We start from the raw sequence: 57,327 nt of genomic DNA on the forward strand, positions 1-57,327 counted from the left end.
CAGAAGGAGTACAAGAGTTATGTGAATAATCCTGATACAGTCTTCGAAGACCCTTCCGAGATAGAACTGTTAGCCTATGAGCTCGGGAGGTTAAGTGGAACAGAACAAATATACGGCATCGATCATAAAATGGGATATAACTATCGAATTGGACAAGAAATAGACAATGTGTTAGATCCTGACTGGTACGATAAATATTATCAGAATCCCCTTCAATTTTATCCCTCGATAAATGTAAACCGAGATAGCCTTAGCTTACTGAATAAGCTTAAATTAATGAACCGGGACAGATTTTTAGATTTCGTTATAGCCGTCAATGCAGATATGCTTACCCATGCAGGAACAGAAGATGGATATGAGGGAGCAGATGAAGCCGCCAAATACTATCAACGAAATTTACGGATGTATTCGAATTTAAATCGAATCAACCTAACAGCAGATGACAGAGTATTCATCTTGATGGGAGCAAGCCATACCGCTTTTTTTAGGGATTTTATGAGTAGAGATCCAAAATATCAGATGGTAGACACATTCAAATACTTGAGGTAATACCAGAGGATTTTCAGTAGTCTGATTGTAAATATTCTTGTGGATACGATTATGTGTATTAGAAAGGGAAGTTAATATGGTTAAATTATTTCGTAGAATACTACTGAATAATCTTGATTGAACTTATAAAAAATACTACGTTTTATAGCGCTCTGAAATGGGCGTCTCTATATGATGATAGTAATCCCTTGGAACTGATACTTCTAAGGGGTTTTTATCTCAAATTTTATTTTCCTTTAAAGAGCTTCATAGTCTGTCTATTATCACCATAGACCCTGTAAATTCAGCTTATAAGAGCTTTAAAATTAAGAAGTGATAAGTTTTGCCCAACTTATATTAATGGATTTAAAAAATTTTGTAAGGATTACCTATTTCAACGGTCATACTAATGTAAACGCTTAAAAAGCGTTCAAGCCGTTTAAATAGAGAGCAATACCAATTGTCCTCCAAGGTGAATCAGTGGATAGCTGATTCACCCCTTTTTTTTGAGAAATACCTCCCATTTCGTAGTACATTTTATTAATGCAGTATAATAGTTTGATACCAGTGTAACTCTGGTTATTTAGGAGTGCGTTCAGCAATAACAACGGATTATTCTAGATCCAATTAATGGGTATAAAGAGAGGAAGTTATGAGAGAGAGTTCTAAAGTATACGTTAACAATATCGCTTCAACACTTACCGAACACAGCGAATATTTAAAAGCCATACATTCTCTATATCAAGAGGTAAATGGGCAAGCCAATATTGGACGAAAAAAGTTATCGGTCGTGAAAGCAAAATTAACGAGCATGCACCACTCTCCTGTACAAGCTAATATCTTAACAGAAGCACTACAGATGATCATTGATAACGATTTAGCATTCGAACAGCTTGCTACCTACGATGAGGAGTTTCTAGATTACGCCAAGACGGTTACAGAGCGTATATCAAATAATAATTATTTCGACTATTATATTCATCAACAGCTCCAGCGGTTAGCTAATAATACCAAAGAAATTGAACCTGTTTTATGCAATCAAGGGGAGCGTGAACATATATTTAATACTAATCAACCTGTTATATCATCATGAAGAGACATAGGTCAAAAAAAGGTCGAATATAGATTACACCGACTTTTTAGCTGACAAACCCTTCATCAATGAATTTCCAATGTTGTTAGATCTTTGAGATGGTTACCCTTACAAATAACATATACACATGAATGTATCAGATCATACATAACATTATTTATAAATTTTTCAGATTAATGTTAGATATCATCAGCTAGAACCGATGCATCAAAATCACTCTTAATTTCTTTTAGAGTATCTATAATAATTTCTGAATCAGCTTCCCAAATTTCCCCATTCTCAAATCTTACTTTATTGACAAAGGCAATACCCGTATAAAAACTAAAATCGGAAGAAGTCTCATGTACCCAAGTTCCTCTATTTTCTTGCCTTCCTTCCAATCTCACCATTGCTATTCCGTTAATAATACCTAAATACTCGTTAAATATATTGAATGAGACGAATCCAAATTTAATAGCAATTGGGTTGGCTCTACCTGAGTTTATATATACTACTTTATGCTGAATACCTTCTTTTGTATTGGATCCTTCTTCCTCAAAGGATGCTTCGTATTTTTTTATTTCAATAGGAGAGTTTGGTTGGTCAACAATGATAGTCTCAGTATCTTGACCCAATGAAATTGAGGTTATTAAGATGCAGAATAAAAACAGTGATAGTTTTTTATACATTTCTGTCCTCTTTTTGAAATTGCATTGAAAAAGTCGTGCCTTTCTCAGATGAGCTGAAATTATAATCAGCATCCAGCTGGTCACTTAATGTCTCAATAAGATCCATACCCAACGTTCTTCCACTGCTGTTAAAATCGTCTGGTAAGCCCACTCCGTTATCGTTAATCTCCAATCTAACAAGGTCATCTGACGTTGTTAGGTCAATTGTAATTGTCCCCTCTTCTTTTCCCTCAAAAGCATGTTTAATGCTATTGGTCACCACTTCATTGGCAATTAACGTGCAGGGCAGTGTTTGGCTTATATTTAAATGAACTACATCACAATTGCTTTCCAGACTAATTTCTTTCTCAGACTCCATTGTGCCAATAATATCAGTGGCTAAACTTGTAATATTCTCGCCTAACGCAATACTACTATAATCATCAGATTCATATAACTGTTCGTGAATACCTGCGACCGCTCTCATACGATTTGCACCCTCTTTCAGCGTGGATATAACCTTAGGGTCGTCTTCTTGAAGCCACTGCAACTGTAACAAACCTGCTACAACTGCCAGATTATTTTTCACTCGATGATGAATCTCCCCCAACAGTGTTTGGTTTTCATCTAACGATTGCTCTAACTGCTGTTTGCCCCGTTCCCGATCCGTAACTTCTTGGCTGATGCAAATAGTCGAAATAGGCTCACGTGCCTCGTTATAATAATGACTGGAATGGGATTCCACGTACCTAATTTGACCGTTGGGAAGTTGAATTCGATATGTAACTTCACACGAATCATTGTTTTCCAATGAGTCATTAAATACTTCCTGTACTTTTGGCTGATCTTCAGGATGTATCCGATTGAAATATGCTTTAAAGGAAGGCTCCTGCTCTTCTGGACTGTATCCCAATATGTGATACGTCTTCTCAGACCAAAATGCTTTATCGTTTTGATGATCTACTTCCCAAACTCCTATATCTGCAAGGGTCTCTGCTGATTGAATCCACAATCGAACTTTACTTAATTCGTGTTCGGACTCTTTTAATTTATCAACTATTTTATGTCTCTTTTCCTCGGATAGCGGTTCTCCAGATTCTAATGTTTCTATTGCCTGCCCTATCCTTTCTTTAATTCCTGCAGCTACTGCTTCCATAATAATTCTCTCTGTACCCTAAAGCTTCAATGTTAAACAACATTAAAAAATATAATTAACTCTTCTAACTTAATAAGTTATAAATTGTAATTAGTTTTAGTTCAGGCACCTTATTTTTATCTATCATTACACCCTCATCCAACACACAATGAATTTAATCTAATAACCCAGATTATGGATACATGTCATTTCGAAGGTTGCGAAACTCAACCAAATGAACATTTATTCATTGATGGCGATCCATATTGCTCCCCCCACTACAACATAGTCCTTGAAGATCGACTCAAGGAATCTTTTCAAAATTGGGATGGAGACAGTGACCAAGACTTTGAAAATTTTCGGAAGTACTTAGCAAGGCTTTCTGATGAACAAAGGTGGACTACCAAAGGTGACAGTTTTTTGAGTCAATATCGGATAAAGAAACGAGCGTACGATTTTGAAAAAACCGATGAAGGTTGTGAATTTAAAATTGAACGACATCTTAATACGTGGGAAGGCACTGGTAAACAAAGAGATGTTATAGAACATTGGCGAGCAAATATAGAAGATAAAGTGTTGGTATTACTTGATAAAACTAATTCTAGTTAATCATTTATACCTTCTTTTAGTGATCAGCTCATCACACAATTACATACTTTCTAAAAACTGTTAACAATATAATATGACCCTGCTTGAGTTTGATAAACATTTAATAGATAAAATCACAGATGAAGGGTGGCCCTTTATATGTGAGGGATCAAAATTAGAGTGTAATGTATTTATTGTAGGGATCACTCCTTCCAAATCTGTCTCATTCCAAAACCATTGGTATCCCCAAAAAGATGGTTTCAATAGGAGAGGTTGGATGGATGCTTATGACGAACAAGAGGATAAGTTTACGTATACAAGAAATCAGTTAAATAGAATCTATGACGAGTTTGATGAATCAAGGAATATCCGTCTGTTAGAAACCAACCTCTATAATATCGCTTCAACCAGTAAGGAGAACTTAGCAGATAACAAAAAAAGTACCGAAGTATTTAACTTTCTGCTAAGGTCAATTAAACCAAAAGCTGTAATAGGTCATGGGAAGGACACTATTCGATATCTACGCCATTTAAGTGGCAACTACTATGAAAAGGATGTTTGGAAAGAAGTTGAACTATTTGACCTCTCAACCAATATGTATCTTCGTGATCATCTATCCTTTCATACTTCAAAAGAAGACTGCGGAGGGTTTGTAAGCTTCCCTATTTTTCGGACCACTCAAAAGTAGAGGATTTCGGTTATGGTAATAGTTCCAGGGGTGTTTTCTACCCCAAGGATTTGTGGGGTCGGTTTTGGTTATAATCGTATTTCCATTGCTGGGTTTTCTCTCGTACTTCGCTCAGGGTTTTGAATATATAAGCGTTCAACAGCTCCAGTGAGTCAGAATCTAATGAGATTTAATAAAAATAAACTGGTATTAGAACAAAGAAATATGGGGTGGGATCAATACCGCTGATGACTTAAATAAAAAAAGCCACACACTTTTTTTAGGTTAAGTGTGTGGCTGTATCTCTCTCTTTAAATTCGAAAGATAAACTGGAACAAAATTTATTAGTATCCAAATTATTCATTTCAGAAATAAAAAATTCATAGAATCCCTTATAAAGCCAACAGATTACTATCATTAACACAACTTTTTTTATTGTCAGAACCTGATAGGTACTGCTAAATCCTGAAATCTTACCCCCCTCTCATTATTTAATATAATTCCTAAAAAGAAAAGACTCCCGATTCAAAGCGGGAGCCAATATTTTGCCCTTTAGGTGTCTTCCTTAATGAACAGTCATAGGTAAGACACCTGAGATGCCCAATACTTACATTAAGTTGTTTAATATCGATTTAAAAATAAAAAAGCCCTCACAAGTATCAGTTGCGAGGGCTTACTATTCATCAAGAGAGACACCTAAGGGAATAGGTGCAACCAAATATCAAATTTTATGTTAACGATAACAAATATATTGCTAAATTTACGCCTTTAAATCTATATGCAATAAGGGAAATCACCTATATGGAATTGCAACAAAAAAGTAGACAGTCGGTTAAGGTAGATCATGCGGCTTGGTTGTGTGTTAGTTGTTGTTCGGTTTGAACCGGGGTGCGGTAATCCAGGGCTGAATGCAGCCGTTTTCTGTTGTACCAAATTTCAATGAACTCAAAAATGGCTGACCGATTAGGCCAGGTGTGGGTAAGCGATATCACCTATATCCCAAGCAATCAAGGTTGGCTGTACCTGACAACCATCATGGACCTGGCTGACCGCCAGATTCTGGGATGGTCATTCTCGGAAGGCATGCAAGCTGATCAAACCGTTATTCCGGCCTGGAAGCAGGCCTGCCAAAAGCGAGCGATCGAGCAGACGTTAATCTTCCATTCTGACCGTGGCATCCAATACGCATGCCAGGAGTTTCGCCAGCTGCTGGAAGCCCGTCCACGGGTCCGCCAAAGCATGAGTCGGAAAGGCAACTGCTGGGACAACGCTCCGGCCGAGAGCTTCTTTAAAACCTTTAAAGCAGAACTACCGATAGAACCTAAGCGCTTCGGGTACCAAGAATTGCGAGGAGTAATCTTCCAATTTATCGAGATCTGGTATAACCGCCAGCGGCTATATTCTACGCTAGACTACCGAACACCGGCAGAAATGGAGAATCACTTAACAGAAAACCAAGAATTGGCTGCATGACCTGGGGTAACTCACTGTCCATTTTTTTGTAGCAATTCCATATAGCCAGTCCCTTTTATACGCCCTACCCTTTTTGGTAAGGATTACCTATTTCAACTATCTTGCTAACAGATACGCTTAAATGCGTAAAAGCCGTTTGGACAGAGAACACTACCAAATGTTCTTCAGGGGTGAATCAGTGGATAGCTGGTTCACCTCTTTTTTTTGAAAAATATCTCCTATCTCGTAATATACTTTAACAATATGATTATCGGTTAGATATTTCTATATATTATATGCCTCATAGTACATAAATCTTCTTGTAGGATTAGTTATGTTCACGTCAGTTCATCATTATGCTTTTAGTGATACGATAACAATGTGACGGCTTGTGATAAGGAGGGTATCACCGAGCTGATCGAAAAGCTCAAACAGGAAAAACTAGTGATGGAATGGACCAAACAGCAGCAGCGCATCGCCGATGTGAAAGTCACGATCGAAAAAGAGCTGGACAATATCCTACCTGATAAATACGACCGACAGCTCTTTGCCCAAACCTGTAACGAGGTCTTTGATCATGTGTATCAGTCATATTGATTGAAATTGGTTAAACTATACATCTAACTGGTAAAGCCTTCATCCCAATCTTCTTAGCCACGTGCCAGGTAGAGTTCCCGTCTAAAATGTCATACGAATCAACATGTATTTGACTGGGTACAACTGAAAGAGGAGCTCGTTTGTCATACGATCCTTGATATGCAGCCTGCATATATTGCATAGCATTATTGATTCCTTTGGGTCTTGCCCTGATTGGGTTTTACGAATCAATAGAAATGATTATCATTTCAGGAGTAATCTTAAAGAATTTGTCTAATCGATTCGGGTTAAGGCAATGCTCTTTTTTGAAATTTATTAATAATCGACCATTTCAGCAGGTGCTATGTAACCAGTCAGGAAACCGGATTCCCCTTCCTCTGTAGAATATTTTATTCTTAGCTTCTGGCTTTGATTCTCCGTGACGATCTTCAGGTTGTTATACCGATGGTATAGTTGATTAATTACATCAAACTGTGAGGTTAATTTGTCAATCGAAATGTTCATAGCTACTGACGAAATAGTTCTAAGCGTTTAATAATTTTACCAAGTGTATATAATTAATGGCTTAAGAAAAACATAAAACCATAAAGTTTCCCATTTATCCATAAACATTTTAACATCTAAACACTTAAACATTCCAACGTTAAAACGTTAAAACGTTAAACCATTAAAACATCAAAGGAATTAGGGAAAATGTTTAACTTTTAAGGGCAAAATTTCGTTATACGTTTTGAATAGAATGGGCCCATTCATACGATTTTGTATAACAAAAAACGTATAACATTTCGAAAATAATGCCCTTTAGAGGCTATATGGGACGTTATACGTTTAAATTTGTCAGCTTAAAGTAAACGTTTAACATCGTTATACGATTGATGACTATTTTAATTAAAAGTCAGTTTAAATAACTCTTCCAGTAGTCTGATAAGTCACTTCTTCTATCAATTTTTGCTTCCTAATCTTTTTTAAACGGTTTTGAGAGAAGGTTGCCAGCTCATTTACGGTAAAATACTTAACATTTCCTGTTTTATAGTCTTTTACTCGCAATTTTGTTATACGATCCGGGGTTTGTTCGGTGTTGTGCGGGATACGAGTGCATATGTTGATGATATCTTGTATAATATTTCTCTTTTCCTTGTATCGGTTATACCGCATTCGGCATCGATTGTCACAATATTTGGCATCAATGCGTTTATGGGAGATGTCTTTGCCACACATCTTGCACCTTTGTTCGGGGTAGTTTAGCATAGAAATAGGATTTTGTTAAACGTTCTGAGTTGTTTGACGATCAGTAATGAGCTCCCGTTTTGGATTTCCCTCCTCGTCCGGAAGATCCCAGCGGATACTAAAATCTTCTTCTTTATATCCCTCTTCTGTAATTAGTTTAACCATCTCACCATGGGGCATAATTTTTGATTTACTTGCCTTGAGATCGTTCTCGATTGTTTCTAAATGTTCAAAAAAAGCCTTGGGTCTGTGTAATAGGTATGGATATTCTGTTCGATAGAGGTCAAGAGTGAGCCGATTGTCCATCGCTTGTTTGATTTCTTCAACCCTGAAATAACATAATACTTCACCAATGTGATCTAACCAGCTTGGATCATCTCTATCAATCTTGCTTCTGAACTGATTATTCCATGAGTCTATTACTGTATATACTTCTTTTGTTGGTATCTTGGATCTAAATTTTGATCTATCACACATATTATTATTTAAATTTTTCTTTTGTTCTTTCTTTTGTGTTGTAAAATTCTTGCAAGATTCATTGAAAGTTTCTTTCACATCATCCTGTAAGTTTTTTTCATAGCTGTTTCCAATTTGTTTAATATCACTATAGATTTTTGGAGGTTTGTTAAGGATATATTTATAGCTGCACTTTTCCGGAATTCGTTTAACAAATTCCTTTTCTATCAGTCCTTCTATAGCCTTTCGAATAGTTGGAATAGTACTACCGACAAACTTTTCGAATTGACTTAACGATATGATGTCTGATCGTTTATGAAATCCAACCGTTTTTCGTATAACAAACAGGTAGACTTGAAACTCATTGGGAGTCATTTCTACCATATATTTGTCAAAGCAAATATTGGGAACCATGGTAAAGGGTCGATTCAGATACTTTTTTTCCATAATTATGTATCTATCAAAGAAGTTTGTTTAAGGTTTTCAGATCGATCAGGCTGGTTTTGTTTAACGAATATGTTGCCAGGTGAAATGACTCGTACTTTATTCGATCTCGGATTAACCCAGTACACATCATATGTACCGGGATTCCGTTTGGTTAACACTTTGACTACTTCTCTTCGACAATCTGACTTGTAAATCAAATCCCCTGAAAAGACCGACCGTATTTGATATTCGATATCCATCAGGCTGCTATTTTAGGTTCAAATTGTAGTTGAGGCTTTGGGCTGGCCTTTGATGGCCAGCCTTTGTTGAGTGGTTTTCGGTGATAGTTATGCTGCTTATGGTATCCGGCCGATAGGCACCGATAATTGGCTCGTTTGTTAGACCTGTTAAACTCTTTTAGCCTAAGCAATCGATAGCGCACATTCGTATGCTGGTATGGAAGATAATTGCCGCTTTTATAACTCATAGTCACCTCTATCGTTAGTTTGAGGGGGTAGGCCAAACATCTTTCTGATTTGATCCCAGTAGTAAACGCGTTCACATTTGTGCCGGTAGGTTGAAAGCAGTCCCATATCAGTATGGATTTGCAAGCTATCCTTCGGAATCCCTAACAATCGATCTATTTCAGACTCACTAATAGTAGCTTCAATAAATGGATCGATCATTGGAGCTAAATAGTCAGCTATTTGCCATTTTCGCTGTTCTGTGGCCTTAGGCAAGACTTTAAAAGCAATAAAGCGAGCTATGACGTCCTGTGAGGTGTCTTTATATTCCAGTTGATAATTCTGATTGAATATTGTGGTATCCATAAATATCGGTTCCGTCTTGTGTTCAAATTGATGATTGATTAATTGCTGGATGAGTTGCTCAATATTTTGCTTGAGCATTGCTTTAGGATCAGACATAGCTATTCTTCCTCGTTGTTTAGTAGTGATCGTTTTTGAGTTAGGGATGGTCGTTTTACACGACGAATGCGAAGGGCTTTGGTGGCGGCTTTGAGGTCGTCAGGGGACCACATGCGGCGGCCAGCTATCATCTCAGGAGTTTCAAGGTCTCCTGCTCTAATAAGATTATCGAGATCGTAGTAATGAACCTCTTGTTTAAGCTTTTGCTGTAAAAACTCCACAGCTTCGCCAGAGGTCAGGTAGTGTCTGAAATCAAGTTCTGACATAGTGTGACTTTATTAATTGCGATTAATGCTGGAGGTTATCCCCAGCGTTGCAATTAGAAAGTCACATAAAAAGGAGGGAGAACTTTGGGCAGACGAGATGTTTGTCTGCCCAGAGCGAATGGTAGTTAATTAGATCTGTAATGAGGATTATAGAACTCGGCAACATGATCTCTTTTTGGTTGACAACTGCCACACATTCTATAGAGCAGATATTCCCAAATAAGCTTCTGGATTCGGGAATAAAACAGATTGTCAGGAGAAGTGAGCTTGTCAAAATGCTCAAGTCTTTCCGGTAGCTTTTGCAACGGTTTTTGCAAGAGGTTGCCATCCGATCTTAGAGCATTGACAAAAGAATTGGACTGATATTCATATTGGGATAATATCGTGGAGAGTTGCTTAGGAGTGAGAACTTCTTCAATGGTGAAGAGCTTTTGCCCATCTTTTGAATAGGTAACATAAAAACCGACTTGGTCAAATAGCTGGTCCCGGAGGGTTACAATTTGCGAGCAGACTGTATTCAGCTCGAAATAAGCCAACAGAATATGTTCCAGATAGAAGGGAGGCCAATCGGAAATGGGGAGATCACTCAACTCATTTTTCCAATACGTAATTTTCTTAAAACGCAGCCTGTTAAACCATTCTGACTGGTTGCTAAAGGTTTCTTCAAAGCCAATTTCTTTGATACGTTGCTGTTCTTCAGATTCAATTTTCATATTTTTCGGATCAGATAACTCTTTAAATTGCAGGCGATTATCTAATATGCGCAACCCATCGGGTTGTTCGTGGCCAGCACCTTCCTTTTCAAGTGATCCCAAATGTTTGATGAACGATTTCATGATCTCAGAGAAGTTGCTTCGGACCTCTTGTAAGGTTGACGAGTCTGTATCTTTGAAGTATTGGAATATATCTTTTTCCAGTTGCTTATAGCGGTGGCAGCGAAGTGAGGTATGGTTCCGTAGCCGTTGGTATGGGAAGCCTCTCTTATCACTTTCAAGTAGACCTACAAACTGATTAATCTCCGTGATAATATTTTTTCGAAATTTAGGGAAGGCTGCCAGCAGGTTTGTTTGTTGCCGGCGGACTCCAGAAAAGAACAGTTGCTCTTTGTATTGCTTTTGGTCAAGGTGAGCATTCTCTTTAAAGGTACATCGAATATCTTTGATAAACTTTTCATATGAGGGATGGTGCTTGGTTTTAACCGTGGTTTTCCGATGGGCTTTGTAATCCGTTTTTAGATATTCATAATAAGCGCTATCGGTGGCTTCCGGCCAGACATTGAGAATAAGTTCTTTGAGCGAATTCTCAGTCTCTTTGCTGGAGCTATATTTCGTGGTTTTGGGGGCTCCATAGGGGTCGTAGTCAATGGTTACCAAAGCTTCTCTTTTCTTTAGGAATTGAATTAATTTTCGAAGCCTTCCCTCATGTATACTTATGGACTTAAGTCTCTTGGAATTTGATTTATCTTTAGACATTTTCAAGGATTTAAATTTTTAAAACTGCGAAGTTACTAAAATCATACTGCAGATGTAATTAGTAATCTGGATTATTAGAACTAGAGGGTTACTGATTATTTTGCATCCCTATCCTTTGATATTCCGCCTAATAATTTAAAGCTTGGAAATTGTTAGAGAGATACTGCCGGTTAGCGAGGTTATTAAAAGCCGGTTTTTAACAGGGATGGATAATTCAAGGAGAGGGATCATATGTTATTCACCAAAGCCATAAAGAGAACCTTTGGACTGTTAGTTGCATTTCTATTTTGTTGCATCATTATACAACCAAGTCTTTTGAGAGCGAATCCTGGAAAACCCGTAATTGATCTAAAGATCGACTGCAGTTACACTGTTGAGGGTACTCTTTCTGTTGAACATCACAATGATATGGCCAACTTTCTTGGTCGTGATACTACGGCTCTAGGAAATGTTCACGTCAGAGTTTCAGCCCGTAAAAAGTTGTTCGGAGGTGTCTGGGGAAATTGGGCTCCATGGGGCAAGGTACGTACAGATTCGGAGGGGCATTTCAAACTTAGCCGTAGCAAAAATTGTCAGGAGCGGCAGTTTATGGTTAAGGTCCACTTCAAAGAACCCGACCTGGAGATCCGCCACGGAATGGCTACCGACAAAGCCCGTAAAGTGTCATGGTATACTGTTTACAAAGAGTCTAGTGCCAACGATGGCAACCGGGATATCCACAAAGAGTTAGACGACCTTACTTTCAGCAACTCTGGGAATCATAGTCTAAGTAATCGTGAGCCGTGGTTTCACGCAGATATTTGGACACTTTACCAAACCGCAATTGATACAATGAATAGCTACGGATCGCGACTGGGGTTTCAGGATAAAGTTAAGGTGAAATATCCGCATAGAAAACCCAATTTAGATCCCTATGCCAATCCGTTAAACAATGTGATTTACTTGGTGAAAAAGAGTGGTTGGGATACTGGAAAGGATATAAGAACCATGCTTCATGAACTATTTCATATCTGGGCATACCAACATAGTAGGATGGAGAACAGGATGGCCTATTACTTGGTTGGTCATATGAAGGAGGGAACTCATGGGATGGTGGATCAGACTTTTGTTGCCTTTCACGAGGGATTGGCTAAGTGGGGTAGCGAAGTACTTCAAATGAAAATTTCACCCGGCAAGAATAGTTTAAGATCACCTTTAAGCAGAGATGAATTAGCAAATGAAGGCATTGAAGGGCTATGGAATGCTGACCTTACAGAATGGGGATGGTTGAACCTCTTCAACCTGATGCATAAGCAGGATGTTTGGGAATATAATTTTGGGACCAGTAATAAATCATTGAGTCGGACAGAGAGCCGAAATAGCTTGAAGCCTTATATCAAATGTGATGTAGCGAGGTTAGACTTTGAAGAACTGCTGAATATTCTGGATCGAAAGGGTACAGATGATATGCACGTCAATGACATGTCTTATCCTCCCTTCTCAAATGCTGTGCAATCCCAAAATAATGGTGTTGGCCGCTGGGATATGGTAGCCTATGCTAATATGATTGATCCCAGTGAGTCCGTAGACGAGATACGGCGGTCCATGTGTGAGGAGAAACTGGCGAAATTGCCAAGTGGGGCAAGTGATTGGTATGGAACATATACAGGCCGCAATGACGGTCGAGAGGCAAAGCTTACCATTAAGCCTAGCAGTGATCAATACTACCTCGACATCACATATGAAGATTTAGATCGTGGAACAAACCTTACGGGCCAGGCAGATGCCCGACAGATTGTAGATGGACGATTTAAAACATTGAAAAACCTCACTCTCTCCGGTTCGGGAGATCAAACCAAAAAAATTCAACGTTTATTTCTGCATTCTGATCCCAACTATATCTCTGGCTATTCTGAATGGAATGGAAATGACTACGGCATGGCTTTCAGTAAAAGCGGGGTAAATGCCAGTGCCGACCCAAGGGACTTGATGAATACCTCGAAGGAACTGGAACAATGGTCAGAGTGGACTGGCTCCTATAAAGGTCGCCAAGATGGGCGTAAGGCAAAATTGACTATTACTTGGGACAATTTGCTGTGGTTGCATATCAAGTTGGAAGGACTGGAACGGAATAAGACATTTACCGGTACTGTTCGAATGGGTGATCAAGAGTCTACTCCTGCCCATATTATGACGGATATTGAGCTGACCAGTAAAGACGGGGATACTAAAAAAATTGAACAATTTGCCCTACATACGTGGAATACCAACTATATCACCGGCCATTCCAAGTGGAGTGGGAATGATTATGGAAACTTTTATACTCGAACTTCCGATATTCCTGACACTCGTGACGACGGTGGGTTTTCGCTCGGCTACGAGAAGTACGAGGAAATCCGAAAAGCAAAGCAACTGGAAAAAGCATTCGAAGGATCACATAGCGTAGCCAACTTCCAAGACGTACTGGATCAAACAGGCACTGATGAATGTACGATGACTTCTCAAAACTGTAGCGGAGAAAACAGCTTTCCTCAATCGGAGTCACAGCTTCGTAATTCAAACTATGGAGTACAGCCTAAGGCCTGTGTCGAACAAATCAATTCTCTGTTTAACATTGCAAAGAATTCCGAGAACATATCACAGCTCAATAGCGCTATGGACAACTTTGGAGGGGAAACTGCGAGTCGTACTGGTGCTGTAAGCCGAGAACAGGTAAGCGGCCAGTGCAGTTTTTCTGGTGGGACTATGACCGCAATGTCTCATACTTCGAGTCCCACTCCTGCGCAGAGCGAAAATATAGTCGAAGTTGCAGCAGATATTGTTCAAACCATAGGCAATAATTTTGCCGATGGTTATCAGGGAATGCCTTCTGCATGGAATTCATATCGTTTCATCAGAAACTCCCAAAACTTAGAGAGCCAAAATCATTTCCAAAAGCCAGTTATGATGGCACTTAGGGGCTATTTTACTGTGATAGCTCAGGCTGATGCTGAATCTGGTCAACAACTCAAGAAGCTGGCCTTGGATGGGGCAGCCTATGGAGGATTAATCGGGAGTATGCACGAAACCTATCAGCTTAAGACTAATCAGGACGCAGATTTATTCACAGAAAAAACAGAGGCTGACAATAAAATATTTCTGATTCCTAAAGGCGGGTTCTCCCTTCCTGGAGTCAGCAGTTTCGGTGATATTACCGGGTTGGCGGGTTCCAGCCTGCAGAATCAGACCTCCGTATTTACTTGGGGAAGCAGTTTAACGATGGGGTCCCGTGACGGCTTCGCCAACTTGCGGCTTAGCGGACTACACCGTTCGGCATCGACGGTTACTACCCTGCAAAATGACCAGATTACCACTACGGAAGTGGATATGTCGTTTAGTGCGCTGTCGGCGGAAGTCGTTCTGAAACCGTTGCCCCGAATTATTGTTCAACCCTATGCGATAGCCGGATATGGGGCACGCAAGCTTTCTTTTGATGGAGGCAGTGGCAGTAACATTGATCAGAGTTGGAAGCAGACCGTGCCTATAGGTGCCGGTGTGGATATACCGCTTGGAGGTGAGGGCGTAGTGCTCGGCGTCGAGATGGTAGATTATATCTCTAACTTTTCTGGAGAGGGCACTAAACGCCACGATGCTTTTCTATTCGGATACATCGGTATCCCGTTGTAGTGAATGGCTTGATCGTTTTAAAAGATGTAACCGGTGGTTCAAGCACTGGATAAAATGCTATAAATAACCGAGAAATCCTTGGGAAGATAATGGAGGAAGAACGGTTGACTTCATATCGAAAAGGGGAGGGGTATAAGCATTTTCATTTTTCCTCTCTATTTGTTCCGTTGCAAAATTAAAAAGAAAAATACTTTGTAGAAGTAATTTGTAATCCCTTATATTTGGAGTCTCATTTTAATGAGTGTTCATTTAAATATTGTTGACAGGACTTTGTTACCTATTTGTTACCTGATTGGTGCTATTTTGGGGTCTTTTTGGCTCTAAGAAGTACGATATGGCAGGAGGTAGGAAGGCAGTTAAAATAGCCCTAAGTCGTTGTCAGGCAATCATTTAACATGTTTGCCCGAGTGGCGGAATTGGTAGACGCGTCGGACTTAAAATCCGATTGGCATCCAAATGCCAGTGCCGGTTCGAGTCCGGCCTCGGGTACACATTCGGGCCCGTAGCTCAGTTGGTCAGAGCAGTCGACTCATAATCGATTGGTCGCAGGTTCAAGTCCTGCCGGGCCCACTTTTTTATTCCCTCCTTTTCACCACTCAAAAACACCCTTTTAAACATTTTGAGGGCTGTTTTTGAGATTTTTTCTTCCTTCGCTATCCACTTTTAAAAATGAAATTATTTCCCTTTTAATCATTAATTTCGTAAATAGTTGGTACAGCGATTGGTACATATGTTCACTATTCGTTTAAAGCTTGTGAAGGTCTGCCGATCTACAAATAGTTTATTGCAGATTTAGTTCAAAATAGAATAGGGGCCGAAAAAAGGGAGGGAAGTACTCAATTATGTCGAGTGACCCTGAAAAACTGAAAAAATAAGAGTAACTATGTACCAACTCGTACCAACTACTAAACATTTATTTAAATTTGAAATAACATGGCAAGTCTAAAAAAGAGAAATGATACCTACTATATTCGATTCTTTGCGAAGATAAACGGTGAAAGAAAACAGAAAGCGTTGAGCCTTCGAACGAGTAATAAGCGAGAAGCCCAGAAGATGCTCATCGAGTATGAGGAGAAATTTGAACGGGGAGAGATTGATCCGTTCAACGGTTGGACTCCTAAGCAGGAAGTGGAGAAGAAGCGCCAGCAGTTGAGAGGAAAGTATATGCCATTGCACAAAGCAGCTGATCAGTTTATTGATGAGCGAAGCCAGGCCAATGAAACCACCAAGAAAAATTACCGGCGTCACCTAGATATGCTGGAAGATCAGTTGGGCTCTACGATGCCGGTGACACAGATATTGGAAAAGGATATCCGCGAATTTTGTTTTCGAAATGATTTGGCCAAGGCAACTCAGGCCAGTTACTTGCGACACCTAAAAGTATTTTTTCGATGGATGCATGAAAAGGAAATCTTAAAAGAAAATATTACCGAGAATATTAAGCCTCCAAAGATTCCTGATAAGATATCCCAAAAGACTATTTCACGAGAACAGCTTGATGAAGTATTTAAAGCTTTTGATAAGTTTTATAAAGAGCAGGAAGAGGAGGGGCATGTAACATCGAAACATCAGAAGCGACTATGGTTTAAGCCCATGATTAACATGATGTATTATTGCGGGATGCGCGCTAGCGAAGCGGTAAATCTGAAGTGGAATCATGTTGATTTGAAGGGTAATCCCAAAGATCCCGATGACTTGGGACATATTCGCATTGTCAATACTGATGATAATACTACGAAGTCAGGAAAGGAGCGCGTTATTCCGATTCGTGAGCCTCTGAAGCCGTGGTTAGAGCAATGGTATAAAGACCAGGGTGAACCGGAGGATGGTTATATGTTTCCAAGTTCTACAGGATTAAATCAGTTCCATGGTATGACGGCTGCGGCTCTTTCACGATCTTTTAAGAAATTTGTAAGATTGGCTGATGATGTGCCTGATACGATTATGCTGCATGGGCTTCGACATTCGTGTGCAACGGATCTTCTCCGAAAAGGTGTGCCTATTCATATGGTGCAAAAGATAATGGGACACTCCTCTATCGATGTGACCCAAATTTATGAGCACTTGGATGAAAACGATCTTAAGAATGCCCTGAAGGGGATTGATTAGGAATATTTTGAGACGAAATATGAACAAGTGTTAATCATCTATCAGGATAAACTTTGTTCTCTGGGCTTATGCGTAGTATCATTATACCCACAATAATACTAGGCTTACTCTCCCAGTTCTCTATTATTTTACTTTCATTAAAATGAATCAAGCCTTCGTTACTATGATTGCTAATATTAAAGAGTTGAAAAGTCTGCTTCACGAAAGCATCGAAAATATTGACGACGAGTCTTTTCTCCAGACCGTAAAGCACATTTTAGATCACAAATATCAACCCAAAGAGGAAGTAACGCTTTCATCCTATCAAGAAAAGCGGATTGATGAAGCAAAAAAAAAGCATTGACCAGGGGGATTACTTAACAAATGAACAAGCGGACCAAATGGTAGCTAAATGGCTAAACGAATAATTTGGACCACTCAAGCAGTAGCTGATCGTATTCGATTTTGGATTATTGGTACAAAAGGCTTGGCACAAAAGAATACTCCCAAGAACTTGATGAAATGTTTAAAGAGGTTGTGACATTACTCTCAGAATTTTCATTCCTAGGTCGTCAAGTAAAGAATCGAGAAGAACGGGTTTTTGTGAAAGATCATTATCAAATTTTCTACCTTAACAATGAAGACCATATCAGAATTTTGCATCTCTGGGATAGCCGAAGAAATCTGGAAGAGGTTGATCTTTGAATAGTTTACAAGCGTACTATCCCTGACACCCTTCCTGTACTACCTACTTGTTTCGTAAGGGCGTGCCTATTAGAAAATCATGGGACTACTCATCTATTGATGTCACACAGATCAATGAGCACCTAAATCAAAAAGATCTGAAGAATGCCTTGAAGGGGATTGATTAGTATTTTTTTAGCCATAAATATTTTAATAGGCTTCAATTAGTTGCAATATGAATAGCAGTTAAGTCAAATAAACTAACTTCCAGTAAACAAGTAACTGTATAAAAAATATCTACTTTATATATACTTTTTCACTTTTTATTTCGTATTCTTATGTTAATAACATTGTAAGAACATAAGGCAATAAGATTATGATTAAGAAACTTCAAAAAATTGGCAATAGTCGAGGCGTTTTGCTCGAAAAAGCCCTGCTAAAGCTTTTGAAAGTAGAGGATGATGATCAGGTTGAAATCATTCCACAAGATGAAGGCCTTTTGATTAAAAAAGTTGGTGCAAAGTCTGCTTATCAAGAAGTCAGTAAAAAGCATCGAAAATCCTTAGATAAGCTGGGTGAATAATGAACGTCCCTTCCTTTCTAACGGTGGAGGACATTTTATTTATCCATGAGCAAGAGATTGAAAAAGCAGGCGGCGATCCAGGTATTCGGGAAGAACAAGACGTACAAGCTTGTGCAGATGCTCCCAAAGCTAGTTTCGATGGAAAATACCTCAAAAACCTATTTGAAATGGCGGCTAGCTATATCATTTGTTTAACTATAAGGCATCCATTTGTCGATGGGAATAAGCGAACTGCTTTGGCTTCGGCCCTGACCTTTTTGTATCTCAATGGATATGAGGTAGAAGAAACCTATGACTTAGAACTTGCTGACTTAGTTCTGGACTTTTTATCAAAAGACATTTCCAAAGAAGATGTTTCCGAACATCTAAAAGAGAATGCTATCAAAAGATAACATACGGCTAACCCCTTTCCATATTATTTTGTTTTGTAATTGTATTATAAATCATAATAGATTAGGCATATCCTTATTGTCAAAGCTGATGAAATGCTATGAAGCTAGGAAATGAGTGCGTTATTCCGATTCGACTGTCTTCGCTGGGTGTTTGGCTAACTCTGGAAACTCCCGCAGAAGTTGTTTGTCCATTGTGATTAGTTCGAGATCTAGATCTTTGGCTAAGCTTACGAATTCACAATCGTAGGAGGAACAAGTTGATTGGCTGACATGATTTAGAATTTGGACTGAATTAACCTGAAATTGTTGGTCTTTCATTTGAAGTTCAGCCTTCTCCATAATCAGCAAAGCTTCTGCTAAATCAATCAGCTCTTTTCTTAAATACAGCGTAACTATATTTCGAAATTCACTTCGCCAAAGAATAGGGGCAACCCATTGTGGATCTTTTTGATAGAGCTCGTCACAAAGTTCTGTTGCATCTGATGGAAGCCAAAATTGAGCAAGAATATTCGTATCGACAACAATCATGGACGCCCTTGATTAATGGCAGATTCAATTTCTTCAGAAGAGAGGCTGCCTTTTGCTTTTTTACGCAATCGACGTGCTTCTTGTAAAATATCGTCAGTAGAAACCTGTTGAGGTTTGACGGTTTGCTCTAAACAAGCAATGATCTCACTGTTGATACTGCGATGATGAGCGTTGGCTTGCTCACGGACTCGATCGTAAATTTCTTCTGGAATGTTTTTTACGGTGATACTAGGCATAACAAGTTAGTTTCGTTATGGTTTCTTTATGAAACTAAAAAGGGCAGGCGATTATTGCAAGAAAAATGAAAATACCTAAGATATAGGGGGGGGGTAACTTAAACTTGATATATTTTCTTTTAAATATTTAAGTGTATAATGAAGTTAGAAGATTGCCAGTTATGTGTAAATATTGATAAAAAAATAAACATCAACTAAATCGATACAATTATGCGAATGAATGTAGTGATCGATGACGATTTGATGGATGAAGCCTTGAGGGTAAGTCAATTGAAAACGAAAAAAGATGCCGTGGAAGAAGGCTTGAAATTGTTAGTCCAGTGCAAAAAGCAAGAAAATATCAAAGACTTGCGTGGCAAATTGCATTGGAAAGGTGATTTGGAAGATATGAGGACTGACGAGAAGTGATTTTAGTTGATACAAGCGTATGGATTGGTTATTTCAACGGCGTAGAAAATAAACAAACTGAAAACCTTGACCGAATTCTTTCTGAGCAGTCAGTTCTAATAGGAGATATCATTCTCACCAAAATTTTAGAAGGTTTTGACAGCGACAAGGAGTTTAGGTTGGCCAAACAAGCACTTGATCCATTAGATTGTGTTCATCTCGGAGGCAGATCATTGGTTATAAAAGCAGCATCTAATTTTCGTTTTCTTCGTTCGAAAGGTGTAACAATTCGCAAAACCGTTGATATGCTTATTGGCAGCTGGTGTATCGAACATGAAGTAGAGTTGTTACAAAATGATAGGGGCTTTGATCAGATAGCAACTCAATTACCATTGAAGGTATATACTGATTGATATCGTACACCTGCCACTGCGGTTAACAGGAGCACCGTAGAGTTGTTAATGTCATTAGCCGTATTTAAACTTCGTTCCTCACTTACTTTGGAGTACCTTTTATTAATCCATGAGCATAACATTCTAAATATATCAATGGAAAACTATTCAGTATAATAAATAATGCTTTTCTTGTTAGCCTGAATTTTCTTATGACTTTCTTATATTACTATTGAATTAACCTAAATATCCCTTTTGCCATGGCAAAATTAGAAGAGATCAAAAAGAAAGTCCGCCCCATACTAGAAAAATATGGAATTAAAAAAGCTGGAGTTTTCGGGTCTACAGCTCGTGGTGAAGCTGAGGGAAACGATGTGGATTTACTGGTAAAAATTGACAAAAAAATTAGCCTATTGGATTTTATTGGTATTCAACAAGAGCTGGAAGACGAACTCGGTATGAAAGTAGATCTCGTTGAATATGATTCTTTAAAACCTGCCCTTAAAGAAGATATTCTAAAAGAAGAAGTACCGGTTATATGAGCAAAAATAATACGTCTTACTATGAAAAATAAGTTAACGCTCCGTTTAGACGATTCATTGATTAAACGAGCTAAAAAACATGCCAAACAAAAAGGAACGTCCGTATCACAAATGGTTGCTGACTATTTTGCTCTTATTGAGACTGATCGACCATCAGTAGACCGCGGTCTTCCTCCCATTACCGCTTCTTTAACTGGTATTTTAAAGGATCAAGAAGTTCACGAGGAAGACTATAAAAAGCATTTAGATGAGAAGTATCTAAAATGAAAGTCCTATTTGATACGAATGTACTACTTGATGTTTTTTTAGAACGAGAACCCTTTTTTGAGGCATCTGCCCAAGCAGTTGGGTTTGCTGAAAAAGGAGAGATAGAAGGGTGGATTTGTGGTACAACCGTTACTACTATATTTTACTTATTGGCAAAGCAATTATCTTCTCAAAAGGCCAACCAGCATGTCCGAGAAATACTAAAAATTTTCAATGTTTCTAACATTAATCGTGTAGTTTTAGAAGATGCTTTAGAAAGCAATTTTAAGGATTATGAAGAAAGCCTCCTATATCAATCAGCCATTCACGCTAATTTAGAAGCTATCATTACTAGAAATCAGAAAGATTTCGATAAAAGTGAGATTCCCGTGTATAGTCCTACAATATTTCTAGAAGCCTTAGATACTTTAGAATGATCGTGTTTATTTAGCCCGCCTTTAGATTGACGCCATAGTATAGTTGCAGTGAACTTGGAACTTTGTTTCGAAATAAGGGCTCATGAAAGAGCCCTTATCTTTTGATCAACTATGTTGCCGTATGAGTTTGAAAAGTGGGGACAAGTCCACGATTAATAGTTGCCTGCCATCAACATTTAGCATCTGGTAGTTAATGAACTTGTGTTTATTCGCTAATGAGTCCAAGACATCTAGTACATTATCCCTGCATTTGTACTCTGTCATTAATTGTTCTCGAAACTCATCAAGGTAAACAACAACGGTGTATTGGTTGGTCTCTGACTGATATTCGCCGAGTAATAATTGTAAGAGTTCACCCGTCTCATCGGCAGTAAGCTGATGAGCTGTGGGATTAAATATATTCCAAATTCGCTCAGCTGAATTTAGTTTATCATACCGATGTATTCCTTTAAGGTTTTTGAAGTTCGCATTCATGATGTTTTATTTTTGGTTTTAAGGTAACCAGCCTCTTCTAGATGAAACCAACCTCACTTTTAAGGTACCCCCATATTTCTATTCTTAACTAACGTAACAAGGGTATACCCTTGCCACTGGCTATTAATAGCCACGAATAAACACTTGGAAATGTTAATCTGGATAACTTAGAAAGGAACTGAGGTGCAGGCTTCTATCTAGAAGAAGGTCTGGCAAAAACGTTTTGCAGCCATAGCGTTTGCTTAGGCTTGTTAGTTGTTACAGTCTGAAAAGTCGTTCGATAACTTTACGCTCGAAATATTTTCTACGACTCCCACCGAATTGAATGGATGGAATATACCTTCTATGATCAACTGAAAAGTTAGATCGATTGAGTATTGTCCGCGTATTGAGACCTGTTAAGTCTTGGACATCTTTTGCTGTTAAGTATCGCTTTTTATTGATGCGATTGGCATTAGTGTTAAGTAATAGGTCTAACTTCTTCTCAATTCGGTTTAAAAGGTCTGTTTGTTGATTTGTGTGTACCATTTCATTTAAAGTTAAGCTGGTTTCAGTTTAAGGATTTGTACTTCTTAATTTTCTAAAAAGTGCTGCTAAGCACATTATTAACTTTTTTATTTACAGGCTTATACCTTTAGATGTTTGTATTCAAAGGTTTTGTTAGAGGTTTTTGTTAACCGTTTATGTTTAAGCTGACCCTCTTCTTCCACGGAAGGTCCTTCCCCTTTTTTGCTAAGTGAGAGTAAGTGCTTCTCATAGTGTTTCTTTTTTGTAAAATATTCTGAGCTTCTTGACTTGATTTTCTTTACTGCCTGGTATAATTCATCGATGTTGAGTCGAACCGAATAGTACTTTAATCTATTCTTATACAACAACGTGGCTAAAAGTGATTTTTCTTCAAGTTTATCAACCGCATAACTAATTTGTTTTTTGGTTAAAAACTCAGCCTCCTTTTCACCCATTTTCAAGCATTTGGTATATATGTTTTTAGATCGATATCCGGCCGCTCTGTACTGAATATGATCATAGGTGATTCGGCAGACCCTTTTTCGCCCCACAACACTTAATATGGCGCAGTATACCTGGAACAGATTGGCCGAGAAGCTTCCGTTCTTAAAATCTTCCAATAGGTCAAATCGGAGCCTGATAGTGGGACTTTTTCCCTTAACCAGTTTCTCATCTTGGTATAGTTCTCGTTGAATGGCTCTATAGTATTTAGTCAGTTCAACGAGCTCTTCTTCTTCCAGCCAAAAATCCATTCCCATAAAGACATAATCTCGAAATTGAATTTCATCAGGTGGAAAGTATTGCGCTATGTTCTTAAGGACAGAAAAATCGCATTTGTCCAACATCTTTTTCTTAATGATTGGTCTCGTTTTATACTGACCGTTATTGGCATAATGGTCGGCATACCTGAAAAGAGTATGCCCGGTGGTCATGTAAAAGAGTTCCTTCGGGTCCTTAGATTTTTTTAGAAAATGCAATGGGAACTGTACGTAGTTATCCGTTTTCATTTTATTGAAGTATTGGTTTGATTTTTTTGGTGAACAATAGAGAAGTGTCAGCAAAACCCAGATCTCTTGGCAATTTTCGCTGGAATAAAGTTACGACCAAAATACGCTAAGTCAAATAATAATATAGACTTACATATATGTATGAATTGTCACTAACGGTGAAAAAAACTCACATATTGATGTATGAGTTTATATGTTTTCAGTTGAATATTTAACCAACCCGTTACTTATATGTAATACCTGATTTAAAGGAGAAAAATGATTCTGTGCGCGAAACGTATTCTTTCGTGGTGAGTCCTCCCCGGAATCTAAAATGATGCGGTTTCCTAGACTGGAAATTGGAACGTCTTGTTATTGCCTATTTATAATTTATTTCTCTGTAGAGCGCGCAGGGGCTCACGAGTTGGCTGCTGCCGATAGGTAGTGCGAAGGGCGGTAGATTGGATGTTTTCAAAATATCGGGGGTTACAGGTCAAATTTGAAAGGCGTTTGAATAATGGGGCCGCCTGAAACGTAACACTTTCCCAAAAAAATGCCGTGTATACCCTCGGGGGTTCGGTGAGTCCCATCGGGGCATTCTTGAAGGGGTACCCCCCCCTTAAAGTACTACGTAACAGGGTCTGGTTTTTACCATTTTTCTACGATAAGATCCATGATAGTAATCACAATACTATATAAGTGCGTTTAAAGCGTTTGGAGGGCGATTTGGGTGTCGCATAATAAGTAATTATGTAAACCTGAACTGTTTTGGTTGGCATCTGCAATGATAAGTGACAGGTTACAATATTTGGATGGACCGCCCGCGAAAGGTCTTGCAACGGATAATATGACACCTGTTACCTTTATCCAAGGGGTGTTCCTTTTTTATAGTGTTACATTACGGGTTACATAGGTTACAGTGGAAAAGTTAATAATTCGGGATCTAACAGGGTTAAACTACAGAACTATCCTTAATCGATTCAACTTAGGTGAGGACATTTGACACATATACTATTAATAATAAGCCATGTTTAACAGAAGCAGATTCTCTGCTACAAAGAGGAAAACTCAATTTGCCATCAAGTCCTTCGCCTCTTTTTTCTTATTTCAATGCTCTTAATAGGGTCCCACGGTATATTTATATACGAATAGCGAAATGGGCGTATAAAATAAAGGACTCAATAGGGATTACTTTATACTTATACTATTCGGACAAATTGGTTTTGTAAGTATTGCCCTCCGCAACGGTCTTACTAATAAAGAGAGGTCTTAAAAATGGTAGGGATGGGTGGAATTTACGATACCTGCCTGAGTCCTTTTCCTGTATAAAAAAGAGAGAGGTTTATCATGTGTTATTATACCAACAATATCCTCTTAACTGGATATTGGTCGCCCACCAACGAGATGTTGCGCCACTTTTCGATAAGGCCATCGGTGAGCCCCCACTGGATACGATTGGGCATGGGGCAGGACTTTCGCATTAACAGCGATCGCAGTGAAGGCGTTACAATTTAGACATTATTAATATTAAATAATAGATCTGGTGGAAACTTACAGGGATATAGAGAGTAACTATAAAATAGCATTCACGGATAACAGCGTGTAATCTATGTTGTTTTTAACTTTATCAAGGTAGATATGCAAATGAAAAATGTTGTTTATCTACCCATTATCAAATAAAAAAGGAGAGCTCATGAAACGAACTAACATATACTCAACGTTAATTTACGAAGGTTTCACAAGATTAGCATGGTGCATGGTTGCATCTCTAATGCTTGTGGTTGTCGGCTGTTCCAGGCCATATATCGAAGCTACTTCAATACACCCGGATTCTGATGAACAGATTGAATTTACGGCATCACGAGGTGATGTTGAGGGTACAATAACCAAAATGGAGATCGAGGTGGATGGTACTATTGTAGCCAGTGATAATGATGCCACAGCCACCTATACCGGGGGACCGTATCCAACGCATTCAAACTCCAAGCTCACTTTTGCTGCTATTGCCACAAAGTCCGGCGGTGATACGGTACGGAAGTCCGATTGGGTGTATGTAGCGAATCCCAAAAATGTATATTCCTATACCTCACCCTCAGGTTCTAATGACGGTTATCCGGATGCTACGTCTGAGCAAACCGGTGCAAATCTATATCGTCTGGATAAATCCGTGGTACGAAATCACGCCATAAATGCTATCATGGAATATGCCAACGCCAACAGTTTGTCGGTTTTTGAAGTGTTTAATACCGCTAATCACTTGGTGGCTGCTGTGGCCCGGTATGTGGATGAACATATGAGTTGGAGAAGTGACGGAACCAATCCCACGGTATTTGCTGACAATGGATATGAAGATTACAGTCCGGGTTGGGATTTTCCTCAGCCTGCCGATTTGACCCTGACAATTTCAGGTAACCTGACCAATGCAACACCCAATGATGATTTCCAGGGCGACTGTGAAGACCATGCCATTTTACGGGCTGCCTTGCTCCGGGCCCTTGGTTTTGCTCCCTGGGCGATTTGGGATGCCATCGATAATCCCGTGTCGCACGAATACAACATTGTGCTCTATGAGGGGGCTTATCGTCTGATGGATTACGGAACTATTGATCGCTGGTTGGATACGCATACCTGGGATTCGCATCGGAGTTTTTACGGCTGGAATGAAAACAACGGTCCTCGTGGAGCAAGTTCTACCCAGAACAACTACCTGAAGAATAACACCGATAACTATCCGGGTGGAAAATCAGACGGGCAGCCGTGGAGTTATGAGATCTATTATAAAGACGTTTCGCCGTAACTATGAGTTCAAAAATTAATATTACATACTGAGAGGTTTATTATGAAATTACGCAATGTTATATATCCGAAATACAGTTATTGTCTGATAGTATTCGTGTTTTTCTTTAGCTCACAGCTATTTGCTCAGCAACAAGAAAAGGCACGAATGCAGCCGATCTCGTTTTATGAGGGAGCGATAGCAATTGAGAAGATAAGTGGATTTGTAGAGCTGCACGATGGCGAAAACCCCGAGACCGAGTTCAAGGTCGTCCTTAGAAATGAGGGAGAGAGTAATGAGCAGATAGAAGTTGGTTTTCGGGGAGCACAAGCTAAGAAGGTTTCGCTGGATCAAGGGGAAAGTCAGTCGGTATCAGTATCACCGATTACAAGCTTCTCGGGTGAGGCCGGTAGTGCCCAGAAGGCTGATATTGATATGGTGTTACTCTTTAACGGGGAACCTGTACAAAAGCCTGTTGGAGCTGTAAATGTGGAGGTTCGGCTTCCGCAACAAGCTTCCGGACTGATACGAGCAAACAAACAGCTGAAGCGGGGTGATGGCAATGAATATTATCTGTCAGGCCAGCGTGTTTACCTAACAGAGTTGAGTTTGGTCTACACCACGGGACCGGTGACCCTGGATATTAAAAAGCAGATTCGGCCCACCCGCATTGATGAGGAGGGACCGGTTAAAGTAACGCTTCGCATTAAAAACAGGGGACCCGACGCGGCGCAAAATGTTCTTATTGAGGAAGATTATGATCCGCGTGACTTTTCGGGCGAAGGAGAAAACTTTGAGATGTATCAAGGGAAAGTTAACGATCGCAGGTTGCTGTGGTCGCGTACCATTGATCGCATCCCCGCGGGCGAAACAGTGGAGATAAGCTATGAGCTAATAGCCAATATGCCCGTGCATGATACCAAGCTGAGTGCCACCACCGCCAGCATCGACGGTGAGCTGGTGGGTGTCAGCAACGAGATATTTTTAGCCGGTGAATAATACTGCTTTGATAAATTCACAAACTCTTTAAAAGGGGGGGGGCACGGTCAGGTGCTCCCTTTTTTATTACATGAATACAGCATTAGACAACGGTTGTCATTACCTGTAGCGTGCTTACTGTTGTATCATAAACAGTTTTTCGTCTATTTTTTTGCTGACAAAAAATGGACACTCTGAATCTTATATCAAACCCAAGAATTTTTGAAAAGATTAATAGAATACGTTGCGTATTTTTCTACAGTTGATATGGTTTATTTTTTCAATCACGCATTCCCTCACAACCCTGATGCCGGATTTCTCTAAAAATGATGAAGAAGGCACGAATGATCCCCTCCTTACAAAAAGGAGGGGTGTAGGGGTGGTTGGGTAAAGCATTTGCTCTGTAATGAATTATTTCCTGGTATAAAGAACAGTCCATTAATGCCCCGCAATAAATTACGGGGCTAATTTATTGAACTCTTAAGGCTGGCTAAAGCCAGCTATTTTACTCACCCCCTACTGGGTGCGATATACTTCGTAGTGGCAAATTCCTCCCTATAAAGATGGAAGGGCTTGAAACCAACATCTTCTTCACAGTTTTAAACCGGACATAAGAATTGTGAGCGAAGGACAAAGGATGCGGGAATGTATTTTATACCGGTCAATATCAAAGAAATAGTTAATGAGGGGGGAAGGACCATTAAAATACATGCATCCTGCAGTCCGGAGCAGAGTTCACAATTCTAAGTCTTGATCTTTTTCACACCTTTTGTGTCAAGCCTCCGAATTCTCGGGACCCCCCCTCTTGATAGAGGGGATTTTCCAGTGCGAGCTTTACGGTTTTAAAACCGGGGGTCCGGGGCGCACTAAAATCCTATTTCATCCGTTGCATGGTACTTATATTGTAATTACATTATTGTATAATATCATTAATCCAAAGTGACATGAAAACAAAGCTTATTCGTATTGGAAATTCACAGGGAGTTCGTATTCCTAAGCCCATCATTAAGGAAATTGGCCTTTCCGGGGAAATAGAAATGATTCTCAAAGACAATAAAATTATCCTGCGTTCCGCCGAGCAAACCCGTAAAGGCTGGGATAATGCTTTTAAGAAAATGGCCGAAGAAAATGATGACCAATTAATTGATAAAGAAGGTGTTGAAGCGCCAAGCCAGTGGGACAAAACTGAGTGGACATGGTAAAAAGTGAATCTGTTCAGCGTTTCGACGTCTACTTAATTTCTCTTGATCCAACTCTGGGATCAGAAATCAAGAAAACACGCCCTTGCCTGGTTATTTCGCCTGATGAGATGAATCGGCATATTCGAACTGTTATTATTGCTCCGATGACCTCAACAGTTAAAAATTATCCATCAAGGGTTACTACGACGTTTCAAAAAAAGCGGGGCCAAATTGTTTTAGATCAAATTCGTACAGTAGATAAACAACGTCTAATAAAAAAATTGGGAACTATTAGTTCTTCTGCTCAAGATAAGACGCTAAATGTACTTCAAGAAATGTTTTCACTTTAAGTTACATCTCCTACCCATTTGAATGTTCCGAGTCTGTACACCGTTCTCCGCACAGAATTCTCATGCCCGGGGTTATAAACCGTGAGTTTACAAAATAGGGGGTCCGGGGCGAATCGCGGGAAAGCTGATGATAAAAGCAATGAATGTGTTAGAGCTGGATTTGCTTGTGATTTTCAAAAGAACAAAATCTACGATTCCCCCGGTGAGCTTTTTGTTACTTTTTTGCTCATTCAAAAAAGTAAGTCCCTCTTTGGTCACAAAAAATGAATAACATTTTTAAGTTAGATCCCAGTAAAAGGGACATTTTTATAATCATTAAAAAAGCTTTTTTATGCACCTTTTGAATGCACAAAAGGTGCGCAAAACGCACCGGCTGTGGGTTCTTCGGTCATATACTATTTCGCGCTTCGGGAACGAATGTAATACTTGCTCCGAACCCCACGGAGCTTCAAACAGAACATTCGTTCTGCTCCTCACCGCTCAACCGCAGACGCATTCCCTCACCACCCCAATGCCGGATGGTTGAAAACCAGTACCACCTTCAAGGTTTTAGGTCGGACATGAGAATTGTGAGCGGAGGTGCGTAAGATCATTTCGTACCGGTGATATTTTAGAAATAAGCACCATAGTAAAAGGACCATCGTAATGCTCGCACCCAAGGGCCGAAGACGGGTTCACAATTCTAAGTCTTGACTTTTTTACACCTTTTGTGTCAAGCCCCCGAATGCTCGGGGCGCGGCAAAAGGTGTACCTTATTCTTTGGTTATAAAAAAATAAATGTCATAACTGCATCAATAATAAGACACTTCAATAGTTTAATTAAAAAAGGTTGGAACCAGGATTATAAAGGATAAAGAAGATTATCAGAATGCTTATATAAAATTAGCATCACAGCCCGGCAATAAAGAACCGTTCCTAAACGGTTCTTGTAATTACTATATTTTAAATATATTATTGTTAATAAACTGGTAAAATCATGAAGACTCTTACAATAAATATACCCGATACAGCAGACATAGATGATAAAGAAGCTAAAATGCTTCTTGCATCGAGACTATATGAAAAGGGTAAGCTTACCTTGGGACAGGCTGCTGAATTAGCAGGGTATTCCAAACGAACTTTTATGGAATTACTTGCTGATTATGATGTATCACTAATAAACTATTCTCCGGAGGAGCTTGATGAAGATATAGAAAATGCCCAAAATTATAGTCGCTGATACCAGTTGTTTAATCCTGTTCGAAAAAATCAAAGCCTTTAAACTTCTTAAAGAGGTTTATGGACAAATTCATATCACCAAAACTGTTTTTGATGAATTTGACCAAGAAGTGCCGGAGTGGATTAAAGTTGTGGAACCTGATTCGAGTATGTATAAAGGGTTAACAGCAGTACTGGATTTGGGAGAAGCTACGAGCATTTCATTAGCTGCAGAATATGAAAATTCACTATTAATAATTGATGAAGTAAAGGGAAGGAAAATAGCTCGCAAGATGGGTATTCCTATTACCGGGTCCCTTGGTGTCTTGGTTACAGCAAAAAGAAAAGGGCATATAAAAGCGCTAAAGCCATTGATATCTAAGATTCAACAGACAAACTTTCGCATATCTGAAAAACTCATTAAAAAGGTTTTAGAGAAAGTGGATGAAGCTTAATTAGTAACAAAATATACGATCTCTATAGACATTATAATCACTGTTGTTACCTTTAAATTCCTTAAAACCAGTATCCACTTTACGGTTTTTTAAAACAACACACCTGCTGCCGGCCGTAGCCGATTACAAAATTCTAAGTCTTGACTTTTTCACACCTTTTGTGTCAAGACAAAAGGTTTACCTCATTGTTTGATCACAAAAAATAAATGTCATAACTACATTAAGAAGAACACTCCAATAATTTAATTAAAGATGGGAACTAAGATTTAATAGATGAAAAGATTTATAGGGTCAAGTATCCAATTGACAACATAAATTTCCCTCCTTGAAGAAGATGAAATCTTTGTTTGTGAAATAGTGACGTGACAGCGTAGGCAGATGGTTATATTTCATGGACTATGGAGTAATTGTTATTCATATAAACCTGCGACTAAAACATCATTATTAAATTTTCTAAAAGTTTATTAATTCTTTATTTTTAGCATTCTTAAAATCAAGCAAATCTTGAGTAAAGGGCATGCCCATTTTTCATTTATCTATTTTTAATTTTTAATTAGAGAAGCGCTGAGCAACGAAAAGCCACATAACGACCATCACGATCCCAAACCCCAAAAAGGGCAACAGCCTCACACCCCACACCCCCAAGGTTATTACGGTCAACCGCCCGAATACGGCTACCAACCTATTGAAGAAGATGAGATCGACCTCATCGAGCTGGTGCAGACCTTCTGGGATGCGCGTGGAAAAATTGTAAAAATTACCGGGGTCTTTGTGGTATTGGGACTGCTCATTGCCCTCTTCAGCCCGGAAGAATATTCTACAAGTGCTACCTTGATGCCCGAATCACAATCTGCTCAAAGCGGGGCAAGTGGACTACTGCAGCAGTACGGGGGCATGCTGGGCATCAGTGGAGCCAATCTGAGTGGCGGGCAGGAAGGTTCTATCCCCCCACAGCTCTATCCGAATATTGTACAGAGCCTGCCCTACCAGGTAGAACTGATGAATACCGAAGTCTATTTCTCGGAGTACGATACCACCGCCACTGTCCATGATTTTTTTAGTGAAATTCATGCTCCATCAGTCTTGGGGTATGCCAGGAAGTTTACCATTGGGTTGCCCGGGGAGATTATCGCACTTTTTAAGTCGGAAGAACAGAATGTAAACCCACTGCCTAAAAAAGTGGATCGTGGCTCAGTACTATCACTGACCAAAGAGCAGATGGAAATAGTGGAAACGCTTCGGGAGCGATTATCTATATCGGTAAACCAGGAAACCGGTATTTTAACGCTAAACTCTAAATTTCCTGATCCCCAAGGGGCTGCGGAAATTGGTCAGGCGGGCATCAAGTTATTGAAACAGCATGTGAAAGAGTACCGAACCCAAAAGGCGCGACAGAACCTGGAGTTTGTGCAGGAGCAGGTAAAGGAGGCTCGGAAACGCTTTGAGGAAGCTCAGCAACGATTGGCGGAGTTCCGTGACAGTAACCAGAACCTGGCCACAGCCAAGGCACAGAGCCGCGAGCAGGAACTGCAATCACGGTATGACCTGACGTTTAATCTGTACAACTCTCTTTCTCAGCGAGAGGAACAGGCGAAGTTAGATCTTCAGGAGGAAATTCCGGTGCTTTCGGTTTTGCAGCCAGTGAGTGTACCGTTGAATGACAATACCTCGGGACTATTTATTTTGATTGTCTCTGGAATGTTGGGAGGTATTATTAGTTTGGGATGGGTAGTAGTGAGTAATTGGTGGGAGCAGATTAGTTTTAAGCAATAAGGGTAAGTTTTTAAGCGTATTTTTATCCTAAATCAAGTGCTGAGCTTGGCTTAGGATCTAAAATGATATTTCTAACATAATAAGAATGGATATTGGATAAGGATTCTAAAATTTACATTGCCGGACACCGTGGTATGGTGGGTTCGGCTGTGAAGCGAAAGCTGGAGCAAGAGGGGTGTAATAATCTTATTTATAAAAGTAGTTCCGAGCTTGATCTTCGCAACCAACAGGGAGTTCAAGAGTTCTTTAATCAAGAGCAACCTGAGGTGGTAATTGATGCCGCAGCCCGGGTTGGGGGTATAATGGCCAATAAAGAATATCCCTGGCAGTTTCTATATGAGAATCTTGAAATACAAAACAATATCATCGCTGCTTCTCACCAGCAGGATGTAGAAAAACTAATATTTCTGGGCAGTTCTTGCATTTATCCGAAGCATGCCGACCAACCGATGGGTGAAGAATCCTTACTGACTGGATCGCTGGAACCGACGAACCAGTGGTATGCCATTGCCAAGATTGCTGGTGTGAAGATGGTGGATGCCCTGCGAAGGCAGTACGATCGCGATTATGTATCCCTGATGCCGACTAACCTATACGGGCCTAATGACAATTTTGATTTGAAAACCTCCCATGTACTTCCGGCTATGATCCGCAAGTTTCATGAAGCAAAAGGAGACGGAGATTCGCCCGTACAACTTTGGGGGACAGGTTCACCGAGACGGGAGTTTCTGCATGTCGATGATGTAGCTGATGCCGTATTTTTTGTTTTGAATAGTGAAATGGAACACGATCTGTATAATGTAGGTACTGGGAAAGATATTTCCATAAAGGGATTAGCGCTTTTAGTCCAGAGAATAGTGGGACATAAAGGTGATATCCGTTGGGACCATTCCAAACCGAACGGGACGCCCCGAAAGCTTATGAACGTAAGTCGCATGACAAAAGCAGGGTGGACATATAATATTAAATTGGAAGATGGGATTAAGGCTACCTACGAATGGTTTTTGGAGAATTTGGATGAAATTAAGAAAGTGGAAATTGAATCATAAAATTTCCCCTCGAGGAGAGTGTCCGGACGATAGTCGGGATGAGGGGTGTTCATCCTTGTGAAGAAACTTGAAATTTTAATATATATCACAACATTGTGAGTGCATCAAGACAAAAAACAGCATTAATTACCGGTGTGACCGGACAGGATGGTTCGTATCTTGCAGAATTATTGCTTAATAAAGGCTATGAAGTACACGGAATTAAGCGACGAGCGAGTCTGATAAAAACTGATCGGATAGATCACCTTTATCACGATCCTCATTACGAAGGATTACCCTTTTATTTGCACTACGGAGATTTAACCGACTCCTCCAATCTCATTCGTATCGTGCAGGAAACCCAGCCGGACGAAATTTATAACTTGGCAGCTCAAAGCCACGTGCAAGTATCCTTTGAATCTCCAGAATACACCGCTGATGTTGATGCACTTGGGGTGCTTCGACTATTAGAAGGTATTCGCATTTTGGGTATGGAAAATAAAACCAAGTTTTACCAGGCATCAACCTCCGAACTGTACGGTAAGGTGCAGGAAATGCCGCAAAACGAGGATACGCCTTTTTATCCTCGGTCCCCATATGCAGTGGCCAAGTTGTATGCGTATTGGATATGTAAAAACTACCGTGAAGCATATGATATGTTTGCAGTAAATGGAATTTTGTTTAACCACGAATCTCCACGGCGCGGCGAAACGTTCGTGACACGAAAAATTACACGCGCTGCGGTACGAATTGCTACAGGACAACAAAAGAAATTATTTTTGGGGAACCTTGATGCCAAACGTGACTGGGGACATGCTAAAGATTACGTCCGAGGGATGTGGCTGATGTTGCAGCAGGAAGAACCCCAAGATTTTGTACTGGCAACCGGAGAAACAACAAAGGTTAGAGAATTCTGTGAAATGGCGTTTGGTCATTTAGGAATTGAACTTAAATGGAAAGGTGAAAGGGTTAATGAAAAAGGTATTATCGATTCCATTAATGAAGATCAATTTGAAGCCTCAACATCTCAACAATTCAACGACTCAATGTTGAGTTCCGGTGAAACAATTATTGAAGTTGATTCCCAGTATTTTCGACCTACTGAAGTTGATATTCTTTTAGGCGATGCTGAGAAAGCAAAAGAAAAATTGGGTTGGGAGCCCAACTATCTAATTGATGACTTAGTAAAGGATATGGTTGAAGAGGATTTTAAAAAATTAGAAAATAATTAGTCAGGTTATATATGGATGGAATTAACGTATTGCTTCCCATGAAGGGGCATTCAGAACGTGTGCCGAATAAGAATTTGAAAGAGTTTGCAGGGATACCATTGTATCATGCAATAATGGAGAAAATAAACAATAGTAAATATGTGGATACAGTATATATTAATACTGATTCTAAAGAAATAAAGGATGATGTACAAAGCAATTTCAGTAATGTAGTGATTATTGATCGGCCTGAAAGTATTCAGGGAGATCATGTTTCCATGAATAAAATTATAGGATATGATTTATCCCAAATTGATGGTAATTATTTTTTGCAGACACATAGTACAAACCCCTTATTACAGACAGAGACATTAGATAAAGCTATTTCATTTTACTTTGATAATTTGGAAGAAAATGATTCGGTTTTTTCTGTTACGGAATGGCAAACAAGATTATATTGGAAAGATGGAAAGCCGATAAATCATAACCCAAGTGAGCTAATTAGGACACAAGATTTGACACCTGTATTCGAAGAAAATTCCAACTTTTATATTTTTTCAAAGGAATCTTACAATAACGCTGGCAATAAACGAATAGGATTAGATCCTTATATGTACCCAGTGAATCAATTGGAGTCAATCGATATTGATGAGCCAGAGGATTTTAAATTAGCAGAACTTTTATATGAAAATTTTAATAAATAATTTTTATCAAATATAGATGGGGAATTTAAAGAGCAAGCTCAGTGAAAATGAATTAACAATTGGAACATGGGTTACTATTAATCACCCAGCAGTGATTGAGATATTATCATCTGCTGGTTTTGAATGGATTACATTAGATATTGAACACAGTGCAATTAATATTGAGAGTGTTCAAAACCTTTTAGGTCATATTCAAGGAAATGGAATGGAAGGTCTTGTTAGAGTAAGCAAGAATGAAGAAGTAATTATTAAAAGAGTGATGGATGCAGGTGCTGATGGGGTTATTGTTCCAATGGTTAAAAATAGAGAAGAGGCTCAGAAAGCTGTTTCTTATGTTAAGTATCCCCCAATTGGAAAAAGAGGCGTAGGTCTTTCAAGGGCACAGAAATATGGGACAGATTTCGATGGCTATAAAGAGTGGACAAATAATGAATCCGTTGTTATAGCTCAAATTGAACATATTGAAGCTGTTAATAATTTAGAAGAAATATTAACCACAGATGGAATAGATGGAACCATTGTTGGCCCTTATGATTTATCTGCTTCAATGGGGCATCCAGGAGAATACCATAGGGAAGATGTAAAAGAAGCATTACAAAAAGTGGTCCACAAAACCCAGGAATTAAATAAACCACTTGGCTTTCATGTTGTAGAGTCGGAGTATTCTGAATTAAGAAAAAGGATTAAACAAGGATATAACTTCTTAGCATTTAGCTTAGACTTTTTCTTTTTAGGCGATAAAGCAAGAGAAGAAATGACTAAGTTTAAAAATGAATTTTCATTGTGAAAAAACACGTATTAGTTTTTGGTGGGGCTGGATTTTTAGGTAGTTATTTAGTAGAAGAACTGGTGAGCAGGGGATACCAAACTACTATCTGTGATGTCAACCCTCCCCACAAAGATCTTGCCGATTGCAATTATCTTGAATGTGATATTATGAATCAAGATAAAGTTGCTGAAGCTATCACAGATAGGATTGATATAGTCTATAACTTGGCAGGATTTGCCAATTTGGACGAAGCTACAGACAATCCATATCGTACCATAGAGTTAAATGTGCTTGGTAATATAAATATACTTAATGCTTGTATCTCGAAAGATGTTGAGAGGTTTGTTTATGCTAGTAGTGCGTATGCAATGAACAACAAAGGGTCTTTTTATGGAATTAGTAAACTTTCATCAGAAAAGGTAGTGGAAGAATACTTTAAAAAGTATCACCTTCCGTATACAATACTAAGGTATGGGTCTGTATATTCAGAAAGGAGTTATGAGAATAATTATATTTATAATTTAGTAGAAGAAGCAATCAAATCTGGCAAAATTGAACATGAGGGGGATGGAGAAGAGATAAGGGAGTATATACATGCTCATGATGCTGCAAAGCTATCTGTTGATGTCATAGAGACAGATAAATATGAAAATGGACAGGTTGTTTTAACTGGTGTAGAACGTATGCAGAGGAAAGAATTATTCCTCATGATACAAGAAATACTTAATCAAGATCTTGACATTAATTTGAAGGATGATGGGTATGAAAATCATTATAAATATACTCCCTATTCCTTTGAGCCAACGGTCAGCAAAAAGTTAGTTGCTAATCCTCATATCGATATGGGACAAGGTCTTTTGAGGTGTGTTAAAGCAGTTTATAATGAAGATGATTGAAGAAGGAGCTATTTCAAAGTTTAAATATGAAGAAAAGTTTAAAAAAAGGGTAGCTAAGTTATTTATTTTAATAATTAATGATGCAATAGAAAAAAAAGGTGAAGCATATGTTGCTTTATCTGGAGGGTCAACACCTGTTCCTGTATTTCGATTTATTCGAGAAAAATGTTTAGAAAAAGTCGATTGGGAAAAAGTTTGTTTTTTCTGGGTAGATGAACGGCCCGTCCCTCCTGAATCTGAAGAAAGTAACTATGGTAATGCTTGTGAAAAGCTGTTGAATTATTTACCGGGTGTAAAAAGGTATCGAATGAAAGGAGAGTATTCTCCTGAACAAGCGGCTAAAGAATATGAGCAGTACTTAAAAAAAGTAGTTCCTTCTAAAGACGGTTTGCCTTGCTTTGATCTTATTTGGTTGGGAATGGGATCCGATGGTCATACCGCCTCTATTTTTCCCAATTCTGAGATGATTAATGAAAAAAAGGACTGGGTAAAAAGTGTTTGGGTAGAAAAGCTAAATAGTTATCGTATAACGTTGACACTCCCTATTATCAACAATGCAAAAAACAGGATGATTGTAATGAAAGGAAAAGAGAAATTGGAAGTGTTCAATGAAATACAAAAGATAAAAGAGAAAAAATACCCAATACAATTTATTCAACCTTCTACTGCTAAAGATTATTGGATGATAGGTGTTAACTAAGTATTAGATTTAAATGATGAATATTAAAAATATATTTTTTGACTTTGATGGTGTGCTGGCTGAATCCGTACATGTGAAAACTGAGGCCTTTTATCAATTGTATTTACCTTATGGAGAAGAAATTGCAGAAAAAGTAGTTGTACATCATCGAGCTAATGGAGGTGTCTCCAGGTTTGAGAAGTTTAGGATATATCACAGCCGATTTTTAGATGAGGAAATAGATGAAGAGGAAGTGCAGGAGTTGGCTGAACAATTTTCAAATTTAGTTGTTGACGGTGTGGTGGAAGCTCCGGAAGTTCCTGGTGTCGGGAAATTTCTGGAGAAGTATCACAAAACCATGGATTTTTGGGTAATAACAGGTACACCCACGGAGGAAATAAAACAGATCGTATCCAGACGCGAACTTGATAAGTACTTTATTGAATTGTGCGGATCACCTACCAAAAAACCAGAATGGACTAATTATTTACTTGAGAAATATGAGTTGGATCCGGACGAGACACTGTTTTTAGGTGATTCAATGTCTGACTATAAAGGGGCCAAAGCTGGAGGCACTCATTTTGCCTTGCGCAGCTATGAAGAAAACAAGGAATTATTTGGCGACTATACAGGATTGCGATTTTACGATTTCAAAGAATTAGAGAAAAAAATAGATTTCACACAATGAAAATACTACTTACTACGACCTCCTTTCAAGATACGCCCGGAAAACATCATGATTTATTGGATGAACAAGATTTCGAAATTGATAAAGAAAGAGGTCCATTAAAAGAAGAGGAATTACTTCCCATTATTGATCAATATGACGGGGTTATATGTAGTGATGACGAATATACTGAAGCTGTAATAAGAAAAGGTGCTGAAAGTAGATTAAAGATTATTTCAAAATATGGTGTAGGCCTTGATCAAATAGATTTAGATGCTGCAGAGAAGTATGGTGTCAAGGTGACTAATTGCCCCGGAGTGAATCAAGTATCTGTTGCAGAGCATGTATTAGCCTTAACGTTGAGTTTTTATCGGAATATTCATCTGGAGTATAATATTACCAAGCAAGGTAAATGGGATCGGTATGTTGGTGATGAATTGCGAGGTAAAACGATTGGTATATTAGGCTTAGGTTCTGTAGGTAAAGAGACTGCTAAAATTATGGGGGCACTTGGGCTGAAGGCAAAAGCCTATGATAAGTTTATGGATTACGATTTTGCAGAGGAACATGATATTGAGGTTGCTGAGACATTAGAAGAATTGTTAGATAATATCGATATCTTGTCCCTGCATTTGCCGCTAAATGATGAAACAAGAGGAATGATAACATTAAACTTGCTCAAAAGAACCGAAGTTAAGGATGTATTGATTGTCAATACTGCCAGAGCTGAATTAATAGAGTTTGATGCTATTGAGAAAGGACTTCAAGAAGGAATATTGGCTGGATATTGTACTGATGTCATGGATGAAGAACCCATGCCATCGGATCATCCATTAAAGGATATGGATAATGTGTTGATTACTCCTCATATAGGTTCAAGGACGTATCAAAGTGTAGAGCGACAAGGGCGGATGGCTATAAATAATCTACTGGATCATATTTAATTAATAAAACTTCTTATGTTAGAATCGTTTAAAAAAGGAGCAAAGAAGATATTTAATTTACTACCGCTTAAATGGAGATTGGCGATCAAAAAAAGATTGTCCAGAAAATTTAGCATAGATGAAGTCAGATTAGTATTTGAAGTACTTAAAAATAAGGGAAATGGGGTAATGTTCGATGTCGGAGCTCATTACGGTGGGGCTTTGATAAATTTTCTTGAAAAAGGATGGATGGTATATTCATTTGAGCCTAATCCTAAAAATTTAGCTCATCTTAGAAGAAGGACAAAAGATTATTCCAATATTCATATAAGTGATAAAGCTGTAAGTAATGAAAGTGGTAAAGAAGTTCCATTATATACTAGTGAGGTTTCTTCTGGTATTAGTGGTTTATCTAAATTTCATGAGTCACATGAATTATCACTGACTGTTAAAACGATTACTCTTTCCGATTTTCTTAAAAGGAGAGATATATCGGAGATTAATGTTTTAAAAATTGATACTGAAGGATATGATCTATTCGTACTGGAGGGATTTAATTGGAAGGATGATCAACATCCAGAAATTATAGTTTGTGAGTTTGAAGATAGGAAAACAAGACAGTTAGGTTATAAAACTGGGGATATAATTTCTTTTTTAGAAAAAAGAAATTATGAAGTAATAATTTCAGAGTGGTTTCCTGTTGAGGAATATGGTTTATCCCATGAATGGAAGAGATTTATTAGAGGTGATAATGCTGAAACGTTGGATGAGGATTCTTGGGGTAATTTGATAGCTTTTAAATCTGATTCAGTATATCTAAATGACTTTTTAAATCTAATAAAGTCAATACAGAGATGATTATATAACTTTGTAACAGAGATTCTGTTAATGTTTGAATTAGTAAGGAAACTCTTTAAGCAGTCGAGTATTTATGCCTTTGGTGATATTTTAACCAAAGGGGTTGGCTTTTTTCTTCTTCCATTATATACAGCCTATTTAACGCCAGAAGACTATGGAATTATCTCACTGGCTACTGTTGCTGCAACAATATTTACAATTATTTCTACGGGAGGATTAAAAGGAGCTGTTTTAAAGTTCTATTATAATTTTGATCAAGCTGATGAGCGAAAACAGTTTTACGGTACACTTTGGTTATTTTACTTAGTAGTACCTGGTTTATTTCTTTTGGTTTTAGAGTTAAAAGGTGATGAGATTTTTAAAATAATATTACCCAGTGTAGCTTATCATCCGTATATAAGGCTTGCTTTATGGACATATTATTTAAAAGCTATTTTTACAGAAATGCCTCTTCAGATATTCAAAGCAAAGAGTGAGGCAAAGAAACATACCTTACTTAAGGTTGGAATATTCTTTTTTTCAACAGTACTTACAGTTTGGTTTGTAGTATTTTGGGAGCAAGGCGCAAAGGGGCTTTTATATGCCAAATTTTTAGGCAATTTATTGATTGCTGTTGTAGTCGGATACTATTTGTATAAGTTTATTCAGATAACGTTTAGATGGAAATACCTTAAGAAAGCGCTTTTATATAGTCTGCCAATGGTACCACATTTTTTGTCACATTGGGTGTTGAGTTCTTCAGATCGTTTAGTACTTGAATATTTTGTTCCGCTTGGAGAAGTTGGAGTCTATAATGTGGGTTATACAATAGGATCGGCAATGTCTATGATTGCACTTGCTGGAAATAATGCAATTATACCTTTATATGGTGACTTAGATTTAAAAGATAAGTCGGGAATTAGAGATGTGGTTAAGAGTGCAACTTATTATATTTGTGTGATTGTAGGAATTGCTTTATTGGTGGTACTATTTGCAGAAGATTTTATCTACTTGGCTATACCTGAATCTTACCATGGTGCAATTAGTGTTATCCCATGGGTAGTGCTCGGTTATGTATTTATGGCTTTTTACTTTACACAAATTAATTTACTTACCATTACACTTGGTAAAACTAACGTGGTGGGAATTTCTACAGCAATAGCAGCTTTTGCAAATATTGGATTGAATATATTGCTTATTCCATATCTGGGCATGGTAGGAGCTGCAATAACTACGGCATTTACCTATTTGTTACTATTTATTGGGATGAAATATTTTTCAAAAAGAGCACATCCATTGCCATTTGAATACATGCGAATGGCAAAAGTACTTTTGGCAGGTATAATTGTTTATCTTGGAGCTTATTTTGTTACTCCAAGTACGGTTTATTTAAGTGTGCCAATTAAGGTTTTGGGATTATTGTTATTTGTAGTGTTACTATACTTTTTCAATTTCTTTAATAAAGATGAAATTACTTTCATAAAAAATAAGATAGATCAAAATATTTAAGTTTATGAGTAATAACCCACAGTTAAATCCTTACCGACGGGCTGTCTCTTTAATTTATAACAGATTGAAATGGGATATTAAATTAGAATCTTGGCGTTCCAGAAAAAGCCTTAAAAACATAAAAAATAAATATAAAGGAGAGAAAGCAGTTATTTTATGTAATGGGCCAAGCTTGAACAAAACAAATTTCTCACTACTTAATAATGTTTATACGTTTGGTCTTAATAAGATCAATCTTTTATTCGATAAAACGTCTTTTCGTCCATCTTGTATTGTTTCGGTGAATAAGTTAGTTATCGAACAAAATGCAGGTTTTTTTAAAAACACAGAAATTCCGTTATATCTTGACTCAAAAGGACTAAATGATATTGGAAAAAAAGAAAATGTAACGTATTTACATTCAACCGGTTATCGTAGTTTTGCTAAAGATTGTTCTATTAGTATAGATCAAGGATATACAGTTACATATGTTGCTTTACAATTGGCTTATCATATGGGATTTACTGAGGTAGCTTTAATAGGTTGTGATCATAATTTTGCAACTAAAGGACCTGCTAATAAAACAGTTGAATCTGGGGCTTCTGACCCAAATCACTTCGACCCAAATTATTTTTCGGGTGGTGAAAAATGGCAGTTGCCAGATTTATTTGAAAGCGAGGTTTCGTATAAGATGGCAAAGGATGCATATGAAAATGATGGTAGAAAAATATTTAATTCTACAAAAGGTGGGGAGCTAGATATTTACCCAAGGATAAAGTTAGAAGATTTTTTAACAATTTAGTTTATAAGTTCGAGTAATAAATTTTATGAAATCCCATACATTTTTTAGCAATATTACTTGACAGTACTTGGGTAATGAGAATTTCTTAGTGTATATAAAGATAGGAGAAAGTAAAATTGATGATAAGCGAGGAGTATCCAATAAATATTAATGATTCTTATGGTAATAGGATTACTGAAAAGAATAAGGTTAGTTGAGAAATGGATGATAAGCCATTGGTTAGTGTGGTAACAGTAGTTTTTAATGAAGTAGATAACATTAAGTTTACACTTGATAATATTGCTTCACTTAAAGAAAAAATAGAATTAGAGTATATCGTGATTGATGGAGAGTCAACTGATGGTACAACAGAGGTAATTAAAAAATATTCATCAATTATTGATAAATTTATATGTGAAAAGGATAAGGGCATTTATGATGCAATGAATAAAGGAATTCAATTAGCGCAGGGAGAATATATAGGTTTACTAAATGCTGGTGATACTTACATAGAATCAGCAATAGAAAATGTGTTCAAATTAATTAATAATACAGACTTTGATGTTATTTATGGGGGGATAAATATTTTAGATGAGGAAAGAAATCTTATCAAAGTCCAAAAAGGATTATCCCCATCAAAAATGTTTTCATTTGGAATAAGTAACCTTAATCATCCTTCCTTTTTTATTAAAAAGACTGTTTATCAAGATTTGGGATACTATAGTTTAAATTATGATACGGCGGGTGATTTCGAGTTTGCTTTTAAAGCTTATGTGGAAGGATATAAATACCAAAATACTAATAAAATACATGCTAATTTTTTGAAAGGAGGAGCTTCATATCTAAGGTCTCCTTATCAAAAAATAAGGATATATAAAAAGTATATTAACAAAGAAACTATTTGGGCAATTGGAGCTATTTTAAAGTATTTAATATTTAAGTATCCATTATATTTCTTGGTCAAAATATTACCTAAAAATGTACATTATAAATACTTAAAATTTAAGTATAAAATATTTAATAAGAGTTGAGTAATATAACAATATACTAGCTGTGCTTAAGTAACTAATGCAACACGGCGGTGTTTTAGGGTTTGTTGGATAGGATGAAGAAAATCATTTATTGGTATTTTTGTGGAATTTTATTTTTGGATATTTTATTGGGATTCCTACTTGACTATTTGTCCCTTGAATCAATGCTTCCTTTGCATCCTGGTCAAATAATTAGAGGGGGAATATTATTAATCATAAGTACAAGTTTATTGAAGAATCAGTCAAGTGAGAGATTTGACTATTCAAAATTCATGTTTATTACATGTGTTTATTTGCTGTGTTTAGGCTTAGTACTAGGTATACAAAACAAATCGTTTGTAGGGATTGGAATTGAGGTATATAATTTAAGTAAGCTAATATTTGTTTTATTGCTAGCATATTATGTCCAGAGAAATTGGGTGTTTTTTTACTCTAGGGCTGATGAAATCATGAAGGTGAATTTCATAATCTTTAGTTTAAATCTTTTTTTTAGTTTTGTTACTGGTTTAGGTTTAGATACCTATGGAAATATTGAGACAGCTACCAAGGGTTTTTTGTATGGGGGAAATGCCGCATCGGTCTTAAGTATTGTTTTTTTTTCATATTACTTATTTAAGTGGGAAGATGATTTTAAAAGTAAAATTTTTACCCTTATTGGGTTCTTAAATATTTATATAGTTGGAACTAAAGTTATTTTTATAACTCCTTTGATTTTAGTTCTTTACTTCTTGTTAAAAATAAAGTGGAATGCTAAGAGAATAGCTTGGACCGGAATTTTAATTACACCTTTCTTAATCTATTTTGGAATATTAATTAAACCTGTAGTAATTGAGATATTCAATAATAGATATTTATCAACCCTTAAAAGAGCTGGATTATATAGTTCAAATGGGGGTGGGGCATTCAATGAAATTATATTGGCTTATCGAAGAATCGAATATGTGATTGAACAGACAGCTTATCAGATCAGCAATTTTTTTATTTCATTATTCGGAATAGGCCGAGTTGGTCAAATGAACTTTTGGGAGTTAAGAAACGGGTCGTTTGATTTTGCTGCAATGGATTTCTTTGATTTAATATTTCAGTATGGCTTAATAGGTGGATTATTGGTGTTTTATTTTTTCTTCCAAGCTTTAAAAAAAGCTTGGAAGATTGGGATATCTAATCCACTATCAATAGCTTTTTTTTTAATCCTTGCTTATAGTTTTTTTGGAGGTTATGTATTGTATTCAGCTACAGCTGGTACTTTTCTAAGTTTTTTAACGGGGATACATTTAAAAGGACATCCTATTCAACATAGTTAACTTGAAACCACAGTTTAAATAGTTTTTGATGAGAATTTTAAAAGTCTGCAGTGGTAATAATGGCATTAGTCCATTTGTAAAAGATCAAGTTAAGTCGTTGAGGAAAGAAGGATTAACTGTAGATATTTTTGAAATTGAAGGAAAGGGTATAATTGGATATTTGAAGAATTTGGTCCCGTTATTAAGAAAGTTAAACGAACAAGAATATCAATTAATACATGCTCATTATGGTTTGAGTGGTTTGCTGGCAAACTTTCAACGAAAAATTCCAGTAGTAACTACATTTCATGGAAGTGATATCCATTATATTTTTAATAGATTTCTATCATATATAGCTTCAATATTATCAGTTTATTGTATTGTAACTAATGAAAAACAGGTTAATCAATTAGCATTAAAAAATAACTTTGAGATAATCCCATGTGGGATTGATTTAGGTCTTTTTAAGCCGATGAATAAAAAAAAGTGTAGAGAATATTTTGATTTAGCAAAAGATGCTGAAATTATACTTTTCTCTTCTTCTTTTGACCGAAAGGTTAAAAATGTAAAGCTAGCTAAAAAAGCAGTTTCTAAATTAGAGGATGTAGAGTTAATAGAATTGGCAGGTTACACAAAAAAAGAAGTAGCCATGTTGATCAATGCTTCAGATGTAGTTTTGATTACATCCTTTAATGAGACAGGGCCATTAATTGCAAAGGAAGCGTTGGCCTGTAATGTGCCTATTGTATCTACTGATGTCGGCGATGTCCGAAAAATTTTGGGATCTGAACATTGTAATTTAATAGCAAAATATGACCCAAAAGATGTTGCAAATAAGTTATCTAAACAGATTCAATCAAATAGAGGTAATGATTTGAGGAAATTAGTTTGTAAACATAATTTAAGAGATACTGCACGAAAAATAACCAAAGTATATAGCAAAATTGTATAAAGAATATATTTTATAAAAGATAATGAAAGACAAATTATTGATAGAGATTGGTCATCCAGCCCACATTCATCAGTTTAGAAATTTATTTTTTAAGTTAATAGAAAACGATTGGGAAGTATTATTTGCTGTTAAGGATAAAGATATTGTATTAGAGCTTGCAAATAGATATAACCTACCCTATGAAATAATAGGAAAAACAAAAAAAGGATTTTTTAAAAAAATTATTGATCTTCCTCTAAGCTTATTGAATTTTTTTTTCATTGCTAAAAAATTTAATCCAGATTTAATTATAAGTAGACTATCCCCTCTAAGCAGTTGTATCAGTTATATATTAGGAGTGCCTCATTTGTCTTTTGCTGATACAGAACCAGGATATAAGCTACATAGATTTACTTTACCTCTAGTTGACTATGTGTTTACTTCCACTAGTTTTAAAAGAGATTATGGAGAAGAGAAACATTACAGATATTTGGGTTCACACGAATTAGCGTATTTGCATCCAAACTATTTTGAGCCATCAAATGAGATATTTAATTATTTAGGCATAGAGGAAAATGAGAAGTATGCAATTATTCGTTTTGTTGCGTGGGAGGCATTTCATGATGTCGGTGAATATGGGCTGACAGAAGATCAGAAGGAAGAGATTGTGACCAAGCTAGCAAAACACATGCATGTATTTATTTCTTCAGAAAAAGGTTTACCTGATTCTTTAAAAAAGTATACCATTGATATACCTTCTGATTTAATGCATGATGCGTTATCTCATGCAACTTTACAAATAGGGGAAAGTCCAACTATGGCAGAGGAAGCTGCAACTTTAGGGGTGCCTTCAATATGTATATCTTCATGGGCATCCGAAGCAGGTGTAATTCAGGATTTAGTCGATTCTGGTCTTTTGGTCAGTTTACATCCTGATGAATACAACAAGTTAGTTGATATTCTGGAAATGTTTGTTTCAGATGAAAATATAAAGGCGAAGTGGAGGAAAAAAAGAGAAGAATATTTAAAAGAAAAAATAGATGTAACCTCTTTTTATTTTTGGCTTATTAATAATTATCCAGATAGCATTAGAGTTATTAAGGAAAATTCAGAATACGAAAAAAGGTTTATAGACAATGAGTGAAATAAAATTTGGTATAATTGGCTGTGGCAGAATAGGTAAAAGACATGCCCAGCATATTAGCAATGTTGGCAAGCTACAAGCTGTTTGTGATATCAAGGAAGATAAAGCTAATGAATTAGCGGAAAGTAATGATGCCACAGCATATTATACCGTAAATGGAATGCTCGAAAATGAGAAAGGTATAGATATTATAGCTATATGTACACCCAATGGGTTACATGCTAAACATTCAATACAAGTATTACGAGCAGGTTACCATGTGCTCTGTGAAAAGCCTATGGCATTGTCAGTTGCTGATTGTGGCAGAATGTTAACAGAAGCCGAAAAGGCCAACAAGCGGTTGTTTGTGGTTAAACAAAATCGATTTAATCCTCCCATAGATGCTGTAAAGAAACTTATTAATGAAGGGCGTTTGGGAAGATTATTAAGTGTGCAAGTTAATTGTTTTTGGAATCGTCATGAAGAATATTATAACTCTTCAGATTGGAAAGGTTCTTTAGAGTTAGATGGTGGCACACTTTTCACACAGTTTAGTCATTTTATAGATATTATGTTTTGGTTGGCAGGAGATATTGAAAATGTTTGGGCTTTGACAAAGAACCAAAATCATCATGACACTATTGAGTTTGAGGATACAGGAGTAGTAGGTTTTGAATTTACCAATGGAGCTATTGGGGGATTGAGTTATACTACTAATGCTTATGGAGGAAACATGGAAGGTTCTATAACACTTTTTGGGACTAAAGGAACAGTTAAGATTGGCGGTGAGTATCTTAATGAGCTAGAGTATCAAAATATTGAAGGTCATGAGATAAAGAATTTGAAAACGTCAGCAGGGGCTAACGATTATGGAACTTATAAGGGGTCAATGTCTAATCATGATAAAGTTTATGAAAATATTATAGAAGTATTTAAAAACGATGGAGTGGCAACAACTGTTGGTTATGAAGGGCTGAAAACGGTGGAAATAATTGAAAAAATTTATTCTTGTACAAGAGCTGTAAAATCGACATATGAGGAAACAGAGAGATGAAGAAAATAGCCTTTCTTGGTGCAAAAAAGATAGGGTACAAGTGTTTTAAGTCACTTTTAGATCTTCATATAGATGGCTTATGTAAAATTGTTGGGGTAATAAGCAGGTCTACTCGTTTAGATACTGAAGAGACTATTTTTGATCTTTGTGAAAAATACGGGATCAATTGCTTAACCTCATTAGATGAGTATCTTGATTTACCTGAAGTAGATATAACTATTTCAGTACAGCATGATGAAATTCTTAAGAAAAAACATATTGAGAAAGCTTCAGAAATTGCTGTAAATCTACATTTAGCCCCTTTACCAGAATATAGAGGTTGCAATCAATTTTCATTTGCGATTATTGATGAAGCAAAATGGTTCGGAGCGACTCTTCATGAAATGAATGAAAATATTGATGCAGGTGATATCTTATTTGAAGAAAGATTTAGAATAGATGATAAAAAATATTGGGTAAAAGAATTATATGATGAAACAATAAAAGTGGGGGCTGAACTGTTTGACAAAAAAGTTGAAAAATTTCTAAGGGATCAGTATAAAAGGAAGAGTCAAAAGGATTTAGTAGGTGAAAGAAAATCATCAATTCATTTTCGTGATGAAATACAGGAAATAAAAAAAATAGATTTGAATTGGGAGAGAGATAAAATAGATAGACATATCCGAGCAACCTCAATGCCTGGTTTTGAACCGCCATTTACTTTTATTGAAGGAAAAAAAGTGCATTTTAAAATTTAATGTTCAACTAAATTAATAATGGATATTCCTTTCGTAGATCTTGAAGCTCAGTATAAAAATCATAAGAATGAAATTGATGGGGCAATCCAAAATGTAGTTAACGATACGGCTTTTATACGGGGCGATTATGTTGATAATTTCGAACAAAAATACGCTGAGAAATATGGGGTAAAAAATTGTATTGGAGTAGGAAATGGAACTGATGCTATTTACATAGTTTTAAAAATGCTTGGTGTAGGTTCTGGTGATGAAGTTATTACAGTTGCTAATAGTTGGATTTCTTCATCCGAAACTATTAGCCAGACTGGAGCAAAGCCCGTTTTTGTAGATATAGAGCCTGATTATTTTACTATTGATCCTACCAAGATTGAAGAAAAGATAACTGATAAAACGAAAGCGATTATTCCAGTCCATTTGTACGGGCAACCGGCAGATATGGATCCTATAATGAGAATTGCCAATAAATATGATTTATATGTGATAGAAGATACAGCACAAGCACATTTTGCAGAATATAAAGACCAAAAGGTGGGGACATTTGGCGATGCCGCTACTTTTAGCTTTTATCCAGGAAAAAATTTAGGAGCATATGGGGATGCAGGTGCTATTATTACTGATAATGATGAATTAGCTGATAAATGTCGTATGTTTGCTAATCATGGTTCTTTACAAAAACATGATCATAAAATTGAAGGTATTAACAGCCGACTGGATGGTATACAAGCAGCGATTTTGAATGTAAAATTATCTTATATCCAAGATTGGAATAAAAAGCGCCTATCTAATGCTTTACACTACAATGAATTATTGGCTGATTTTGAAGGAATTACTACCCCAAAAATCAGGAAAAATGCTATTCATGTATTCCATTTATATGTAATTAGAGCAGAGAGGAGAGATAAATTAGCAAATTATTTGAAAGACAAGGGAATTAATACTTCTATTCATTATCCAACCATTCTTCCTCTCCTATCTGCATATGACTATTTAAACCATACACCAGAAGATTTTCCCAATGCCTATAAAGCACAACAAGAGATTTTGTCTTTGCCCATGTATCCCGAACTCACGAATACTCAAATTAAGTATGTTACTAACAACTTAAAGAAGTATTATACTAACAAGTAAGAAAGAGCAGGATTTATAGCTCATAACTATTGTGATTTATAGAAATTTCATTTAGCTGTAAATTATTGTTACCTTCCCATCTAAAATATCATTAAAGATAGATTGTCTATAGAAAAAACGTTACAGACATGTCCCATACAGCATCATTACAAAGAGAGGTAGAGACATCCAGTATACCTATCTCAGAGAGATACAATTCAGAGGCGGTAGATTTCATACAATCTAATCTTGATACAAGCACTGATGAGATTAATTTTGTTGAAACCACATACCGTTTTAATATTGAGTCTCTTCAGGAGGACAAGGTTAAAAACTTGGTTAATCTCAAAAGATTAAATGATGTTCGACACATTAACAAGTTTTTTGAGACCGTAAACTCAGAGATGGCGTTTGGAGGGCTTTTTATTGGTTGCTTTGAAAGTAAAGAGCAGCGAAAAGAAAGGATATTAAATGCTTATCCATTTATCATAGCGCAGATAGTTTATGTGTTAGATTTTATCTGGAAACGTGTTTGTCCTAAAATAAAATTCACTCAAAGTTTTTATTTTGATGTAACGAATGGCAATGATCGTTCACTTCCTTTATCCACTATACTTGGACGGTTAGTTTCATGTGGATTTGAAATAGTAGATTATTCTGAAAAAAATAGGTTAACGTATTTTACAGCAAGAAAGATTGAGAAACCGGAGTTTGATGATAATCCTACCTATGGTCCTTTAATTGCTTTAAAACGTGTTGGATACAAAGGAAAGATTATAGATGTATATAAGCTAAGGACAATGCACCCTTATTCAGAATATTTGCAGGAATATATATATGAACAAAATGACGTTGAGAAAGGTGGCAAGTTTAAAGATGATTTTCGCATAACAAATTGGGGCAAGGTGTTGAGAAAGTTTTGGTTAGATGAACTGCCCATGCTTTATAATTGGTTCAAAGGAGATCTTAAATTAGTTGGAGTAAGACCATTAAGTCGTCATTATTTTGAGCTATATCCCGAGCAATTTCAAGAGCGTCGAAAAAAATATAAGCCCGGGCTTATTCCTCCTTTTTATGTAGATCTGCCAAAAACAATGGAGGAGATTTTTGCATCAGAGAAAAAATATATGATGCAGTATGAAAAGCATCCTTATTTAACTGATATCAAATATTTCTTCAAGTCACTCTATAATATTTTTATTAAAAGAGCACGGAGTAATTAGTTTTTAATGGATGATATAACATTTGCGGTTTGCGGGTTTGGCCGAATAGGGAAAAGACATGCAAAAATTGTTGATGAATATGATGGTTCAAAACTAAATGCCATTATAGACATAAAAAATTCTTTAGTTGAAGAGGCTAAGGAATTAGGATACAGTACCGATCTTTTTCAGGGCTTAGAGGAGTTTATTGAAAATGATAATCGAGAGTCTGATGTAATAACTGTTGCTACCCCTAATGGTCTTCATGCTCCTTTGGCTTTAAAGGCTTTGGATGCCGGTTATCATGTGGTTATTGAGAAGCCAATGGCCCTAACAAAAAGTGATTGTGAAAAGATCATTTTTAAAGCGTTGAAAGTTAATCGGCAGGTATTTGTTGTTAAGCAAAATAGGTATAGTCCTACCTCTGTTTGGCTCAATAATATCGTTGGAGATAATATTCTTGGCGATATTTATATGGTCCAAACCAATTGTTATTGGAATCGGGATGATCGCTACTACAAGCCTGGTGACTGGCATGGTACTGAAGAGTTAGATGGCGGTACCTTATTTACACAGTTTAGTCATTTTATTGATATTCTTTACTGGGTGTTTGGCGATATCGAAAATATCAAAGCAAACCTCAATAATTTTAATCATAGAGGAATGATTGAGTTTGAAGATTCGGGAGTTGTCCACTTTGATTTCCAGAATGGCGGGGTAGGTACTTTCAATTATTCTACTTCTACTTGGGGTAAGAATATGGAGAGTAGTATTACAGTATTGGGTTCGAAAGGCAGCGTTAAAGTTGGTGGACAATATATGAACGAAGTTGAATACTGCCATGTAAAGGATTATGAGATGCCCGAGTTATCGGAAACAAATCCTCCTAACGATTATGGTCCATACAAAGGAAGTGCGGCCAATCACCACTATATTATAGAAAATGTTGTAAATACGCTACATGGTGAAGAAAGTATAACAACAAATGCCCTTGAAGGAATGAAAGTGGTCGAAATCATCGAGAATATATATAAACAGCGTCCTAATAATTTGTGATTTTTGTACTTTGTAGTGCATCAATTTTTACGTAACCGTATTTAAGCACCTCTTTTAATAATTATAGAGTAAGTTTTCTATAAATGGAATCTAAAGATTATTTTGTACACAATTCTGCAATTATCGATCAGCCTGCGTCAATAGGGAAGGGTACTAAAATATGGCATTGGGTTCATGTGATGTCAGGGGCCGAAATTGGCAGCAATTGTGTAATAGGTCAAAATGCTTATATAGCAGGTAAGGCAAAATTGGGCGATAATGTGAGTGTGCAAAATAATGTTTCTATTTATGATCGTGTAATTTTGGAAGATGATGTTTTTTGTGGTCCCAGTATGGTATTTACAAATGTAATTAATCCCCGAAGTGCTGTTGAACGTAAAGATGAATATCTGACTACCCGTGTTAAGAAGGGCGCAAGTATTGGCGCTAATGCAACAATAGTTTGTGGTAATACGATAGGAGAATATGCGTTTATCGGTGCCGGTTGTGTGGTGACAAAAGATGTACCTGCTTATGCTTTAGTTGCGGGAGTACCGGCTAAACAGATAGGGTGGATATCAAAAGGAGGGTTGAAATTACATTTTGATGATAATGGAATTGCTGAATGCCCTGAAACTGGAGAGGAATATAAACTTGAGAATAACCAAGTAAAATTATTGTAACAATTTATGTCTATTGAAGAATCTATTACTGAAGTACCGTTATTAGATTTAAATGCCCAATATGATCGTATTCAAGATGAAGTGAAAGAAGCTATCGACAGAGTCCTCGATAGCCAATATTTTATCATGGGGCCTGAGGTCGAATTATTTGAAGAAAATATAGCGGAATATTGTCAAGCAGATTATGCTGTAGGATGTGCATCAGGTTCGGATGCATTATTGTTGTCATTAATGGCACAGGATATTGGTCAAGGGGATGCGGTTATAACAACTTCCTTCACCTTTTTTGCAACAGCGGGTGCAGTAGCGAGGTTGGGTGCGACCCCAATATTTTTAGATATTGATCCCAGTAGTTACAATATTGATCCTGATCAAGTTAAAAGGTTTTTGGAAGGAAACCATCCCTTAAACGAGAAAATTGATGTTACTCCGGATGAGGTGAAAGCTATGATTCCCGTGCACCTGTATGGACAGATGGCTGATATGGATGCTTTTATGGAGTTGGGTGATAAGTATGATATTAAAGTGATTGAGGATGCTGCTCAAGCTATTGGCGCTGAATACAAAGGAAAAAGAGCCGGTAGCATAGGTGATTTTGGCTGTTTTAGTTTCTTTCCGAGTAAAAACCTTGGAGGATATGGAGATGGGGGATTAGTGACCACTGATGATCCTGAGATGGCAGAGAAGCTCAAAGTGTTACGTCTGCATGGAGCGAAACCAAAATATCATCATAGTTTAGTTGGCGTTAACAGTCGTCTTGATGCAATTCAGGCAGCTGTATTGGATGTAAAGTTAAAACATCTTGATAGTTGGTCTGATGCCAGTAGAGAGAAGGCGCTGTTGTATAATCGTTTGTTTAAAGAAGCTAATTTACAGGGAGATCCTAATCAGATAATTTGTGATGGCTCATGTGCAAAAGAAGGGAAAAGTAGTTGTAATTTTGTTAAAAATCCCAAAAAAATATTAACCCCGAAAGAATTACATGGTGATCCTGATAATGACGGCCGACATGTTTATCATCAATATGTGATACGAACGGGAGCCCGGGAAGAAATAATGAATGCTTTTGATAAAAAGAATATAGGTTATTCGGTTTATTATCCCGTGCCTATGCATGAGCAGGAATGCTTTCAGTATTTAGGGTATGAACCTAAAGATTGTCCGATATCATCGTGTGCAAGTAACACAACACTTGCCCTTCCTATTTATCCAGAGTTAACTGGGGCACAACAGCAATACGTTGTAGATACGATAAAAGAAATACTAAATAATATTTAAGTAACTAATCAATGTTAGAAGAATTATTAAAAAAAATAGATCAGAGAGAATATAAAATAGGAGTCTTGGGGTTGGGATATGTAGGTCTGCCCCTGATGTGGACCTTCCACAGTAATGATATGCCAGTACTGGGTTTTGACATTGATAAAGAAAAAATTAATTACATTAAAGAGGGGCGATCATATATTAAGCACTTGGGCGAAGAAATGATGCAGGAGTTGGCCGGTAGTGATAAGTGTGATGCTACTACGGATTTTACTCGTGTTTCTGAGGTCGATGCCCTGCTGTTTTGTGTTCCTACTCCACTGGACGAGCACCGTGAGCCCGATATGCAGTATGTTGAAAAAACCTGTCTGACGGTCGGAGAGCACCTGCGCGAAGGACAGCTGGTGATCTTGGAATCCACTACTTATCCCGGCACTACCGAAGAGCTGGTTATTCCAATACTGGAATCAAAGTCAGGACTAACAGCCGGAGAAGACTTTTATGTGGCATACAGTCCCGAACGTGAAGATCCGGGCAATGTTAATTTTGATACGAGTAGTATCCCAAAAGTAGTAGGTGGGCATACACAAGAGGGGGTAGAATTGGCATGTGCTTTATATGATACATCTATAGTGCAAACGGTACCTGTTTCCGATACCAAGACTGCTGAAGCCGTAAAGATTACTGAAAATGTATTTCGTGCTGTAAATATTGCTCTTGTCAATGAATTAAAAGTGGTATTTGCCGAGATGGATATTGATGTGCATGAAGTATTGGATGCTGCGGATACGAAGCCTTTCGGTTTTATGAAGTTTGTCCCCGGTCCGGGTTTGGGCGGGCATTGTATTCCCATAGATCCTTTTTATTTGACTTGGAAGGCACGTGAATTTGATCAGCATACACGGTTTATTGAATTGGCGGGTGAGGTTAATACAAAGATGCCACAATATGTGATTGATCAGACGTTAAAAGCGTTAAATGCCCATAAAAAAGCTGTTAATGGTAGTGATGTACTTGTACTTGGATTAGCATATAAACCGGATGTAGATGACATGCGTGAATCTCCTACGTTTGAAATTATGGATCTGTTGAAAAAGTACGGTGCCAATGTTTCTTATTATGATTCGCATATTCCCGAGATAAAACCTACTCGCGAGTACGATCAATGGACGGGCACAGAATCGGTCAGTTGGGATGAGTCAACGATCAGTAGCTATGATGCCGTAATTATTGCAACTAATCATTCTGATATCAATTACAAAGAGTTATCTGAATGGAGTAATTGTATTATCGATACTCGTAATGCGATGAATGGCTATGGAAAAGGAGAGAAGCATATCTGGCAAGCATAGCGGATGACGTTTTAGGTGAAGGTTGAGTTTAGTTGAGAGGCATCTTCGAAAGGGGTGGGGTATGACGTGTATAAGTGTTGCAGTTGTTAAGTGTTAAAGTGGAGGAGTTTGAAAGTACTGTTATATTTATATCCGGTAATTCCAATAGAGTTTATATCGATTGACACGAGTTTGGTTTAAAAGTTCATTATCAGCAAGTATTTTTAAAAAAACGCTGCCTGTATTCTGTAGGGACACTTTTTCACCAGTGATACGTTTTTGTGGTACACCAGTGGGTACAGCAATTCCTGATATCGATCTCTCTGTTTAGCAGGGACTGAAAATGATGCCACTCATAATCGATTGGCCGCAGGTTCAATATCAATTCGGCAAACTCATCGATACCCGTATCCTTCCAAAACCAACGCTGATGTCATAATGAGTGGAACGAGGTGGAGTCGAAGGATTTTCCCAGTAAATATTTGTAAGTGGTTGAGAGGTATCCTTTTGATTCTAAGTGAGCCTTTTAGTAGGAGATACGTTCGACTACGGCCTTGAAAAAAACAAGACCTCCGCTCAGTATGACAGTGCTTTTAATGGATTTGGGATGACACTGCTTTTTTATGGGGTAATTCATGAAGTTAGCACTACAAAATTCCCCTCTCGAGAGGGGTGCCGAGCTTGCGAGGGGAGGTGTGTAACACATTTAGCCATCCACCCCATCAAATCTGAAAAGCACAGATTTGATATCCGTACCCCCTCCCAAGAGGGGACTTGATGGCTCTATGCTTGATGGCCTGGGCGAACCTGGTATCGGGAGATTCCTCGACTTACGCTCCCCGTAGTACGGGACACAGCGGGATGACGCCCAAAAAGAATAACGGATGGTAGAACAACGACGTCATTTCGCCCGTTACGAGTGGGTTGTAGCATCGAGTAATATCGGATAAGTGACTTTATTTACTTGCAATAATCTCCCACCCTTTTTAGTTTCATAAAGAAACCATAACGAAACTAATTTGTTATGCCAAGTATCACAGTAAAAAATATCCCGGAAGAAATTTATGATCGAGTCCGTGAGCAGGCCGAGGCTCACCATCGCAGCATCAACAGTGAAATCATTGCCTGTTTAGAGCAAACCGTCAAATCTCAAAAGGTTTCTACTGACGATATTTTACAAGAAGCACGGCGACTGCGAAAAAAAGCAAAAGGGAGCCTCTCTTCCGAAGAAATTGAATCCGCTATTAATCAAGGGCGATCGTGATTGTTGTCGATACGAATATTCTTGCACATTTTTGGCTGCCATCGGATTCAACGGATCTTTGTGACGAGCTTTATCAAAAGGATCCACAATGGGTGGCTCCTATTCTTTGGCGAAGTGAATTTCGAAATGTAGTGGCGCTATATTTGAGAAAAGGTTTGATCGAATTAGCAGAAGCTTTGCTGATTATGGAGAAGGCTGAGCTTCAAATGAAAGACCGGCAGTTTCAGGTGAATTCAGTGCAAGTTCTTTATCATGTCGGGCAATCGACCTGTTCTTCCTATGATTGTGAATTCGTAAGCTTAGCCAAGGATCTCGATCTTGAATTAATTACCATGGACGAGGAACTTCTGCGGGAGTTCCCGGAATTAGCTAAACATCCGGAGAATGTAATCGGATCATAAATTTGGTGCAGGAGACTTACCCCAAAGTGGGCATTGTACCAGAATTTGGGACGGTACATTTACTTGTTAGAACAATTCTTGAGCATATTACCGGCAACCGGTACACAATTATTATTTTCACCCTCTATCCTTTCTACAGAATACTTATGCCGAAGTAACCCGAGAAATTGGCAATAAAAAGTTTATCACAACGACAGGCCCCCGGTAGGGCGGGACACGGCTGGATGACGCCTTAAAGAGAATTGGAACAACGACGTCATTTCGAGTGGAGCGCAGCGAAACCGAGAAATCCATCATGCTGGCTAACTACAGATAAGCTTCTATAGATCTCTTCATGATATTTACCTGTTAGCAGGTTCAGGTCGAGGAGTACAACATGTTTAATAATGATATGAGCTGCTCCTGCAGATCTATACAATTTGCCACGATTACTTGGGTCTCTGGTCGAGATGATAAGCAAAAAAAAAGAATGTCATTTCGAACGAAGTGAGAAATCCATGTTTTGGGTTATGTACTCAGTACAGAAAACAAAGATCTCTCCCTAACAGTCGAGATGACAAAAGAAATGAGTGGTTTGTCAGT

The 57,327-nt window shown here is 37.6% G+C and carries 62 protein-coding genes, 2 tRNA genes and 2 pseudogenes (1 of these 66 cut by a window edge); 52 read left to right on the forward strand and 14 right to left on the reverse strand.

Annotated elements, in window-relative coordinates; translation table 11 throughout:
- Positions 1 to 549, forward strand: the 3' portion of a protein-coding gene (locus ACQ4LT_RS08300; RefSeq protein WP_445665571.1) for a DUF5694 domain-containing protein. 150 nt of this gene lie to the left of the window's left edge; 549 of the gene's 699 nt are visible here — the last part of the coding sequence; the start codon falls outside the window, past its left edge; its stop codon occupies positions 547 to 549.
- A 631-nt stretch (positions 550 to 1,180) separates the two neighbouring features.
- Positions 1,181 to 1,621, forward strand: a complete 441-nt coding sequence (locus tag ACQ4LT_RS08305; RefSeq protein WP_445665572.1) for a hypothetical protein — start codon at positions 1,181 to 1,183, stop codon at positions 1,619 to 1,621.
- Between the two features lie 179 nt (positions 1,622 to 1,800).
- Here the strand turns inward: ACQ4LT_RS08305 and ACQ4LT_RS08310 are convergent, their stop codons facing one another.
- Complete coding sequence (locus ACQ4LT_RS08310; protein WP_445665573.1) at positions 1,801 to 2,235, reverse strand: hypothetical protein; 435 nt, start codon at positions 2,233 to 2,235, stop codon at positions 1,801 to 1,803.
- A 46-nt stretch (positions 2,236 to 2,281) separates the two neighbouring features.
- Positions 2,282 to 3,424, reverse strand: coding sequence for a sensor histidine kinase (locus tag ACQ4LT_RS08315; RefSeq protein WP_445665574.1), 1,143 nt, complete (start codon positions 3,422 to 3,424; stop codon positions 2,282 to 2,284).
- A 174-nt stretch (positions 3,425 to 3,598) separates the two neighbouring features.
- Between ACQ4LT_RS08315 and ACQ4LT_RS08320 the strand changes: the two genes are divergently transcribed.
- Positions 3,599 to 4,012 carry a hypothetical protein gene (locus tag ACQ4LT_RS08320; RefSeq protein ID WP_445665575.1) on the forward strand — a complete coding sequence of 138 codons (414 nt, stop codon included), beginning with the start codon at positions 3,599 to 3,601 and terminating at the stop codon, positions 4,010 to 4,012.
- Between the two features lie 73 nt (positions 4,013 to 4,085).
- A complete protein-coding gene (locus ACQ4LT_RS08325) occupies positions 4,086 to 4,679 on the forward strand; it encodes a hypothetical protein (RefSeq protein ID WP_445665576.1) in 594 nt (197 codons plus the stop codon).
- A gap of 37 nt (positions 4,680 to 4,716) precedes the next feature.
- Here the strand turns inward: ACQ4LT_RS08325 and ACQ4LT_RS08330 are convergent.
- Positions 4,717 to 4,824: pseudogene (locus ACQ4LT_RS08330) on the reverse strand (integrase core domain-containing protein); the annotation flags it as partial.
- Between the two features lie 676 nt (positions 4,825 to 5,500).
- Positions 5,501 to 5,620, reverse strand: a pseudogene (locus ACQ4LT_RS08335) (IS3 family transposase); the annotation flags it as partial.
- On the opposite strand from ACQ4LT_RS08335, the gene ACQ4LT_RS08340 reads away from it, so the two are divergent.
- Positions 5,610 to 6,131: an IS3 family transposase gene (locus ACQ4LT_RS08340; RefSeq protein WP_445665578.1), complete on the forward strand. Its 522-nt coding sequence runs from the start codon at positions 5,610 to 5,612 to the stop codon at positions 6,129 to 6,131. The pseudogene ACQ4LT_RS08335 and the gene ACQ4LT_RS08340 sit on opposite strands and share 11 nt — an antisense overlap.
- Before the next feature lie 360 nt (positions 6,132 to 6,491).
- Positions 6,492 to 6,707, forward strand: coding sequence for a hypothetical protein (locus ACQ4LT_RS08345; RefSeq protein WP_445665579.1), 216 nt, complete (start codon positions 6,492 to 6,494; stop codon positions 6,705 to 6,707).
- Between the two features lie 315 nt (positions 6,708 to 7,022).
- On the opposite strand, the gene ACQ4LT_RS08350 is transcribed toward ACQ4LT_RS08345, so the two are convergent.
- The 6 genes from ACQ4LT_RS08350 to ACQ4LT_RS08375 all read right to left on the reverse strand — a co-directional run bounded on the left by ACQ4LT_RS08350 (position 7,023) and on the right by ACQ4LT_RS08375 (position 11,480).
- Positions 7,023 to 7,211: a hypothetical protein gene (locus ACQ4LT_RS08350; RefSeq protein WP_445665580.1), complete on the reverse strand. Its 189-nt coding sequence runs from the start codon at positions 7,209 to 7,211 to the stop codon at positions 7,023 to 7,025.
- Between the two features lie 759 nt (positions 7,212 to 7,970).
- Positions 7,971 to 8,837 carry a replication protein gene (locus tag ACQ4LT_RS08355; RefSeq protein WP_445665581.1) on the reverse strand — a complete coding sequence of 289 codons (867 nt, stop codon included), beginning with the start codon at positions 8,835 to 8,837 and terminating at the stop codon, positions 7,971 to 7,973.
- 238 nt (positions 8,838 to 9,075) lie between these two features.
- Entirely contained in the window at positions 9,076 to 9,303 is a 228-nt protein-coding gene (locus tag ACQ4LT_RS08360; RefSeq protein WP_445665582.1) for a hypothetical protein, read from the reverse strand.
- Positions 9,293 to 9,742, reverse strand: a complete 450-nt coding sequence (locus tag ACQ4LT_RS08365; protein ID WP_445665583.1) for a hypothetical protein — start codon at positions 9,740 to 9,742, stop codon at positions 9,293 to 9,295. Before ACQ4LT_RS08365 ends, ACQ4LT_RS08360 begins: the two co-directional genes overlap by 11 nt.
- Before the next feature lie 2 nt (positions 9,743 to 9,744).
- Positions 9,745 to 10,008, reverse strand: coding sequence for a hypothetical protein (locus tag ACQ4LT_RS08370; RefSeq protein WP_445665584.1), 264 nt, complete (start codon positions 10,006 to 10,008; stop codon positions 9,745 to 9,747).
- A 125-nt stretch (positions 10,009 to 10,133) separates the two neighbouring features.
- The gene (locus tag ACQ4LT_RS08375; protein ID WP_445665585.1) at positions 10,134 to 11,480 is read right to left on the reverse strand and encodes a hypothetical protein; all 1,347 of its coding nucleotides are present in this window, start codon (positions 11,478 to 11,480) and stop codon (positions 10,134 to 10,136) included.
- 315 nt (positions 11,481 to 11,795) lie between these two features.
- Here ACQ4LT_RS08375 and ACQ4LT_RS08380 point away from each other — a divergent pair, with 315 nt between their 5' ends.
- The 8 genes from ACQ4LT_RS08380 (at position 11,796) to ACQ4LT_RS08415 (ending at position 18,872) form a co-directional block, all read left to right on the forward strand.
- Complete coding sequence (locus ACQ4LT_RS08380; protein WP_445665586.1) at positions 11,796 to 15,125, forward strand: hypothetical protein; 3,330 nt, start codon at positions 11,796 to 11,798, stop codon at positions 15,123 to 15,125.
- A gap of 401 nt (positions 15,126 to 15,526) precedes the next feature.
- A tRNA-Leu gene (locus tag ACQ4LT_RS08385) sits at positions 15,527 to 15,614 on the forward strand.
- A 7-nt stretch (positions 15,615 to 15,621) separates the two neighbouring features.
- A tRNA-Ile gene (locus ACQ4LT_RS08390) sits at positions 15,622 to 15,695 on the forward strand.
- 363 nt (positions 15,696 to 16,058) lie between these two features.
- Complete coding sequence (locus ACQ4LT_RS08395) at positions 16,059 to 17,234, forward strand: tyrosine-type recombinase/integrase (RefSeq protein ID WP_445665587.1); 1,176 nt, start codon at positions 16,059 to 16,061, stop codon at positions 17,232 to 17,234.
- A 163-nt stretch (positions 17,235 to 17,397) separates the two neighbouring features.
- Entirely contained in the window at positions 17,398 to 17,577 is a 180-nt protein-coding gene (locus ACQ4LT_RS08400) for a hypothetical protein (protein WP_445665588.1), read from the forward strand.
- A 101-nt stretch (positions 17,578 to 17,678) separates the two neighbouring features.
- Positions 17,679 to 17,918: a type II toxin-antitoxin system RelE/ParE family toxin gene (locus ACQ4LT_RS08405; protein WP_445665589.1), complete on the forward strand. Its 240-nt coding sequence runs from the start codon at positions 17,679 to 17,681 to the stop codon at positions 17,916 to 17,918.
- 355 nt (positions 17,919 to 18,273) lie between these two features.
- A complete protein-coding gene (locus ACQ4LT_RS08410; RefSeq protein ID WP_445665590.1) occupies positions 18,274 to 18,480 on the forward strand; it encodes a MazE family transcriptional regulator in 207 nt (68 codons plus the stop codon).
- Entirely contained in the window at positions 18,480 to 18,872 is a 393-nt protein-coding gene (locus tag ACQ4LT_RS08415; RefSeq protein WP_445665591.1) for a type II toxin-antitoxin system death-on-curing family toxin, read from the forward strand. Before ACQ4LT_RS08410 ends, ACQ4LT_RS08415 begins: the two co-directional genes overlap by 1 nt.
- Positions 18,873 to 18,992: 120 nt before the next feature.
- Here ACQ4LT_RS08415 and ACQ4LT_RS08420 read toward each other — a convergent pair whose 3' ends face one another.
- Both ACQ4LT_RS08420 and ACQ4LT_RS08425 read right to left on the reverse strand, forming a co-directional pair.
- Positions 18,993 to 19,400, reverse strand: a complete 408-nt coding sequence (locus tag ACQ4LT_RS08420; protein ID WP_445665592.1) for a type II toxin-antitoxin system VapC family toxin — start codon at positions 19,398 to 19,400, stop codon at positions 18,993 to 18,995.
- Positions 19,397 to 19,636 carry a FitA-like ribbon-helix-helix domain-containing protein gene (locus ACQ4LT_RS08425; protein WP_395261959.1) on the reverse strand — a complete coding sequence of 80 codons (240 nt, stop codon included), beginning with the start codon at positions 19,634 to 19,636 and terminating at the stop codon, positions 19,397 to 19,399. Before ACQ4LT_RS08425 ends, ACQ4LT_RS08420 begins: the two co-directional genes overlap by 4 nt.
- Before the next feature lie 210 nt (positions 19,637 to 19,846).
- Here ACQ4LT_RS08425 and ACQ4LT_RS08430 point away from each other — a divergent pair, with 210 nt between their 5' ends.
- The 5 genes from ACQ4LT_RS08430 to ACQ4LT_RS08450 all read left to right on the forward strand — a co-directional run bounded on the left by ACQ4LT_RS08430 (position 19,847) and on the right by ACQ4LT_RS08450 (position 21,640).
- Positions 19,847 to 20,044, forward strand: a complete 198-nt coding sequence (locus ACQ4LT_RS08430) for a type II toxin-antitoxin system VapB family antitoxin (RefSeq protein ID WP_445665593.1) — start codon at positions 19,847 to 19,849, stop codon at positions 20,042 to 20,044.
- Positions 20,041 to 20,436: a type II toxin-antitoxin system VapC family toxin gene (gene vapC, locus ACQ4LT_RS08435; protein WP_445665594.1), complete on the forward strand. Its 396-nt coding sequence runs from the start codon at positions 20,041 to 20,043 to the stop codon at positions 20,434 to 20,436. The genes ACQ4LT_RS08430 and vapC overlap by 4 nt, the downstream gene beginning before the upstream one ends.
- A 239-nt stretch (positions 20,437 to 20,675) precedes the next feature.
- Complete coding sequence (locus ACQ4LT_RS08440; protein ID WP_445665595.1) at positions 20,676 to 20,957, forward strand: nucleotidyltransferase family protein; 282 nt, start codon at positions 20,676 to 20,678, stop codon at positions 20,955 to 20,957.
- A gap of 21 nt (positions 20,958 to 20,978) precedes the next feature.
- Positions 20,979 to 21,224: a DUF6364 family protein gene (locus ACQ4LT_RS08445; protein ID WP_445665596.1), complete on the forward strand. Its 246-nt coding sequence runs from the start codon at positions 20,979 to 20,981 to the stop codon at positions 21,222 to 21,224.
- Positions 21,221 to 21,640: a type II toxin-antitoxin system VapC family toxin gene (locus ACQ4LT_RS08450; protein WP_445665597.1), complete on the forward strand. Its 420-nt coding sequence runs from the start codon at positions 21,221 to 21,223 to the stop codon at positions 21,638 to 21,640. Before ACQ4LT_RS08445 ends, ACQ4LT_RS08450 begins: the two co-directional genes overlap by 4 nt.
- A gap of 1,100 nt (positions 21,641 to 22,740) precedes the next feature.
- Here the strand turns inward: ACQ4LT_RS08450 and ACQ4LT_RS08455 are convergent.
- Positions 22,741 to 23,628, reverse strand: coding sequence for a hypothetical protein (locus tag ACQ4LT_RS08455; RefSeq protein ID WP_445665598.1), 888 nt, complete (start codon positions 23,626 to 23,628; stop codon positions 22,741 to 22,743).
- A 1,334-nt stretch (positions 23,629 to 24,962) separates the two neighbouring features.
- Entirely contained in the window at positions 24,963 to 25,088 is a 126-nt protein-coding gene (locus ACQ4LT_RS08460; protein WP_445665599.1) for a hypothetical protein, read from the reverse strand.
- A gap of 212 nt (positions 25,089 to 25,300) precedes the next feature.
- On the opposite strand from ACQ4LT_RS08460, the gene ACQ4LT_RS08465 reads away from it, so the two are divergent.
- The 33 genes from ACQ4LT_RS08465 to ACQ4LT_RS08625 all read left to right on the forward strand — a co-directional run bounded on the left by ACQ4LT_RS08465 (position 25,301) and on the right by ACQ4LT_RS08625 (position 56,745).
- On the forward strand, positions 25,301 to 26,404 hold the full coding sequence (locus tag ACQ4LT_RS08465; protein ID WP_445665600.1) for a hypothetical protein: 1,104 nt from the start codon (positions 25,301 to 25,303) through the stop codon (positions 26,402 to 26,404).
- A 42-nt stretch (positions 26,405 to 26,446) separates the two neighbouring features.
- Positions 26,447 to 27,382, forward strand: a complete 936-nt coding sequence (locus ACQ4LT_RS08470) for a hypothetical protein (RefSeq protein WP_445665601.1) — start codon at positions 26,447 to 26,449, stop codon at positions 27,380 to 27,382.
- Between the two features lie 923 nt (positions 27,383 to 28,305).
- A complete protein-coding gene (locus tag ACQ4LT_RS08475) occupies positions 28,306 to 28,563 on the forward strand; it encodes an AbrB/MazE/SpoVT family DNA-binding domain-containing protein (protein WP_445665602.1) in 258 nt (85 codons plus the stop codon).
- The gene (locus tag ACQ4LT_RS08480; RefSeq protein WP_445665603.1) at positions 28,557 to 28,892 is read left to right on the forward strand and encodes a type II toxin-antitoxin system PemK/MazF family toxin; all 336 of its coding nucleotides are present in this window, start codon (positions 28,557 to 28,559) and stop codon (positions 28,890 to 28,892) included. Before ACQ4LT_RS08475 ends, ACQ4LT_RS08480 begins: the two co-directional genes overlap by 7 nt.
- Positions 28,893 to 29,868: 976 nt before the next feature.
- Entirely contained in the window at positions 29,869 to 30,111 is a 243-nt protein-coding gene (locus ACQ4LT_RS08485) for a UPF0175 family protein (protein WP_445665604.1), read from the forward strand.
- Positions 30,089 to 30,544 carry a DUF3368 domain-containing protein gene (locus tag ACQ4LT_RS08490; protein ID WP_445665605.1) on the forward strand — a complete coding sequence of 152 codons (456 nt, stop codon included), beginning with the start codon at positions 30,089 to 30,091 and terminating at the stop codon, positions 30,542 to 30,544. Before ACQ4LT_RS08485 ends, ACQ4LT_RS08490 begins: the two co-directional genes overlap by 23 nt.
- A 699-nt stretch (positions 30,545 to 31,243) precedes the next feature.
- Positions 31,244 to 32,317 (forward strand): Wzz/FepE/Etk N-terminal domain-containing protein, encoded by a 1,074-nt coding sequence (locus ACQ4LT_RS08495; protein ID WP_445665916.1) that lies wholly within the window; start codon positions 31,244 to 31,246, stop codon positions 32,315 to 32,317.
- A gap of 89 nt (positions 32,318 to 32,406) precedes the next feature.
- Complete coding sequence (locus ACQ4LT_RS08500; protein WP_445665917.1) at positions 32,407 to 33,366, forward strand: GDP-L-fucose synthase family protein; 960 nt, start codon at positions 32,407 to 32,409, stop codon at positions 33,364 to 33,366.
- A 95-nt stretch (positions 33,367 to 33,461) separates the two neighbouring features.
- Complete coding sequence (gmd, locus tag ACQ4LT_RS08505; RefSeq protein WP_445665606.1) at positions 33,462 to 34,577, forward strand: GDP-mannose 4,6-dehydratase; 1,116 nt, start codon at positions 33,462 to 33,464, stop codon at positions 34,575 to 34,577.
- An 11-nt stretch (positions 34,578 to 34,588) separates the two neighbouring features.
- Positions 34,589 to 35,260, forward strand: a complete 672-nt coding sequence (locus tag ACQ4LT_RS08510; RefSeq protein ID WP_445665607.1) for an acylneuraminate cytidylyltransferase family protein — start codon at positions 34,589 to 34,591, stop codon at positions 35,258 to 35,260.
- Between the two features lie 16 nt (positions 35,261 to 35,276).
- A complete protein-coding gene (locus ACQ4LT_RS08515) occupies positions 35,277 to 36,047 on the forward strand; it encodes an HpcH/HpaI aldolase family protein (protein WP_445665608.1) in 771 nt (256 codons plus the stop codon).
- A complete protein-coding gene (locus ACQ4LT_RS08520) occupies positions 36,044 to 36,925 on the forward strand; it encodes an NAD-dependent epimerase/dehydratase family protein (RefSeq protein WP_445665609.1) in 882 nt (293 codons plus the stop codon). The genes ACQ4LT_RS08515 and ACQ4LT_RS08520 overlap by 4 nt, the downstream gene beginning before the upstream one ends.
- Positions 36,918 to 37,625 (forward strand): 6-phosphogluconolactonase, encoded by a 708-nt coding sequence (gene pgl, locus ACQ4LT_RS08525; protein WP_445665610.1) that lies wholly within the window; start codon positions 36,918 to 36,920, stop codon positions 37,623 to 37,625. Before ACQ4LT_RS08520 ends, pgl begins: the two co-directional genes overlap by 8 nt.
- A 13-nt stretch (positions 37,626 to 37,638) precedes the next feature.
- The gene (locus ACQ4LT_RS08530; protein WP_445665611.1) at positions 37,639 to 38,292 is read left to right on the forward strand and encodes an HAD family hydrolase; all 654 of its coding nucleotides are present in this window, start codon (positions 37,639 to 37,641) and stop codon (positions 38,290 to 38,292) included.
- A complete protein-coding gene (locus tag ACQ4LT_RS08535; protein ID WP_445665612.1) occupies positions 38,289 to 39,215 on the forward strand; it encodes a phosphoglycerate dehydrogenase in 927 nt (308 codons plus the stop codon). Before ACQ4LT_RS08530 ends, ACQ4LT_RS08535 begins: the two co-directional genes overlap by 4 nt.
- A 15-nt stretch (positions 39,216 to 39,230) precedes the next feature.
- On the forward strand, positions 39,231 to 40,052 hold the full coding sequence (locus ACQ4LT_RS08540; RefSeq protein ID WP_445665613.1) for an FkbM family methyltransferase: 822 nt from the start codon (positions 39,231 to 39,233) through the stop codon (positions 40,050 to 40,052).
- 30 nt (positions 40,053 to 40,082) lie between these two features.
- Positions 40,083 to 41,540 (forward strand): flippase, encoded by a 1,458-nt coding sequence (locus tag ACQ4LT_RS08545; RefSeq protein WP_445665614.1) that lies wholly within the window; start codon positions 40,083 to 40,085, stop codon positions 41,538 to 41,540.
- 4 nt (positions 41,541 to 41,544) lie between these two features.
- Positions 41,545 to 42,321 (forward strand): 6-hydroxymethylpterin diphosphokinase MptE-like protein, encoded by a 777-nt coding sequence (locus tag ACQ4LT_RS08550; RefSeq protein ID WP_445665615.1) that lies wholly within the window; start codon positions 41,545 to 41,547, stop codon positions 42,319 to 42,321.
- 200 nt (positions 42,322 to 42,521) lie between these two features.
- Positions 42,522 to 43,331, forward strand: a complete 810-nt coding sequence (locus tag ACQ4LT_RS08555) for a glycosyltransferase family 2 protein (RefSeq protein WP_445665616.1) — start codon at positions 42,522 to 42,524, stop codon at positions 43,329 to 43,331.
- 74 nt (positions 43,332 to 43,405) lie between these two features.
- Positions 43,406 to 44,635: a hypothetical protein gene (locus ACQ4LT_RS08560; protein ID WP_445665617.1), complete on the forward strand. Its 1,230-nt coding sequence runs from the start codon at positions 43,406 to 43,408 to the stop codon at positions 44,633 to 44,635.
- Positions 44,636 to 44,663: 28 nt separating this feature from the next.
- Positions 44,664 to 45,566, forward strand: coding sequence for a glycosyltransferase (locus tag ACQ4LT_RS08565; RefSeq protein WP_445665618.1), 903 nt, complete (start codon positions 44,664 to 44,666; stop codon positions 45,564 to 45,566).
- A gap of 22 nt (positions 45,567 to 45,588) precedes the next feature.
- Positions 45,589 to 46,689 (forward strand): DUF354 domain-containing protein, encoded by a 1,101-nt coding sequence (locus ACQ4LT_RS08570; RefSeq protein ID WP_445665619.1) that lies wholly within the window; start codon positions 45,589 to 45,591, stop codon positions 46,687 to 46,689.
- The gene (locus tag ACQ4LT_RS08575) at positions 46,682 to 47,722 is read left to right on the forward strand and encodes a Gfo/Idh/MocA family protein (protein ID WP_445665620.1); all 1,041 of its coding nucleotides are present in this window, start codon (positions 46,682 to 46,684) and stop codon (positions 47,720 to 47,722) included. Before ACQ4LT_RS08570 ends, ACQ4LT_RS08575 begins: the two co-directional genes overlap by 8 nt.
- On the forward strand, positions 47,719 to 48,459 hold the full coding sequence (locus ACQ4LT_RS08580; protein ID WP_445665621.1) for a formyltransferase family protein: 741 nt from the start codon (positions 47,719 to 47,721) through the stop codon (positions 48,457 to 48,459). Before ACQ4LT_RS08575 ends, ACQ4LT_RS08580 begins: the two co-directional genes overlap by 4 nt.
- 18 nt (positions 48,460 to 48,477) lie before the next feature.
- Positions 48,478 to 49,587, forward strand: coding sequence for a DegT/DnrJ/EryC1/StrS family aminotransferase (locus tag ACQ4LT_RS08585; RefSeq protein ID WP_445665622.1), 1,110 nt, complete (start codon positions 48,478 to 48,480; stop codon positions 49,585 to 49,587).
- 128 nt (positions 49,588 to 49,715) lie between these two features.
- A complete protein-coding gene (locus ACQ4LT_RS08590; protein WP_445665623.1) occupies positions 49,716 to 50,789 on the forward strand; it encodes a sugar transferase in 1,074 nt (357 codons plus the stop codon).
- A gap of 6 nt (positions 50,790 to 50,795) precedes the next feature.
- A complete protein-coding gene (locus ACQ4LT_RS08595; protein ID WP_445665624.1) occupies positions 50,796 to 51,824 on the forward strand; it encodes a Gfo/Idh/MocA family protein in 1,029 nt (342 codons plus the stop codon).
- Positions 51,825 to 51,907: 83 nt separating this feature from the next.
- Positions 51,908 to 52,486, forward strand: coding sequence for a DapH/DapD/GlmU-related protein (locus tag ACQ4LT_RS08600; RefSeq protein ID WP_445665625.1), 579 nt, complete (start codon positions 51,908 to 51,910; stop codon positions 52,484 to 52,486).
- A 6-nt stretch (positions 52,487 to 52,492) separates the two neighbouring features.
- Positions 52,493 to 53,764: a DegT/DnrJ/EryC1/StrS family aminotransferase gene (locus tag ACQ4LT_RS08605; RefSeq protein WP_445665626.1), complete on the forward strand. Its 1,272-nt coding sequence runs from the start codon at positions 52,493 to 52,495 to the stop codon at positions 53,762 to 53,764.
- An 11-nt stretch (positions 53,765 to 53,775) separates the two neighbouring features.
- Complete coding sequence (locus ACQ4LT_RS08610) at positions 53,776 to 55,101, forward strand: nucleotide sugar dehydrogenase (protein WP_445665627.1); 1,326 nt, start codon at positions 53,776 to 53,778, stop codon at positions 55,099 to 55,101.
- Between the two features lie 496 nt (positions 55,102 to 55,597).
- The gene (locus tag ACQ4LT_RS08615; RefSeq protein ID WP_445665628.1) at positions 55,598 to 55,858 is read left to right on the forward strand and encodes a hypothetical protein; all 261 of its coding nucleotides are present in this window, start codon (positions 55,598 to 55,600) and stop codon (positions 55,856 to 55,858) included.
- Positions 55,859 to 56,104: 246 nt separating this feature from the next.
- On the forward strand, positions 56,105 to 56,344 hold the full coding sequence (locus tag ACQ4LT_RS08620) for a FitA-like ribbon-helix-helix domain-containing protein (protein ID WP_445665629.1): 240 nt from the start codon (positions 56,105 to 56,107) through the stop codon (positions 56,342 to 56,344).
- Entirely contained in the window at positions 56,341 to 56,745 is a 405-nt protein-coding gene (locus ACQ4LT_RS08625) for a type II toxin-antitoxin system VapC family toxin (RefSeq protein ID WP_445665630.1), read from the forward strand. The genes ACQ4LT_RS08620 and ACQ4LT_RS08625 overlap by 4 nt, the downstream gene beginning before the upstream one ends.
- Positions 56,746 to 57,327: the final 582 nt, after the last annotated feature.

The sequence above is a fragment of the Fodinibius sp. AD559 genome, assembly GCF_052712805.1.

Excerpts from the sequence above, each read along its gene's own strand:
- ACQ4LT_RS08400 (WP_445665588.1), top strand. The coding sequence starts at position 17,398 with ATGATTGCTAATATTAAAGAGTTGAAAAGTCTGCTTCACGAAAGCATC.
- ACQ4LT_RS08395 (WP_445665587.1), top strand. The coding sequence starts at position 16,059 with ATGGCAAGTCTAAAAAAGAGAAATGATACCTACTATATTCGATTCTTT.
- ACQ4LT_RS08415 (WP_445665591.1), top strand. The coding sequence starts at position 18,480 with ATGAACGTCCCTTCCTTTCTAACGGTGGAGGACATTTTATTTATCCAT.
- ACQ4LT_RS08430 (WP_445665593.1), top strand. The coding sequence starts at position 19,847 with ATGCGAATGAATGTAGTGATCGATGACGATTTGATGGATGAAGCCTTG.
- ACQ4LT_RS08355 (WP_445665581.1), bottom strand. The coding sequence starts at position 8,837 with ATGGAAAAAAAGTATCTGAATCGACCCTTTACCATGGTTCCCAATATT.
- ACQ4LT_RS08600 (WP_445665625.1), top strand. The coding sequence starts at position 51,908 with ATGGAATCTAAAGATTATTTTGTACACAATTCTGCAATTATCGATCAG.
- ACQ4LT_RS08510 (WP_445665607.1), top strand. The coding sequence starts at position 34,589 with ATGGATGGAATTAACGTATTGCTTCCCATGAAGGGGCATTCAGAACGT.
- ACQ4LT_RS08370 (WP_445665584.1), bottom strand. The coding sequence starts at position 10,008 with ATGTCAGAACTTGATTTCAGACACTACCTGACCTCTGGCGAAGCTGTG.
- ACQ4LT_RS08460 (WP_445665599.1), bottom strand. The coding sequence starts at position 25,088 with ATGCGAAAGTCCTGCCCCATGCCCAATCGTATCCAGTGGGGGCTCACC.
- ACQ4LT_RS08375 (WP_445665585.1), bottom strand. The coding sequence starts at position 11,480 with ATGTCTAAAGATAAATCAAATTCCAAGAGACTTAAGTCCATAAGTATA.
- ACQ4LT_RS08450 (WP_445665597.1), top strand. The coding sequence starts at position 21,221 with ATGAAAGTCCTATTTGATACGAATGTACTACTTGATGTTTTTTTAGAA.
- ACQ4LT_RS08410 (WP_445665590.1), top strand. The coding sequence starts at position 18,274 with ATGATTAAGAAACTTCAAAAAATTGGCAATAGTCGAGGCGTTTTGCTC.
- ACQ4LT_RS08480 (WP_445665603.1), top strand. The coding sequence starts at position 28,557 with ATGGTAAAAAGTGAATCTGTTCAGCGTTTCGACGTCTACTTAATTTCT.
- ACQ4LT_RS08550 (WP_445665615.1), top strand. The coding sequence starts at position 41,545 with ATGAGTAATAACCCACAGTTAAATCCTTACCGACGGGCTGTCTCTTTA.
- ACQ4LT_RS08610 (WP_445665627.1), top strand. The coding sequence starts at position 53,776 with ATGTTAGAAGAATTATTAAAAAAAATAGATCAGAGAGAATATAAAATA.
- ACQ4LT_RS08470 (WP_445665601.1), top strand. The coding sequence starts at position 26,447 with ATGAAATTACGCAATGTTATATATCCGAAATACAGTTATTGTCTGATA.
- ACQ4LT_RS08365 (WP_445665583.1), bottom strand. The coding sequence starts at position 9,742 with ATGTCTGATCCTAAAGCAATGCTCAAGCAAAATATTGAGCAACTCATC.
- ACQ4LT_RS08620 (WP_445665629.1), top strand. The coding sequence starts at position 56,105 with ATGCCAAGTATCACAGTAAAAAATATCCCGGAAGAAATTTATGATCGA.
- ACQ4LT_RS08325 (WP_445665576.1), top strand. The coding sequence starts at position 4,086 with ATGACCCTGCTTGAGTTTGATAAACATTTAATAGATAAAATCACAGAT.
- ACQ4LT_RS08490 (WP_445665605.1), top strand. The coding sequence starts at position 30,089 with ATGCCCAAAATTATAGTCGCTGATACCAGTTGTTTAATCCTGTTCGAA.
- ACQ4LT_RS08535 (WP_445665612.1), top strand. The coding sequence starts at position 38,289 with ATGAAAATACTACTTACTACGACCTCCTTTCAAGATACGCCCGGAAAA.
- ACQ4LT_RS08545 (WP_445665614.1), top strand. The coding sequence starts at position 40,083 with ATGTTTGAATTAGTAAGGAAACTCTTTAAGCAGTCGAGTATTTATGCC.
- ACQ4LT_RS08340 (WP_445665578.1), top strand. The coding sequence starts at position 5,610 with ATGGCTGACCGATTAGGCCAGGTGTGGGTAAGCGATATCACCTATATC.
- ACQ4LT_RS08305 (WP_445665572.1), top strand. The coding sequence starts at position 1,181 with ATGAGAGAGAGTTCTAAAGTATACGTTAACAATATCGCTTCAACACTT.
- ACQ4LT_RS08565 (WP_445665618.1), top strand. The coding sequence starts at position 44,664 with ATGAGAATTTTAAAAGTCTGCAGTGGTAATAATGGCATTAGTCCATTT.
- ACQ4LT_RS08555 (WP_445665616.1), top strand. The coding sequence starts at position 42,522 with ATGGATGATAAGCCATTGGTTAGTGTGGTAACAGTAGTTTTTAATGAA.
- ACQ4LT_RS08465 (WP_445665600.1), top strand. The coding sequence starts at position 25,301 with ATGAAACGAACTAACATATACTCAACGTTAATTTACGAAGGTTTCACA.
- ACQ4LT_RS08440 (WP_445665595.1), top strand. The coding sequence starts at position 20,676 with ATGGCAAAATTAGAAGAGATCAAAAAGAAAGTCCGCCCCATACTAGAA.
- ACQ4LT_RS08540 (WP_445665613.1), top strand. The coding sequence starts at position 39,231 with ATGTTAGAATCGTTTAAAAAAGGAGCAAAGAAGATATTTAATTTACTA.
- ACQ4LT_RS08360 (WP_445665582.1), bottom strand. The coding sequence starts at position 9,303 with ATGAGTTATAAAAGCGGCAATTATCTTCCATACCAGCATACGAATGTG.
- ACQ4LT_RS08590 (WP_445665623.1), top strand. The coding sequence starts at position 49,716 with ATGTCCCATACAGCATCATTACAAAGAGAGGTAGAGACATCCAGTATA.
- pgl (WP_445665610.1), top strand. The coding sequence starts at position 36,918 with ATGATTGAAGAAGGAGCTATTTCAAAGTTTAAATATGAAGAAAAGTTT.
- ACQ4LT_RS08575 (WP_445665620.1), top strand. The coding sequence starts at position 46,682 with ATGAGTGAAATAAAATTTGGTATAATTGGCTGTGGCAGAATAGGTAAA.
- ACQ4LT_RS08425 (WP_395261959.1), bottom strand. The coding sequence starts at position 19,636 with ATGCCTAGTATCACCGTAAAAAACATTCCAGAAGAAATTTACGATCGA.
- ACQ4LT_RS08560 (WP_445665617.1), top strand. The coding sequence starts at position 43,406 with ATGAAGAAAATCATTTATTGGTATTTTTGTGGAATTTTATTTTTGGAT.
- ACQ4LT_RS08445 (WP_445665596.1), top strand. The coding sequence starts at position 20,979 with ATGAAAAATAAGTTAACGCTCCGTTTAGACGATTCATTGATTAAACGA.
- ACQ4LT_RS08420 (WP_445665592.1), bottom strand. The coding sequence starts at position 19,400 with ATGATTGTTGTCGATACGAATATTCTTGCTCAATTTTGGCTTCCATCA.
- ACQ4LT_RS08515 (WP_445665608.1), top strand. The coding sequence starts at position 35,277 with ATGGGGAATTTAAAGAGCAAGCTCAGTGAAAATGAATTAACAATTGGA.
- ACQ4LT_RS08595 (WP_445665624.1), top strand. The coding sequence starts at position 50,796 with ATGGATGATATAACATTTGCGGTTTGCGGGTTTGGCCGAATAGGGAAA.
- ACQ4LT_RS08350 (WP_445665580.1), bottom strand. The coding sequence starts at position 7,211 with ATGAACATTTCGATTGACAAATTAACCTCACAGTTTGATGTAATTAAT.
- ACQ4LT_RS08320 (WP_445665575.1), top strand. The coding sequence starts at position 3,599 with ATGGATACATGTCATTTCGAAGGTTGCGAAACTCAACCAAATGAACAT.
- ACQ4LT_RS08570 (WP_445665619.1), top strand. The coding sequence starts at position 45,589 with ATGAAAGACAAATTATTGATAGAGATTGGTCATCCAGCCCACATTCAT.
- ACQ4LT_RS08315 (WP_445665574.1), bottom strand. The coding sequence starts at position 3,424 with ATGGAAGCAGTAGCTGCAGGAATTAAAGAAAGGATAGGGCAGGCAATA.
- ACQ4LT_RS08605 (WP_445665626.1), top strand. The coding sequence starts at position 52,493 with ATGTCTATTGAAGAATCTATTACTGAAGTACCGTTATTAGATTTAAAT.
- ACQ4LT_RS08585 (WP_445665622.1), top strand. The coding sequence starts at position 48,478 with ATGGATATTCCTTTCGTAGATCTTGAAGCTCAGTATAAAAATCATAAG.
- ACQ4LT_RS08530 (WP_445665611.1), top strand. The coding sequence starts at position 37,639 with ATGATGAATATTAAAAATATATTTTTTGACTTTGATGGTGTGCTGGCT.
- ACQ4LT_RS08485 (WP_445665604.1), top strand. The coding sequence starts at position 29,869 with ATGAAGACTCTTACAATAAATATACCCGATACAGCAGACATAGATGAT.
- ACQ4LT_RS08580 (WP_445665621.1), top strand. The coding sequence starts at position 47,719 with ATGAAGAAAATAGCCTTTCTTGGTGCAAAAAAGATAGGGTACAAGTGT.
- ACQ4LT_RS08455 (WP_445665598.1), bottom strand. The coding sequence starts at position 23,628 with ATGAAAACGGATAACTACGTACAGTTCCCATTGCATTTTCTAAAAAAA.
- ACQ4LT_RS08475 (WP_445665602.1), top strand. The coding sequence starts at position 28,306 with ATGAAAACAAAGCTTATTCGTATTGGAAATTCACAGGGAGTTCGTATT.